We start from the raw sequence: 57671 nt of genomic DNA on the forward strand, positions 1-57671 counted from the left end.
TGCGTTGCCAGCTTTAGAGCGCGTTAAGCAAGGAATGCCCAACAGTTTAGTAATTATCGCACCAACGACCGAATTGGCCGTGCAGATTCGCCATGCGATTAATCCTTTTGTCCATGCTTTAGGCTTAAAGGGAGTTAGCTTAGTTGGTGCTGGCAACCGGCAGCGTCAGGAAGATAATCTAAAGAAGAAACACCCAGAAGTTGTTGTCGCAACTCCGGGTCGCTTTTTTGATTTCTTTTCCAGTAATCGCATTAAGGTAGAACAGATTAAGGCGCTGGTAATTGATGAGGCAGATGATATTTTAGAGTTTAGTAAGATGGAACTGCTTAGCTCGTTAGGGCAAAACATGACCGCTGATGCACAAATTTTGCTATTTGGCGCAACGGAATCGGAAATCACGCAAAAAGCCGAAGAAATTTTTGGACGGACATTTTTGTTGATTGATGTGCGCAGTCAGCAGGAGACGGCCGTTAAAAACTATTTCTTGCAAATTGATAATGCGCATAAGATTGACTTTGTGCAGCGGCTGACACGGCTAGATCACTTCAAGGGAATTTTGTTCTTTGATTCTAACCAGACGATGATGCGTTTTGCCGGAATTTTTGCTCATACCAAAACTAAATTTACGTTATTGGCAAATGAGTTTGGCAAGGAAAAGCGTGAACAAGCGCTCCATGATTTAAGAGTTGGTAAAACCAAATTGCTGCTGGCAACTGATTTGGCCGCTCGCGGATTGGATATTCCTGGCGTAACTTATGTTATTAACTTTGACATTCCTAGTGAAATCAATACATATTTACACCGCGCTGGTCGAACGGGCCGCATGGGAGCTAACGGCTATGTGGTAACTCTTGGTGACGATCATGATTTTCGCGATTTGAAGAAACTCTTGGGTGCTGACACCACTTTAGAACGCGTTTACTTTGCCGGCTTCAAGTTGGTAACGCAATTGCCACGCAAGAAAAAGGCTAAAAAGGCAGTTACTGCAGAAGCTACTGCGTCAGCACCAATTAAAAAGAAAAAGCATAAAAAACATCAAAATAAAAATAAGGGTTATCACCCACATTATTTAAAGCAGAAGGGGAAACAATGAGTCGATTAGTAGCTTGGCTGGAAGACTATGTGCTGCCAGTAGCTAATAAAATTGGGCAAGTGGGTTGGCTTGTGGCGTTGCGGGATGCGTTTATCTCCGTCATGCCAATTACCATTGCGGGTTCGGCCGCCGTTTTAATAAAAAGCTTGATTGCAGTAGCTAAAACCAATCTAGGTTGGAAGACTTTTGCATGGACAATGCAGCCACTGGCGTTAATGTGTAATGTGGTTTGGCGCGGGACATTTGCTTTATTTGCGCTCTTTTTAGCATTGTCACTAGGTTATCATTTTGCCAAAATCTTAGAGGTTGATCCACTTGCTGGTGCCGTAGTTTCATTGTCGTCTTTAGCAATGAGCATTGCCAATTTGACGAAAGTCCAAGTTGCAGGTCATGAAGTCGTGATGCAACATGCATTTGACATTGAGCAGTTTTCAACTACTGGTATTTTTACGGCAATTTTGTTTGGTACGATTGGCGTTTTAATTTATGCGTTTTGTGTTAAAGCGCGTATTATGATTCATTTGTCGGCTAATCTACCTTATGCGGAACGACGTGCTTTTGACTCATTGGTACCGGCAACGATTGCAATTTTTGTGGTTGGTGCAATTAATTTTATTTTTCAAGCAGTAACCGGTACTTTCTTTGGTAATTGGTTATTACATACAATCCAGTGGCCGTTAGTTAAGATGGGACAAGGCTTCGGCATGGTGATGCTCGTAACCTTGCTTGTTCAAATCTTTTGGTTCTTTGGGATTAATGGCTTAAGCGTGATGGCGCCAATGCTAGATTCGATTTGGCTGACGGCGCAGAATGTTAATATTACGGCTGTGCGTAATGGTAAGCCTGCACCACTATTGTGGGTTCGCGGTTCGTTTGACGTGTTTGCCTGGTTTGGCGGTGCCGGTGGCACATTAATGCTGATAGTCGCAATTTTGCTTTTTTCCAAACGCAGCGACTACCGGACAATTGCCAAAGTGGCATTAGCACCGGCAATTTTTAATATTAATGAGCCAGTCGTACTGGGACTGCCGGTGGTTCTTAATCCTGTGTACTTTATCCCGTTTATCGTGGCGCCACTAGTTAATGTTGCCTTTTCTTATGGGGTAAGCATGATCGGCTTGGTTAATCCTGTCCAAGCGGCTGTGCCGGGGATTTTACCGCCGATTATTGGGCCGTTTTTAGCCTGCAACTATGATTGGCGCGCCGTGGTCTTGTGCATTGTTAACATGCTGATTGCCTTGGCAATTTGGACCCCATTCGTGTTTGCAGCAGATAAATTGGCCGATGCCAACAGTCCGCGACCATATTATACAAGGCAATATTAATTACTAAAAAAATTGGCTTTTATCACGTAAATTTGGTAAAGTTAATTTTGTACGGCCCCGTAGTTCATCTGGATAGAACAATGGTCTCCTAAACCGTAGAGGTGAGTTCGAATCTCACCGGGGTCATTGAAGTATGGCGGTAAAGTGAAAAGGCTGTGGTTATTGACCGCAGCCTTTTTAAGATTATTTTAGGTAGCTATTAAGTCCTTCGTGTTTATGCGCGAAGAATTTTGGGTGTTTTACTGGAACATTAGTGGGTAATTGTTAATAAGGAAATCAGAATGCATCTTAAACCAACGGATTTTTAATAATTAATCCTGCTAAGACAGCAGCAATTACCAAGCAACTGATCCCAAATATTAGTAAAATTTGTCTAGTTTTGTGACTTTGCCGCTTATCTAAGCTATAAACAAGACTGAAGCTGGCAAAAACAATGAAAAGCCCAGCAATTAATAATAAAGCAAAACTGTGATTCATATAAACGACCTTTTCTAAATTCTGTCTTAATTAAACCATACAAGCTTGTTTTTGACCTGTTAAATCGGGTATGATTATATCAAGATGGAGGCTTTTATGACTAAAATTAAGGTAATGACGGTTTTTGGTACTAGACCTGAGGCAATTAAAATGGCGCCGCTTGTACTCGGATTAAAGGCTGATGAGCGGTTTGACGAGGTGACGGTGGTTAGCGCGCAGCACCGTGAAATGCTTGATCAGGTTTTGGAAATTTTCAAAATTCAACCGGATTACGACTTTAATATAATGAAGCAGAATCAGTCGCTTGAAGAGATTACGGCTAAGGTAATGATTGACCTAGCTAAAGTAATTAAAAAGGAAAAGCCGGATATTGTTTTGGTGCACGGTGATACGACGACCAGCTTTGCGGCTAGCTTAGCCAGCTTTTATGAGCAGAGCACAATTGGGCACGTCGAGGCTGGCTTGCGCACGTGGAACAAATATTCACCATATCCTGAAGAAATGAACCGGCAAATGACCGATGACTTGGCAGACCTATACTTTGCCCCAACTAAATTGAGTAAAGCTAATTTGTTAAAAGAAAATCACCAAGCTGACAATATTTTTGTCACGGGAAATACCGCAATTGATGCACTTAAGCAAACGGTTCAAAAAGACTATCATCATGATGTTCTTGACCTGATTGAACCGGGTCACAAAATCATTTTGGTAACGATGCATCGTCGTGAAAATCAGGGTGAACCAATGCGGCGTGTGTTTAAGGTGATGAAGCAGGTAGTTGATAGTCATGAGGACGTTGAGATCATCTATCCGGTTCATTTATCGCCACGTGTTCAGCAAGTTGCCCGTGAAATTTTGGGTAATGACCCACGAATTCATCTGATTGCCCCATTAGATGTAGTTGACTTTCATAATTTAGCCAAACGCAGTTACTACATTATGACAGATTCTGGCGGGGTGCAGGAAGAAGCACCGTCACTTAATAAACCAGTGTTAGTTCTGCGAGATACGACTGAGCGGCCTGAAGGTGTTAAGGCAGGAACATTAAAGTTAGTCGGAACCAAAGTTGATGCGGTACGCAAAGCAATGCTTAACCTGCTTGAAGATAAGGCTGCTTATCAAAAAATGGCGAATGCTAAAAATCCGTACGGTGATGGCCACGCCGCTGAACGAATAATGGACGATATTGCTTACTATTTTGATAAATCAAAGATGGCTAAACCAGCAGATTTTGAATAGGGCTTAAATTTGACTAAAAATAAAGCTGATAGAGTAAAGCACTCTGTCAGCTATTTTTTGTTTTGAGATTATTGATTAAATTAAGGCTTGAGTAACAGTTTTTTGAATAAAATCTTTGTTACTCTTTAAAAAATCAATAAAATTTAAGATCTCTGGTGACATCTCTCTGTCAGAATTATAAACAAGATAAACTTGTCTTGTATCTTTAGGTAAAGTAAGTTTGATTTTGTGAATACTAAAACCACTTAGATAAATGGTATTGGCAACAATCCCAACTGCGTTATCGGCGATTACCTGACCAGCAATTGCTAATTCATCGTGCAATCGATTGGTGATTGTGAGATCTGGTGTACTTGCTAAAAGCGCTGCCGTAACATCCTTACCAATTTGAATCTTTTTTGAATATGTGATTAGGTTGTCACCGCGTAATTCTTCTGGCGTTATTTCTGTAATTTCTGCAAGATCACTTTCTTTGGCAACAATTGCAATAATATCTTCAGTGTATAGAGGTAGATAGGTAAAGTCTTCAAATTCCGGTACAAATGAACAAATTCCAAGATCATAGCGTCCAGCACTGATTCCTTGGCAAATTTGTAAGGAAGGATTGTCATGGTAAATAAAATGTGCCTTTGTTAAGCTATCTGCTTTAAATTTTTTAACAAGTTTAGGCAATAGAGTACCAATAGCAGTTGGAATGCCAGCAATATGAATATTGCGTTGATCTTGACTAACCATCTGGGTGAGTCTTCTTTTGCCATTTTCTAATGAATTTAGGGTTTTGGTGACAGTCGCATAGAAGCTTCGACCGTATTTTGTTAGTTCAACATTATGTCCTGAATGGATGAAAAGTTGACAATTTAATTCTGATTCTAACTGTTTAATTGCAACTGAAAGAGTCGGTTGTCCAATAAACAGATTGGTTGCAGCTTTGGTGTATTGTTTTTGATCAGCTACTTCTCGAAAATAATATAGTTGATTTAGATTCATAAAAATACCTCTTATAAAGATTTTCCTCTGAAAAGTATACACTTTTGTCATTTTAGATTAACGAAATTTGCTATTTTTGTAGTATTCAAAAAAATGATACATGTTAAATAATTTTGAATTTTACTATCTAGTGCTTTATTAAGATAATAAATTACGAAATTTATGATTTTTTTAAAAGGTGGTTTTATGAAAAAAGGAGAAAGTTACGTTGGTGCAGCTGCTTCAGTTTATCTAAACTATGCAGTTGTCGGTGCCGCAACAATTTTCATTAGTCAATATCGTGAAGTTTTAGCTCAATCTTGGCATGCAACAGCTACAGCAATTTCGCTAGTGATGGCAATGGTTGGTCTAGGTAGAATTATTACAATTCTATTTGCTGGTGCAATTTCAGATAAAATTGGTAGAAAGAAAACATTACTAATTGCTTTAGGATGTGATGCAATTTTCTTAATTGGTGCATCGTTTGCAAATAATGTATGGGTAGCTGGAATTGCCGCCATGTTCTTTGGTGCAACTAATTCATTTGGGGACACAGCTGGTTATCCAGCATTGGCCGATGCCTTTCCAGACAAAACTGCAACAATGAATTCATTCGTAAAAGCATCAATGCAGATTATGCAAATGATTTTTCCATTTTGTGTTAAGTTGATTCACGATCCAAGAATTACAGCTTGTATATTAGTTTTACTTTTATTCATTGATGCAGTTATTACTATGAAAGCAGCTTTTGCACCACAGCTTGAGGAAGCAAAAGTTGATGAACAGGAAAAGAATACTGAAGATAAAGTTGAGGGTGTGAGTCAACCTAAATTAGCCGTTGATGGTTTAATGCTAATTACTTTGGGCTTTACGATGTGCTTTACTTTCTATATCTTTTCATTGTATGCACCATATTATGGCCAATATGTTTTAAATGAATCAGCCGCAAATGCTAATCAACTAGTTTCATGGTATTCAATTGCTTCATTAATTTCAGTTTTTGTGACTTCAGTATTGGTAACCAAAATTAAACGGTTAACTTTAATTATAGTTTATTCTCTTATATCAGCTTTAGGGCTACTCTTTATGGTACTTAGTCCATCGTTAATTGCTGGTGAAGTTGGTTCATTATTAATTGGGTTCTTTGCTGCAGGAGGAATTTGGCAGGTTGGCTTATCAGTTTTAACATCATATTTCCCACAAGGTCATGGTAAGATTACGTCTTATTATAGTTTTGCACCTGCAGTTGTGTATTTTGTAGCGCCATTAGTAGCCGCTTTTGTTTTGAAGGCTAATTCAATTAGTACCTTAGCCGTATTTTGGATTACTGCAATCATTACAATTATTTCAGTTGCTTTGACATTAATATTAATTATTCGCAGTCGCAAATTTAAAGTTGAAAATTAGGATAGGAACTTATTTATGGTAAATAAAACAATTAAAGCACAGGCTGAGGGTCGTAATGGACAGATTGATTTCGAAATTGAAATTAATGATAACGGGATTAACGATTTAAAAGTAACCAAAAGTTCTGAGACACCAGCAATTTTTAATCAAGCTTTTGCTAAGTTAAAGGATGAAGTTATTTCTGAACAAAGCTTTGACGTTGATGCAATTTCTGGTGCATCAATTATGACGCAAGCAATGCTAGATTCAGGTAAGAAAGCATTGACAGAAAATGATATTACGTTAGCTTCTAAAACTAAAAATACTAGTCATACAGAAGAAACGTTAACTGCTGATGTTGTTGTTATTGGTTCTGGTATGGCAGGCTTAATGGCAGCATCACGTGCGCTATCAATGGGTAAAAAAGTTATAGTTTTGGAAAAGAACGGCTATCTTGGTGGTGCAACTGCTTTAAATGGCTCTAATGTAGTTGCCACTGGTTCAAAATTGGCAAGCAAGTTATTTGGTCAAACTGCTGAAAAAGACTCAGCTAAACTATTATTTGAAGATATAACACGTGAAAGTCGTGGTACTAATTATCCACAACTGTCTAATTTATTAGTAAATAATATTGGAAAAGCAATTGACTTTATTACTGATTTTGCTGATTTAACATATCAAAAGGCTGAAACGCAAACAATTGAGCATTCAGTTGATCGCCAAGTTGAAATGCCATCACAGAGCTCTTATGAGATTGTAATGAAGGTTGCCAAGGCTTTTGAAGAAAAAGGTGGCAAGATTATACTTGACGCTCGAGTAGAACAACTAGAGCAAAATAATCAGGGTGAGCTTGTTTCTTTAACTGCTGAAGGAAAGCACCAAACGCTTAAAGTTAATTTCAAATCATTAATTTTAGCTGCTGGTGGTTGGGGTGCTAGAGATTATAAAGAGCATAAAACTAACATTCCTTATTATGGTCCAATGACCTCAACTGGTGATTACTTTGATTTTACTAAAAAGTTAAACCTTATTAGCCGTAATCTTGACTGGTATAAGGTATATCCACATGGCTTAGAAGTTGAACCTAGAATTGCTAAATTAACAACTTATTCGACTAAAGAAGCAACTGATATGGGTGCGATATTTGTCAATACAGCTGGTAAGCGGATTGTAAATGAATCCGCACCGTATACTCATTTTCGAGATGCAATTGCAGAACAAAAAGACCAGGTTGCATATATTATCATGGATGAGAGAATCTGGAATCGTTTCTATGAACTGCTACTTAAATATGGTTTTACAGCTGATGAGGTTCAAGGATTCTTTGATCTTGATGGTAAGAAGAGCCCGGTCTTGGTTAAGGGAAACTTAGCAACTGTTGCCCAAAAAGCTGGGATTAATGCTGAAGCTTTACAAAAAACTGTTGCTTCATATCAGGAAGCTGTTAAAGCAGGTCAGGATACTGAATTTGCTCGTCCAGCTAAATTTATGCATGAATTTGAAGGTTCTACGTATTATGTAATAGAGCAAAAATTGCGTTATTGTACAACTTTAGGTGGCTATGAAACTACTGATCAAATGCAATTACTTAATACAGATTTAACTGCTGTTAAGAATTTTTATGCGGCTGGTGAAATTATTGGTGGAGCTAACGGCCACGATTCAATGCCAAGTATGATGAATTCATGGAGTTATGCTTCCGGCCTTGTTGCCGGAACGGCTGCTGCTGATAATACAAATTTTTATCAAGTAGAAGAACCGGTTGAAAGTGATACAGTTTCTGGAGCTTCCAGCAAATAAATTAATGTTTAAGATAATTTATAAAGGAGAAAAATTATGAAAAACGAAGTTACAGGTGTAAATGGTCCAATTACAGGATGGCTTGATGGTCATACTTATTTGATAGGTTTGATGGCATATCCAATTCGTCACTCAATGTCACCAACGATGCACAACAATGCTTTTGCTAAACTGGGTTTGAACTTTACTTACCTTTGTTTTGAAATTGGTAATGACAAATTAAAGGGTGCTGTTGATGCAATTCGGACTTTGGATATGCGCGGCTCTAATGTTTCAATGCCAAATAAGAAAGAAGTTATTCAATACCTAGACAAGTTGTCCCCAGCTTCTGAAATGTGTGATGCTGTTAATACTATTGTTAATGATCATGGTGTTTTAACTGGTTATACAACTGATGGCATTGGTTTTGTTCAATCTCTAAAAGATGAAGGAATTGATATTAAGGACAAGGTTATGACTTTGGCTGGTGCTGGTGGTGCAGCAACTCCAATTGCTGTTCAATCTGCCTTAGATGGTGTTAAAGAAATTAAGATCTTTAACATTAAAGATGACAAGTGGGCACAAGCTGAAAAGACAGTTAGAATTATTACTAAAAAGACTGACTGCAAGGTTTCCTTAACAGATTTAGCCGATCAAGATGCTTTTAAAGCGGCAATTGCAGCTAGTGACATATACTGTGATGCCACTGGTGTGGGAATGAAGCCATTAGAAGATCAAACTTTAGTTGAAGATCCATCTTGGTTCCACAAAGACATGGTTGTTTTTGATACAGTTTATGCACCTAGAACAACTAAATTAATGAAGGTTGCTCAAAAAGCTGGTGTTAAGCATGTTTTTGATGGTATTGGCATGATGATTGATCAAGGTGCAGCTTCATTTAAATTATGGACTGGACAAGATATGCCAACTGATTATATTCGGGAAATTATGTTTTCTGAAGAAGATGAATAATTAAGGGGAAAATATGTCTACAGTAAAAATTAGAAATATTGTTTTGGGAGAAGGCTTACCTAAAATAGCTGTTCCCAATGTAGGAACTAATGAAGAAGAAATCTTTTCATCTGCTGAAAGAATAGCTATTGCCAAACCTGATCTAATGGAATGGCGTATTGATTATTATGTTGCTGGAATTCAAGATAATACTAAGCTAATTGCAACGGCCAAAAAATTACGTGAAATTGTTGATGATTTGCCAATTTTAATAACCTTTAGAACTAAAAATGAAGGCGGCGTTTTACGTTTAAGTGATGAAATTTACTTAAATTTGGTACAAACGATCATTGAGCAACGTTTAGGTGATGCAGTAGATATTGAACTATTCCATGATGAAACAAGAATTAAAGAACTTGTCCAAATGGCACATAACTATAACGTTATTGTGATCATGAGTAATCATGATTTTGAAAAAGTTCCTCCTAAAGATGTCATTGAATTTAGATTAAAGAAGATGGCTGAAATGGGAGCAGATGTCGCTAAGTTGGCATGTATGCCACATAGTGCTAAAGATGTTTTGACGCTGCTTGATGCAACCAATGAAGTTCACCAGGCAATTGATCAACCGCTGATTACAATGGCGATGGGTGATATTGGTAAGGTAACAAGGGTTGCTGGTCAATTATTCGGTTCAAGCCTATCCTTTGGTGCAGTTGGTAAAACTTCAGCACCAGGTCAATTATCAATTGAAGACTTACGTAATACTGAAAGTTACTTAGCCTTTTAGTAAAGCAATAGAAAGTGTCTGGAAAAAACTAGGCATTAAACAACAAAAATTCGTTAGAACTGATCTGAACTCTAAAATTAGGACAGGTTATCAAATTTTAACTTAAGACTAGTTTCCGATATTTTATCGGGGGCTAGTCTTTTAATTTTGTTTTGATTCTTTCGTTATTGTAGTAGTTAATATATTCTTTGATTGTCTGTTCTAATTCGGTTAGGTTCTTAAAATTCTTTTCGCAGCTATAAAACATTTCTTGCTCTAAGATGCCAATAAATAGACCTTTGTTTTAAAAAGAGCAGTTGAAAAGTATCATGCTAAATTAATGCAATCGAACCTTATGATGAACTTAAGCAAATATTAGTATAGAAAAGGAGGAAAGAGTCCGTTTATAGACTTAAAGGCATAAAAAAGGCCAAGTTTTCAAAAAAGAATACTTGGTCTATCTTTTTGTCTAAGAAGTTAGTTTTTCCTAGACACTTTTCTTTACTTTATTTTTGCTTTACATGGACGGCCTTTTGTCATCAACACGTGGTGGCAGAATAAGAAAAGTTAAACCCATATCTAATGGAAGTAGGTATACACTGATTTTTTGTTCTAAGATCATCGATAAAAGTGCTATACCAATAGCAGCCATACCTATTATCTGACCACACTTTTGTGCTCCAGTCGTATTTATTTTACTTACTGTCTTTATTGTAGTAATTTTCTGCGAAAAAGAAGCAATGATACTGATAACTCCAATCACCAAAAAGATCCCTAAAAATTGTGTACGTTTTTCTACATCTTCAGTAAAATATCCTAAAATTCCAATCAAGATCTGCACTAATCCCCAAAGTTCAAATGCTTGTCTACCAGTTAATTTATTCTCAAACAATTCTTTACCTTCTTAAAAATATTTTATCTAAATTATAGTATATTTTTAGTAGAAGTAAATACTTATATAAAAAATAGATCAAGATTCTCCGAAGAATAATTCTTGATCTTTTTTGTTAGCTATATTTATTTTTTTGGCTAATTTTTGTCAGTATTACTTTATATGAGCATTAGGAGTTATTTGCAATTAGCCTTTAATGCAATAGCAATGATGGATACTAAAAGTACTGCAAGAATAGCAATGATGATGTCCGATCCTAGTGCTAAGTAAATACTTGATTTGGAAAGCTGTCCAGAAATAATTGGGACTGAAATTGAAGCTAAACTACCAAAAAAGTAGTAAAGACTTGTCATTAATCCTCTGCGTTTAGGGTGAAGATTCATTAAAACAGTTAAGCCGAGTTGCATAGCACCACCTGCGGAACCAAATCCAAATACTAGACAAGCTAAATTAACAATCGTTGCTTGTTTACTGATTAAAATTACCGCCAAGGCTACAAATGCTAAGCTGTTACAGATAACTAACAACTTCGTATTGCTTGCCTTTTTACGAGATAATATATAAAGCAAAATAACGCCGAGCATCGAACCAATACTGTAAGAAGACATTAAACCGTGACTAATAATATTTGAGTAATGCAAAATTTGGGTACCGTAAATACTGATCCACTGGGTAAACCAGATCATTAACGCCATAGAAACATAACCGTAGATACATAGTAAAACGGTTAAAAAAGAGTTTGCATTCTTTGTTATATCTGAAATTTTTTCGGTTTCTTGAGCTTCTTCAACATGCATGTTTGGAAAATGAATTGGTAAAAGTAAAAGGAAATTTAGAAAAATCAACAATCCCATAATAACAAATGACCAACCATACCATAAATTTGTCTGTTGTAGTAAAGATACAATTAGGGGCAGTGTGAATTCGCCAATTGAAGCAAATCCTTTTATTAAAATGGTCGCATATCCCTCACCGTGATTAATTTCAACTAAAGTTGTATAAGTTCCGGCATCAAGTAAGGAGTTTCCTAATCCTGTTAAGGTAGTTATACAATATAGTACGATTAGGTTGGGTGCGAGAATGATTCCCCAAGCAAAGACAAAATAGCATAGCATCCCACTAATAATTGTGGTTTTGCGTGGAAAGCGATCGGAGAGATAGGCAGTGAGAAGATAACCAACTAAGCGACCAATCCCCGTTCCTGATGTGATAAAAGAAATCTGGGCAATTGTTGTATTAAAAGTTTGACTTAAACTTGCCATGTTTTGTGCGATAATAATCAAACTGAATCCATGAACTAAATAATTTAGGTATAAGCTTGTAGTTAATCGTATACGCTTCTTAGTTGGCAATGCAATAGTAGTTTCCATGTAGCCTCCTATTTAAATTAATAATTTGTGATATATGTTGCATAATCTTTATTATTAATTAGTTTCAAAAATAGGTAAAATTGTTTTTTTTAATACAATTTGAATAAAAAATGATTTGGCAAAATAGGAGTCGTAAGATTCTTGTAGCAACTGATTTTTAAAATTTTAAAAACAAAAAAGTCAAAAACTCACTCAAGAATTTTTGACTTTTATTTATTATTTTTATGCTTTTGCATTCGCTGTTTAGCTCTCTGCATCATCGTTGTTTCCTGTGCTTGGAAAACCGACCGGGTAGTTAGGTAATTGAAAATCCCGACTAATACTTGATCAATAATTTTAACTGGTAAAGCATTAAGGTGTAACCACGAAATCCCAACGGACATAATCATTTGGTCAGGAATCAAACTAATAATTCGATAGGTAAAAAAGACGATTAGCTTGTGCCAAGTTGAATGATACTGGTCGACATTATTAATAAAGACGGCCTTCTGGTTGAAGAAGTAAGAAGCCAGATTAGAAATTACAAACGCAATAATGTTAGAAAAGAAAACTGCTCCGCGCCACCATTTGTGCAGGACCATAAAGACAACTGTATTAATTAATGCGGCAATAAACCCAAAAACCATGTAAACAAATAGATTGCGGTGGCGTTTAACAAACTTAATGGGATGACGCCATGGATTAATCCTATTAGCCATTTAACCGATCAGCCATTTCCTCTGCAGCTTTATCGATTGCAGCGATTGCATCATCGTCTGGTGCATTTTCAATCGTTACTGGTGCGACAACTTCTTCAGCGCCAACTTGTTTGAACATTTTTTCAAAGTCAAAAACATTCTCACAAAAATGGTCGTTATAGGTCTTGTCACCGCTGCCCATTACTGCAAAATATTTGCCGCTTAAATCTAGCTCTTTTAGTTGTTCATAAAAGTCGGCAACATCGTCAGTCATCTTGCCCTCACCATAAGTGTAGGTCACAAAAATGCACAAGTCGCTTGCCAAGTAGTCGCTAGCGTCCGTGAACTCGGCCTCGCTAGTCTCTACATCAAAATCATAATCTTGCAGATCTTCTTCTAAAATCTCTGCCATATCTGCATCATTGCCAGTCATACTAGCGTAGACAATCCTTGCCTTCATGCTGTTCATACCTTTCCTATTTAGTTCATCATATTATTATACATAATTTAGGCAGATTGATGAAATTCTTTAGTAAACTTTTAAAAAACGCTATAATGTAAGCAAAGATAATTTTTAAGAGGAGAGTTTAGTTTTGATTACAATTAAATCCGTTCGGGAACTTAAAGGGATGCAGGCTTCAGGTCGATTACTGGCATCAATGTTTGAAGGCTTGCGTGATGTGATTAAGCCGGGAATTACGACTTGGGATATTGAAGAATTTTGTCAAGAATTTGTTAAGAGTCGTGGTGGGCGCTTATCTGAACAAGGATTTGAAGGCTATAAGTATGGTACCTGTATTTCGGTAAATGACCAGATTGCTCACGCAACACCGCGTAAAGATACGGTTTTAAATGAGGGAGACCTTGTTAAAGTTGATGTTACCTGCAATCTCAATGGCTTTGAGACTGATTCGTGTACCACATATCCAGTTGGCCAAATTTCGGATGCTGACCGCGACTTGATGGAAACAACCAAGAAGGCGATGTATCTAGGGATTGACCAAGCAATTTTGGGCAATCGGATTGGTGACATCGGCGCAGTAATTCAACATTTTGTTGAAGATGAACACGGCTACGGCGATGTTAAAGAATTAGTTGGTCACGGCATCCAGCCAAGTATCCATGAAGATCCAGAAGTACCACATTGGGGCAAGGCTGGTCATGGTTTGCGTTTGCGTGAGGGTATGACAATTACGGTTGAGCCAATGGTTGAAGCTGGCGGCGACTGGCGCATTGAGCAAAAGTCAGTTAGTGATCCTAATGATGATTGGGTTTATTACGCTACACCAGATGGTTCAAAGTCAGCACAGTTTGAGCATACTTTTGCCATTACCAAAGATGGTCCTAAGATTTTAACTTTGCAAAAGCCTTATGACGGTTACGAAAAATATCTGCCGCATTTTGACGAAATGGATGATTAAGGTTGCATGAATAAAAGAAAAGAGGCAGCACCAAATCGTGTTGCCCTATTTTATAAGACACTATCACTTAAATTCTCGCAAGGTGAAGTGTTAACCAGCGCGATTGTCATTGCTTATTATGTTTTGTTTTCAATATTTCCATTAATTATTATTATCGGAAACATTTTGCCACTGTTTCATATTAATACGACACCAATTGCCAGTTATCTTGACCTGATTTTTCCAGATCGGATAGCTAAATTTATTATGCCGATTATTAACTCACTGTTAAAGCGTAAGTCGACCGGCTATATTTCGTTTGGTATTATTTTGGCCTTATGGTCGGTTTCGTCATTAGTCAACGCGATTCGAATTGGGATGAATCGTGTTTATGGCGTGCGTATGACGGAATTAAAGCAGAAGTGGCAGATAACGGTGTGGACACGGTCAATCACTATTTTATTAACTAATTTAATGATTGTTATTTTTACTTTGCTAAGTTTAACCTTGATTTTTGGGCAGCAGGTGTTGGAATTTTTACGGCCAATTTTTTCGATTTCAGTTGGTGAAATCGAAAAAATCTTCAGTTACCGTTATCCAGTTGTTGGTATTATTTTGCTTGGTGCGTTATTTTATTTAAATTACGTTCTACCTAATGTTAAGCTGAAAAAGCGAGTAATTTGGCCAGGTGTCTTTACGACCTTAGTGGGCTGGCTGCTACTATCTTATTTGTTTAGTTTTTACCTTCATCATTTTCACATTAGTTGGGAAAATTATGGCATCATTGGTACTTTTATTATTTTCATGTTATGGCTTAACATTTCTTCTATTTTGTTATTGTTTGGTACTTGTGTTAATGCAGCGATTGTTTCACTTCGTGTTGGTAAAGTGCAATATTCTGTTGGTCATTTAGCAGAGTATATTCAAAGAAAGCGCCGCCAATAAAGTTGGCGCAATTGTGCAAAATCTGGTATATTGGATTTTAAAGTATGGATAAGAGAAAGCGTAAAAATATGAAAGTAAGGAAAGCTATTATTCCGGCAGCGGGATTAGGGACGCGGTTTATGCCCGTGACTAAAGCAATGCCCAAGGAAATGCTGCCAATTGTTGATAAGCCGACGATTCAATTTATTGTTGAGGAAGCTAAAAGTTCAGGAATTGAAGATATTTTAATTGTTACCGGTAAAAATAAACGGTCAATTGAAGATCACTTTGATTCTAATCCCGAGCTTGAGCAAAATCTGCAAGAAACAGGGAAAACCAATTTGCTGAAGATGTCGCGGGAAATTACGCAACTAGGGATTAATATCTACTATACCAGGCAGCCACATCCCTTAGGCTTAGGGGATGCCATTGCCCGCGGACGCAGCTTTGTTGGGGATGAGCCGTTTGTTGTTATGCTGGGTGACGACTTGATGTTGGACAAAGTGCCGCTAACTCAGCAACTAATCAACCGTTATAACAAGACCCATGCGTCAACAATTGCCGTCATGCCGGTGCCGCACAAGGAAGTTTCTAAGTATGGTGTCATTGAACCAGATAATGAAATTGTGCCGGGGTTAATTAATGTTAAGTCTTTCGTAGAAAAGCCAGATGTTGATAAAGCACCCAGTGACTACGCCATTATTGGTCGCTACTTACTAACGCCAGAAATTTTTGATATTTTGGCTAACCAAAAACCGGGACGTGGTGGCGAAATTCAACTGACTGATGCCATTGATACAATGAATAAGACCCAGCGTGTTTTTGCTCATGTGTTTACGGGTGAACGTCACGATGTGGGCAATAAGGAAAGTTACCTTGAAACTTCCATTGAATATGGCCTTAATCATCCTGAAATTAAAGATGATCTGCGCAAGTATATTATTAATTTGGGCCACAAGTTAGAGACTCAAGATAAGAAAAAGAAATAAGTAATATGATTTTAAAGCATTTTAGACGTTTTGTTTAAAATGCTTTTATTTTTCAACTTTATAAACAGGACTTTAAACTTTTTCTTAACCTCATCCAAACTCCTAGGTAAACATGCCAAAATCCGCTAAGATTTGGAAGTGAATCTGGTAGTAGGAGAATTTATTAATGAAAGACATTTTTGTTGTTGCTGCTAAAAGGACACCCTTTGGTCGTTATCGCGGGCAATGGGCTGACCAAAACGCGGTTGACCTAGGCCAACTGGTTCTTACTGAAACTTTGCGCAGTATTGGCGTTGAGTCTAGTGAACTTGACGCTTTATTTATGGGCAACGTCTTGGGGAGCGGCTTGGGCCAAAACATGGCCCGACAAGTGGCGATCAATGCTGGCATGAAAACAACCAGCAGTAGCGTAACTATTAATGAAGTCTGCGGGTCAAGTTTAAAGGCGTTGCGCTTAGCTCAAGGCCAAATGGAGCTCGGCGACTTTGATTTTGTTGCTGTTGGTGGTAGTGAAAGCATGACTAACGCAGTTTATTACAATGAGGTTCGTAATCAGCCGGCAGAAAATAGTATCATGATGTCCGACGGCTTGACCGATGCTTTTTCCGGACAACTGATGGGAGTGACAGCGGAAAATGTTGCTGAAAAGTACCACATTTCACGCCAAGAAATGGACAGTTACAGCTTGCAGTCACATCAAAAAGCCGCACAAGCTGTTAAAGAGGGCTATTTTGCTTCCGAAATGATTTCGCTTAGCATTGATGGTCGCCGAATTAGCCAAGATGAAAATATTCGGTCTGATACCAATATGGCAGCATTAGCTAAACTATCTCCTGCGTTTGTTGCAGATGGTCAAGTGACTGCGGGTAATTCTTCGCCGCTCAGTGATGGTGCAAGCATGGTGCTTTTAGCAACTGCTACAAAAGTAAAGGAGTTGGGACTCAAGCCACTAGCACGTCTTGGGACATTTGTGGAATCTGGCATTGACCCAGCTTATATGGGTTTTGCACCGTATTATGCTGTGCAAAAGTTGTTAAGAAGAACAGATCACAAGATTACCGATTATGACGTGGTGGAAGTTAACGAGGCATTTGCGGCGCCAAGTGTTGCTCTTGCGCATGCTTTAGCAATTCCACAGTCGCACCTAAATATTTTTGGTGGGGCAATTGCATTGGGGCATCCCTTAGCAGCCACGGGCACAAGGCTAGTAGCGACAGCAATTAATGCACTAAATCACGTTAATGGCAATCGCGCCTTGGTCACGTTGTGTATTGGTGGCGGGCAAGCAATTGCCTGCGAATTAATTAGGATGGAATAGATGAAGTTTTATCAATTAACGCCAGAAGAGCGGCGAGCTCTGCTCACAAAGCAGGGGATAAAATTAGATGCAATTGACCCAGCAACATTGCATCAGCTTGACCAATTGAGTGAAAATGTCGTGGGACAATTACGCTTACCAGTAGGATTGGTCCCAAATTTGCTGGTTAATGGCCAGCGCTATTGGGTGCCGATGGCAACAGAAGAACCCTCAGTTGTGGCAGCTGCTAATCATGGCGCTAATATTTTTAGTAAAAATGGTGGTGTCACTGCTCAAAGTGATCGGCAAGGGCTAGATGGTCAAATTATTTTGCAAAGTACGAGTGATTTTGAACCAACTGCCTTGCGGACATTATTTCCCCAACTAATTGAACAAGCTAATCATGAATTTGCCAGCTTGGTTAAGTACGGCGGTGGCGTAAAACGGATTGAGATGCGGCAAAAAGCTGAATTGATCTACTTGAAAGTACTAGTTGACCCAGCCGAAGCAATGGGCGCCAATAAGGTTAATTCAATTTTGGAATTTTTGGCTATAAAAATGGAAAAATTGCCGGGAATTAAGGCAAAATTGTTTGCGATTTTATCAAATTATCCGAGTCAATTAACAACTGTGCGAGTTAAGTTAATGGTAAATACAATTGGCGGGCTGGCGGTTGCTAACAGGATTGCATTATTAAGTAAGATTGGGCAAACCGATGTGTACCGTGCTGTGACTAACAATAAGGGTATCATGAATGGCGTTCATGCTGCGCTTATTGCAACGGGCAATGATTCGCGTGCTGTTGATGCTGCATGTGGTGTGCTAGCTAGTCAATCGGGGCAATATGCTAGCTTAAGTAAGTGGTATGTGCAGGGTGATAATTTATGCGGTGAATTAACTTTACCATTAGCAATTGGTACAGTTGGCGGCTCAATTACGGCCCGCTCTGATGTGCGTCAGAATTATCGTATTTTAGGAAAAAAGATTACAACGGCAGAACTAGCTAATGTGATTGCAACAATTGGTCTAGCTAATAATTTGGCTGCCTTGCTGGCGATTTCAACCGATGGTATCCAAAAGGGACACATGAAACTGCAGTCACGTAATTTAGTTGCGAATTTATCCGCAACAACTCAAGAAAAAGAGCAAGTCTTGCAGTTATTAACGCAAAATCGTGAGTATTCACAGGCCGCAGCCGTTAAATTTTTACAACAAGTTAGAGAAAAGGAATAGTAATGCAAGTTGGAATTGACCAGATAGGATTTTATACACCCAATAAGTATGTGGATATGGTAGATTTGGCTCATGCGCGTAATGAAGATGTTGATAAGTATTTAATCGGTATTGGTCAAAGTCAGATGAGTGTGGCCGACCAAACGCAAGATGCCGTTTCAATGGGGATTAATGCGACGCAATATCTACCGCAAATTGATCGCGAGCAGGTTGGACTTCTGATTTTTGGAACCGAAAGTGGTGTGGATCAATCTAAGTCAGCTTCCTTATTTGTCAAAAGTGCCCTGAACTTAGCACCTGAAGTGCGAACTTTCGAAGTGAAAGAAGCGTGCTTTGGCATGACGGCTGGTGTGATGATTGCCCGTGATTATGTTCGCCTGCATCCTTACCACAGCGCGATTGTTATCGGTAGTGACTTAGCTCGTTACGGTATCGGCACTTCTGGGGAAGTGACGCAGGGTGCGGGCAGCGTGAGTTTGCTAATTAAGGCTAATCCGCGCATTTTGACTTTAAATGACGGTCACAGCGCCTTTAGTCAGGACGTTAACGACTTTTGGCGGCCCAATAATTCGGCGACGGCACTAGTTGATGGTAAGTATTCCACGCAGGTTTACTTAGACTTCTTTCAAAGAACCTTTACTGATTATCAAAAACTAAAAAAGCTGCAAACAAGTGACTTTACGGCCCTGATCTATCATTTGCCTTTTACCAAAATGGGCTTGAAGGCTAACCGGTTAGCAATTGCTGACCAAGATGAAGCAACAAGTGAGCTGCTGGCGACTAATTTTACAACGGCTGCATGTTATGGCCGGGTGGTGGGAAATATCTACACAGCATCACTTTATTTAAGCTTGCTTAGTTTGCTGGAAAATAGCATTTTACCAGCTGATGCCTTAATTGGTCTGTTCTCATATGGTTCTGGTGCCATGGGGGAATTCTTTTCAGGAAAAACAGTAGCAAATTATGAAAAAATGCTCAATCCTTCTGGAACTAAAAAGCTGCTGCAGCGACGGCAAAAGTTAGCGATTCCAGAATATGAACGAATTTTTACCACGGCTCTTAGTGATCCAATTGATGGGACAACATTAATTAGTGACGAGGAGGCAGGTTACTGGTATTTTGCAGGGACGAAAAACCGCATTCGCCAATACCGCCAAAAATAATAAAAGCAGGCTGAATTGACAGCCTGCTTTTTAAGTTAATCTAACTGAATTGGTCTCCAGTAAAATCTGGACGCCATAAAGCGGCAAACGTTTATTGCCATTTTGTACCCACAAAGGGATGCTGCGACCATGCATGTGTTTAACCAAGTGGAAGATTTTGGCCTTAGTCATTGGTGTTTGCCCTGGATAGAGCAAACATTCGCTTGCCGTGATTTTTAGCCGAGCTAATGGCAGCACTTTTTGCTCAATTGTTAAATAAAAGGTTGTTTGCGCGTTTAAATCGTTGGTTAATTGCAGTAAATCTGTAAGTCTCATTTTATTATACCTATGCAAAATTAAAATGTTATACTAATGATATTGTATTTTTGATAGAAAGTTGGCTTAACTCTTTGAAACAATTAAAACACAAAAAATTATGGCTTTCATTAGTTACTGTGGTTTTATTGATCTGCCTAGTATTCACTGGTGCAGGCTTTTACTTCTTTAAAGTTGCCTGTGTTCCGGGACACAAGAGCTTTTTATCTTCTTCAAGTAAGGTAATTAAGAAGTCTGACCCGCTATATAAGCAAAAGACGTGGTTCAAGCAGGTTAAAAAAGAAAAATGGTATATGCAATCTGCCGATGACAAGTATCGTCTAGATGCAAATTATATTCCTAGCAAAAATTCGCGTAAGACGGCGATTGTTTTGCCCGGCTACATGGATGTCAAGGAAAATATGGGCAAGTACGATGCGCTTTTTCATGAGTTAGGCTACAATACGTTAACACCAGATCCGCGTGCTCAAGGCAAGAGCCGGGGAAAATATATTGGCTATGGCTGGGTTGAAAAGGCTGATGTCAAAAAGTGGATTAATCGGGTGCTTGCCAAGAACGGTCAAAATCAGCAAATCGTTGTTTTTGGTGTCAGCATGGGTGGTGCCACAACAATGATGGTCAGTGGTTTGCAGCTGCCGAAGCAGGTTAAGGCGTTTGTTGAAGACTGTGGCTATACCAGTGTTAAGGACGAAATCGAGCATGAGGCTAAGGCGCTGTACAACATGCCAGCTTTTCCAAGGTTCCCATTAGTTGAAATTTTAAGTGGGATTAATCGCGTTAAAGTTGGTTATTTCCTTAAAGATGGGTCAAGCATTAACCAGTTGCAGCAAAATTACCGACCAATGTTGTTTATTCATGGCGGTAATGATACTTTTGTGCCAACTAAAATGGTTTACAGTAATTATCGCGCTACTAAAGGCCTTAAAGAGCTTTGGGTTGCACCAAAGTCCAAACACGCTCATTCTTATGATGATCATCCTCAGGCCTATAAAGCTCATGTTAGCAAGTTTTTAGCGCAATACGTCAAATGATATCTAGTATTTGCAAGCGTTTACAATAAATGGTATGATAACTAAGTGGATAGTGTATCAGCAAAATTTAATCTCTTAAATTGTATATTGTCAAAATGCTCTGCTAATAATAAAATAACAGTAGGAATAATATCTTATCCGCAAACAAAAACAGTTGCCGCTTAGCGACAACTGTTTTTTATTTACGTAAGGTTAATTTGGCAATGCATTCGCATCGCGGTGTTTGTGGTAACATATCCACATTCTTGATTAAACGCACATCATAGGCTTCAGTTAGTAAAACAAGGTCTTGAGCCAAAGTTGATGGATTACAGGAAATGTAAACAAAGGTTTGTGGTTTAATCTTGAGCAGAGTTTTAATTAAACTTTTAGCCAGACCAGTTCTTGGTGGATCAACGATTAGGGCATCAATTGCTACGCCAGTTTCTTGCAAGTGTGGCAAAACTTTTTCGACACTGCCTTGAAGATAGTCGGCGTTTTTAATGTGGTTGAGCTCAACATTATGCTTGGCATCGTCAACGGCTTCAGGAATAGTTTCAATTCCGATGACTTGCTTTACTCGGTCAGCGGCTAGGATACCTAGGGTACCAACACCGCTATATGCGTCGATTAAAGTTTCATCTTCTCTGAGGTCTAAGAACTTCAATGCCTCGGAATACAAATTGGCTGTTTGCTGCGGATTTAATTGGAAAAAGGCGCGTGGTGAAAGGGCGAATTTCTTACCTAAAATTTCTTCAATAATCTTATTTTTACCAGCAATTTTTTCGGTTTTATTACCCCAGACTTGTGGGTTGTGCCAGTCGGTCTCGTTTTGATAAACGCTAGCAACGTCAGGCAGGTTCATGATTTCTTTACTTAGTGGCAGTAAATTCTTGATTTCGTGACCAACCGTAATTAGGGTTACCTGAATTTCTTTAGTTGCCTCGGCTTCGCGAACAACGATGGTCTTTAAGCCCGGCGTATGTCTGTATGGATTAGCCACAGCCACGTGCATCTTTTCAACCAAAGCCTTGATCTGCCGTTCAACCTTTTGCGTAGACTTACTTTGCGTTGGCATGACTGGTAAGTCATAAAGGTGGTGCGAGTTAGGAGCAAACAAACCTAAGTTGGTCTTGCCGTGGTCTTGTTCAATTTGGTATTGTGCTTTGTTACGGTAATGCCATTCGTCTGGTGCTGCAATGGTCGGCTTAACCTTATATTTTTGGTAGCCACGGGGATGAAATTTTTCTAAAGCCTCGAGCACATTGTCCCGCTTAAATTCCAGTTGCTTAGGATAAGCCAAATGAGCTAATTCTAGGCCACCAATTGCTGGGTTAACGCCCTTAGGAAAGGCAACGCGGTCAGGACTTTGTTCTTTAATGCGGACGAGTTCTGCTTGAAGATAATGGGGAAAGTCCTTAATGATTTTGGCAACTACGACTTCACCCGGTAAAGCACCCGGAATAAAGATAATCTTCTTGCGGTAGTAGCCAATCCCCTCGCCGTTAATTCCAAGGCGTTTAATGGTGATAATGACGTCTTTTTCTTTTGCTTGTTTTTGTTTAAAATTTTTGCGCATAATGTTCTTTCTACAATAAATAATTAACTGTTAATTATTTATTGTACTCCTCAGAAAAAGTTTTTAGCAAGAAACACGAAAATTTGCTAGCATATAAAGGTAAGGTAAAGAGTTAGAAAGGTGAAGCCAAAATGCCAATTATTACGAAAGTCAGCAGTCAAAAACGACCGGGACGCTATAATATTTTTCTCGATGGGCAGTATGCTTTTTCAGCTAGTGAACAAACAGTTGCCGAATTTATGTTATTAAAGGGTCAGGAGTTAACGCCGGACGAATTAGCAGCAGTTAAAAAGTTTGATGTGAGCAGTAAGGCAACGGCGCTAGCTTCAAATTATCTCAGTTACCAAGCACGGACTGTTTATGAGGTCTTACAGTATTTACAAAAGCATGGCATTGAGGACGAGGCCGCACAAAATGCGGTGAGCCAGTTAAGTGCGATGGGTTTTTTGGATGATCGTAAATACGTTACTTTATCAATTAAACAGAGCCTGCGTAGCGGCACTGACGGACCATTGACGTTAACGCGCAAGTTGACCCAGAAGGGAATTGATCCGGCAATTGTTCAAGAAAAATTAGCAGAAGTGGCAGATAAGGACTGGCTGGACACGGGATTGCGCGTACTAAAATCCTTAAAAAGTCAGGTTGGCAAGGTCTCCGAGCGTGAATTAAACCGTAAAATGAACTCAAAGTTGTTGAGTCACGGCTTTTCTAGCAGCATTGCCAGTTTGGTCGTTGCAGAAGCTGACATGAGGCCAGACGCTGATGCCCAAGTTGAGGCGCTTAAAAAACAGGGCGTTAAAGCCTATAAGCGTTTTCGTCGGCTGCCAGAAAGCGAGCGCGAACATAAAATCCGCAATTATCTGTTTACTCATGGCTTTGCCAGCAACGAAATTGACGCGTTTTTAGCCGGTGAGATTATTCCGCTGGACGAATTAGCCGAATACTAGGAGGATTATAATGAAACAAGCACAAGAAGAATTAACTTTTGTCGGTAGACCTTTCCCAGATGCGATGATGGATCAGGAGAAGTCCTTTTCGGGTTGCAATTTAGAGATGGAAAACAATGCGGTTTTCCAGAAATTTTTGAAAGGCAATCATTTAACAAGTAAGCGGAGCAGCTTAGTGGTGTTTGGCCCGGAAAATTTCATGTATTGGTATGGTGTCATTGCACCTAAAGAAATTGAAATACCAGCTGGCTTAATGAAGTTTGTCTTGCCGCAAACTCAGGTAGCTCGAGTTGAATTACCACAGCAAAGTCTTGCCTTTTTCAATCAGCCACTTAACTTCGTCTTACCCGAATTAATTGGCAAGGTAACTGATGCGGGAATTCAGGTATATGAAAATATGGGTGATAGTGCCACACCATATATCTTGCAAAGTTTAGATTTAGATACAAAAAAACTGTCCCAAGATCTGTATCTTGAAGACAGTAAATAATTAATGTTGTTTGGGGTCGATTGATAGGTTGTCGTATTCGACATATGCCCCAAGACAAGTTGACAGTAACATAACCAAAAAGACAATGCCAACGGATTTACCAACAATCTGGTCGAGTGTGAGGCAATTACGGACTAAAAAGGTTGCCGTAAAGCAAAGGATAAAGTCCAGCACCATGTTGGCAAATAAAAGAAGATAGCGCCGTCTGATACTGAAGAAGCGCAATAATTGTTTAAAGAAGCCGTCATCAACGGAGATTGCCAATAGATCAACTGGGCGCTGGATTGTTGCCTTGATGGCAAACATGATTGTGGCGCCAACTAGTGCGCCAATGGTAGTTCTGAATAAGTCGGCCGAATGCAGCACTAGAGCATCATAGCCAATACCGATAATCAGTAGACTACATAAGTAGGGAATTAGCAATAAAAACGTAAAAACAAGTAGAACGTGACTTTTTTTCATTAAATTAACCTCGTTTCTTACGTGCTATTCTAACATATCGCGAGCTTACATGATATAATGTTATTATTTATGTTGGTGTTTTAAGAAAGAGAGCAAAAATTATGACTAGCGACCCTGCCAAGGGGAATTTATTTAAGCGAATTAAAAATAAATTTTCCCCTGCAAGCGATGAAGAAACCAAAGAACATTTAGCCACGGAAATTATGACACTGCGTGAGCACAATAAAATTAGTGAAACGGAATGTTCCATGCTAAATAATGCTTTGGATTTTCAAGGGCGGATGGTCCGCGAAGTAATGGTTCCGCGGATTGACGCGTATATGGTGGATTGCTGTGATAGCTTTCAGGATAATCTTGACGACATTTTGCGTGAGCCTTATTCACGCATTCCTGTGTACAAGCAGGATAAGGATAAAATTATCGGTGTCATCCATATTCGGACGGTGCTGCGGAAGGCGCGAGAAAAGGGTTTTGACAATATCGATTATGAAGATGTGATGAACCCGCCGCTATTTGCACCAGAAACAACCGATTTAAGTGAATTACTAGTTGAAATGCAGCAGACGCAGCAGCAACTAGCTATTTTGACGGACGAATACGGCGGCGTGGTTGGCATTGCTACAATTGAAGACTTAATTGAAGAAATTGTGGGTAATATTGATGATGAAGTCGATCATGCTGAGGTCTTATTCAATCAAATTGGCCCTAATAAATACGTCATTTATGGTAAGATGCCGCTAGTAGACTTTAATGAACAGTTTGGCACTAACCTTGAAATGGAAGATGTCGATACAATTGCCGGTTTTATGATTACTAAGCTAGGAATTATTCCGGCCAAGGGTGAAAAGTTATCGGTTAAGCTTGATAACGGCATGGTATTGACAACTAGAAGAATGATGCGGTCACGGCTTATGACGGTGTTATTAACAATTCCAGAAGAAAAACAACAGGAAGAAGAACAAGATAATTAATGAGTAAAGAACTTTTAGATAAAGTAAAAAGAAGAAGAACATTTGCAATTATCTCGCACCCCGATGCTGGGAAGACGACGATTACGGAGCAAATGCTTCTTTTTGGTGGGGTAATTCGTAGTGCCGGAACGGTTAAGGCACGTAAAACCGGACATTATGCCACCAGTGATTGGATGGAAATTGAAAAGCAGCGTGGGATTTCAGTTACCAGTTCCGTGATGCAGTTTGAATATCAGGGCAAGCGTATTAACATCCTTGATACTCCAGGACACCAAGACTTCTCAGAAGATACTTATCGAACCTTAATGGCCGTAGACTCGGCTGTGATGGTAATTGACTCCGCTAAGGGGATTGAGCCGCAGACCAAGAAGCTGTTTAAGGTTGTTAAGCAGCGCGGTATTCCTATCTTTACCTTTATGAACAAGTTGGATCGTGATGGCCGCCCGCCACTAGACTTAATTGCGGAGTTAGAAGATTTACTTGGGATTGAAGGTGTTGCGATGAACTGGCCGATTGGGTCAGGACAAACGCTGCAGGGACTGTATGATATTGCTAATAATCAAGTGGAATTGTACCGCAAGGATGGCGAAGACCGTTTTTTGCCTTTAGATAAAGATGGTAAATTGCCGGTAAGTGAACCATTTAGTCAAAATCCACAATTTCAAGATACCTTGGATGAAATTGACTTAATTAAGGAAGCGGGCAATACCTTTGACCTTGATAAGATCATCAAGGGTGACCAGACACCAGTTTTCTTTGGCTCGGCTTTAACTAATTTTGGTGTGGAAACTTTCTTAAAGAGCTTTGTCCAATTAGCACCAGCTCCTGAGAGCCACGTAGTTAACGGGGATGAAGAATTAAGTCCTGATGATTCTGAATTTTCTGGCTTTGTCTTTAAAATTCAGGCTAATATGAACCCGCATCACCGTGACCGAATTGCCTTCGTTAGAGTTGGCAGTGGTGAGTTCAAAAAAGGACTTGATGTTACTTTAGCTCGAACTGATAAGCCAATCCGTTTAAATAACGCGACTGAATTTATGTCTAGCGAACGTGTACAAGTTACAGATGCCGTTGCTGGTGACATTGTTGGGTTATATGATACTGGTAATTTCCAAATTGGCGATAGTATCTACGCTGGTAAACGTAAAGTTGTGTATCCAGCGCTACCTGAATTTACGCCAGAATTGTTTGTGCGCGTTACTGCTAAAAACGTGATGAAGCAAAAGTCATTCCACAAGGGAATGACACAGCTGGTTCAAGAAGGAGCCATTCAGCTTTACCGTAATTACCAGACCGATGAGTATATTTTAGGTGCCGTTGGTCAACTGCAATTTGAGGTCTTCAAGTTTAGAATGAAGAATGAATATAATTCAGATGTAGAAATGACGAGCATTGGTCGCCGAGTTGCTCGCTGGATTGATCCTGATCAGCTTGATCCGGCAATGTCGAACAGCCGTAACTTGCTTGTTAAGGACCGTTACGATCAACCGCTCTTCTTATTTGAAAATCAATTTGCGGAACGCTTCTTTAAAGACAAGTATCCTGATGTTAAATTAACTGAAAAACTGTAAAAGCAAAAAATGGTTGGCAATTAATGCCAACCATTTTTCTTACGCTCTAATTTTTCCTGTTTGTGCCGTTTGATTTTATCCTTGATGTCTAATATTATGCAGATTGAAAAGTAAATAGCGAGAACAACAAAAGTAACGAAAATTGCTTTGGCAAAAATGCCAAAATTTGTCATGACGGTCCAGATTAAAAAGCAAATATAAATTGACGAAATAACACCAACAATTCTGCCAATCTTGCGGTCGAGGCTAATCAGATGAAATAATTTACCATCATTTAAATCTTCTAATTTTTTCTTTTTCATTTGTCATTACCCATATTTAAATTTATTTTAAAATTAAAATAATATTAGCATTATTTATGATGATTGTTAATTAAATCTTTTGATAATTTTAAGCAAATAAAAAAGCACTTTAAGAATTACCTTAAAGTGCCTAAAACTAGCAATGGTTATCTTACTTATCAACGTGAATTTCGACCACGCGTTGACTTTTATCAAAGGTTACTAAGTATGAGGGGTCACGTTCTTTAATCAAGCGTTTGATAATGAACTCAACTTCATCCTTGCGCACGCGGCGATCGTGATTTTCGATAGCAATTCCGATTGCCTTGTCGCTTTCGGTATAAACAACAGAAGTATTACCCAAAGAGTAAACTTTGACATAGTTAACATCAGTTGAGTTAAGCTGACTGTGTACTAAATCCCGATAACTATTGGTTACATCTATTAAATGCATGGATTTCACCCGTTTCTTGTAGTAGTTTTGTCAACTCTAGTATAACGCTAATTTGTTGTTTTTTCTCTAAATAAAAGCATGATTATTGTAATTTTAAATAATCATGCTTTTGATGTATTTTAGTTAAAGTTCAGTATCTGGAGTAGTTGCTGGGGCAGGCTCTACTTGTCCATTAATCACAATGTGACCATCGGCAACACTTGCAGTTAGGTTTTTGGCATCTGGATGATCAAGCTTGAAGTCAGCCACGCGATCTTCAATTTCTTCTTGAATAGTTCTGCGCAAAGGCCGTGCACCCATTGCTGGATTGTAGCCATCTTCGACTAATTTCTTCTTGGCATCATCAGTTACTGTAATTTGCAAGCCTTGATTTTTGACCATATTGTTGGTTTCATCAAGCATCAAGTTAACAATCTTAACGAGGTCGTCCTTTGATAATTCGTTGAATTCAATAACGTCATCAAGCCGATTCAGAAATTCAGGCTTGAAGAATTGACTCATGGAGCCTCTAGCCGAATCTTTTTCTTCGTCGGTATTTTCAGCCGCAAACCCAACACTGGTATTTTTAATTCCCTGACCAGCATTGGAAGTCATAATGATGATTGTGTCTTTAAAGGAAACAGTCCGTCCTTGTGAGTCGGTTAGCCGGCCGTCGTCCAAGATTTGCAAGAACAAGTTCATTACCGACGGGTCAGCCTTTTCGATTTCATCGAGTAAAATCAGGCTGTAAGGGTGACGGCGTACTTGTTCGGTTAATTGTCCAGCTTCTTCATAGCCGACATAACCAGGAGCAGAACCGATTAATTTGGAAACAGAATAGGATTCCATAAATTCCGACATATCAAAGCGAATCATGGCGTTTTCTGACCCAAACATTTGCTTAGCTAATTGCTTAGCTAATTCTGTCTTACCGACCCCAGTTGGACCAACAAAGAGGAAGGAACCAATTGGACGACCAGACTTATTAAAGCCGATTCGGTTGCGGCGGATTGCGCGAGCAACTTTATCAACAGCTTGGTCTTGACCGATAACGTGGGCCTTTAAAGTTGGCGCCAAGTTTTGCAACTGGTTTTCCTCTTGCTTTTGCAAATCGCCAACAGGAATACCAGTTTTTTCTTCAACGATTTTATTCATAATTTTGCTGGTAATAATCGGGGATTTATCGGGATCAATCTTTTGATCCTTCACTTTGTTGTACTTTTCGATTTGGTCGCGGTAATATGCGGCCTTTTCGTAGTCTTCGTTTTTTAGTGATTCCTGCTTCAATTGTTGAGCAGCAGCGATTCGTTCTTTAATCTTATCTTTATCAACGTAAGGAATGGTCAGATTCATTCTTGAACCAGCCTCATCAAGTAGGTCGATGGCCTTATCAGGCAAGAAACGATCTTGAATATAACGCTCAGACAGTTCGGCCGCTGCTTTAATTGCATCGTCTGTGTAGTGAACGTGGTGGTAATCTTCGTAGCGCTTTTGGATACCTTGCAAAATGCGAATGGTTTCGGCAACTGATGGTTCCTTGACGTCAACAGGTTGGAAGCGGCGGGCTAAAGCCGAATCCTTTTCGATTTCACGGTATTCTTTTAACGTAGTTGCGCCGACTAATTGCAGATCGCCGCGGGCAAGGGCAGGCTTAATAATATTACCAGCGTCCATTCCGCCTTCTGCGTTCCCAGCACCGACAATTTCGTGAATCTCATCAATGAACAAAATAATGTCGTCATGTTGTTGCAATTCTTTAATCAGCTGTTGCATTCGCTGCTCAAACTGACCACGAATACCGGTTCCTTGGACAAGTGAAACGACGTTTAGTGAAATAATTCGCTTGTCTTGTAATTTAGCAGGTACCGAACCATCGACGATTTGTTGGGCGAGGCCTTCGACAACTGCTGTCTTACCAACGCCGGCTTCACCAATTAGGACCGGATTATTTTTAGTTCTCCTATTTAAAATCTCGATTACCCGAGCAATTTCCTTATCGCGACCAATCACTGGGTCAATTTTGCCCTTTTTAGCTAATGCCGTTAGGTCAGTGCCGTATTGGTCAAGTAATGAACGACCACCATTATTGCCGCCGTTAGCTCTTTGCGGCTGTCCTTGATTAGCGTTGTTAAATGCAGCGTTATTACCGTTCATGCTATTAAATAAGTCATCAAAGTCTCCGAAGAAACCGTTGTTGTCATTATTCATATTAATATTTCCTTGTTGTTTAAGTTCTTGATAACATTGTCCACATAAATTAATTTCGCGACTTTGGCCATTAACCTTAGCATAAAGGTGAATGGAAGCAGGCCGCTTTTGACAGTTTTGACAAAGCAATTATACTTACCGCCTTTCATTTCAAGTTTACTAAATTATATAATTAGCACTCTCAATAATCAAGTGCTAAAACTCAAAAACTTATTTTTTGTAAGTTCAATAAATATGTTAGAATAACAGTGGTCATTAAGTAAAAAAGACAAAAAAGACGGTGATATTTTAGTGGATTATCAAAAAATTCTTGAACAATTGGCTGATGGTGAGCTTGATCAATATGAGGTTGAGCCTCAAAATGCCTTTGGTTTTCAAACTGCGTTGTGTGCGTTTGGCAAAAGACAAAATATAACAGGCCGCGCCTTACGTGGTGGGAAAATCATTTATTCACAGTCAAAAGCAGAAAATTTATGATGTAAACTGTTACATTTATGTTGTCTAATTCACAAAAAAATGATAGTCTAATATTCGAATAGGTATTTACTACCGTTTTGATTTTTCAATTTAAAAGGAGATAATTATAATGGAAAAACGCGATTTTCATGTTGTTGCAGAAACAGGTATTCATGCTCGTCCAGCTACGCTTTTAGTACAAGCTGCTTCTAAATTTGGTTCAGATATTAATTTGGAATACAATGGCAAGTCAGTTAACTTGAAGTCAATCATGGGTGTAATGTCACTCGGTGTTGGCAAGGGTGCAGATGTTACAATTAGCGCTGAAGGTGACGACGAAAAAGACGCTATTGCTGCTATTACAGATACAATGAAAAAAGAGGGTTTAGCTGAATAATGACCAAGACTTTAAAAGGAATTGCTGCAAGTGATGGTATCGCTGTAGCACCTGCTTATCTCTTGGTAGAACCAGATCTTTCATTTACGAAGACCACTGTTGCCGACGCTGCTAGTGAATTAGATCGCTTTAAAAAGGCGACCGATGCTTCAGTTAAAGAAGTTGAACAAATTCGCGATAGCGCAAAAAAGAGTTTAGGCGAGGACGAAGCTCAAGTATTTGAAGCCCATTTGATGATTTTAAATGACCCTGAATTTACGGGAGCCATTGAAACTGAAATCAAAGATCAAAAAGTTAATAGTGAAGCCGCACTTGATGAAACTGCACAAAAGTTTATTGCAATTTTTGAAGGAATGACCGACAACGCTTATATGCAACAACGTGCTGCTGATGTGCGTGATGTTTCTAAGCGGGTAATGGCTCATCTTTTAAATAAAGAATTGCCTAACCCAGCTGCAATTGATCATGAGGTTATTGTGGTTGCGCATGATTTGACACCTAGTGACACTGCCCAATTAAATAAGCAATTTGTTAAGGGCTTTGTAACTGATATTGGTGGTCGGACTGCGCACTCAGCAATTATGGCTCGTTCACTTGAATTGCCGGCTGTTGTTGGTACCGATTCGATTACTAAGGACGTTGAAAACGGTCAGACTTTGGTAGTTGACGGTTTGAACGGTGATGCAGTTGTTGAGCCAAGTGATGCTCAAGTAGCTGACTACAAGCAAAAGAGTGAAGCATTCTTAGCACAAAAGGCTGAATGGGAAAAATTAAAGAACGAACCGTCAGTTACTGCTGATGGTAAGAAATTCACCATTGCAGCTAACATTGGTACGCCAAACGATATGCAAGGTGTTAATGATAACGGTGCTGAAGCCGTTGGCTTGTATAGAACCGAATTCTTGTACATGGATTCTAAGGACTTCCCAACAGAAGACCAACAATTCGAAGCCTATAAAGAAGTTATCGAAGGGATGCACGGTAAGCAGGTTATTATTCGGACAATGGATATTGGTGGTGATAAGCACCTTGATTATTGGGACTTACCAGACGAAATGAACCCATTTCTAGGTGTCCGGGCAATTAGATTGTCACTGAAGAACGAAGACATTTTCCGAACCCAATTAAGAGCATTGCTTAGAGCTTCTGCTTACGGTAAGTTAGGAATTATGTTCCCAATGATTGGTACGTTGAACGAATTACGCAAGGCCAAGGCAATTTTAGCTGAAGAAAAAGCTAAGTTGACGAGCGACGGCGTTAAAATTGGTGATAACTTAGAAGTTGGGATGATGATTGAAGTTCCAGCTGCTGCAGTTTTAGCTGATCAATTTGCCAAAGAAGTCGATTTCTTCTCAATTGGAACTAATGACTTAATCCAATACACAATGGCTGCTGACCGTGGTAATGATAATGTTTCTTATCTTTACCAACCAGCTAACCCATCAGTATTACGCCTAATTAAGCATACAATTGACGCAGCCCACGAAAATGGTATTTGGTGTGGCATGTGTGGTGAAGCCGCTGGTGACAGCACCATGTTCCCAATTTTATTGTCAATGGGTCTTGATGAATATTCAATGAGTGCAACCTCCATTTTGCGGATTAGAAGCTTAATGAAGAAGTTCAATACTGAAGACATTAAGGAATTGGCAAATAAAGCATGTTATATTTCTGAAACTGCTGAAGAAAATGAACAGTTAGTTGCTGACTTAATGAATAAGGTTGACAAGTAATAAAACAAAAAATGGTACATTATCAAAGGTAATGTACCATTTTTTATTTCACCTTTAATCTTTCTTGGTAAAAAGGTCATAGTTTATTCACTTTTAGACTGTAATATAAAAATATAATTAATTACGAAAATACTACTTACAAAAAAGAAGTAATATGCTATAATAGATATTAGTTAAGAAGTAGTATGTTCAAAGGAGCGTGAAATATATGGTTAATTTGTATATATCTCCGAGTTGTACCTCGTGTCGTAAGGCAAAGGCTTGGTTGAAGAAACATGACATTGCTTTTAAAGAAAGAAATATTTTCTCTGAGCCTCTTACTAAAGACGAGCTTATTCAAATTTTGCGGATGACAGAAAATGGTACCGAAGAAATTATTTCAACGCGTTCAAGAGCTTTCCAACAATTAAAAGTTAATCTTGATGATTTATCAATCGACCAATTGCTTGATTTGGTTGAGAAGAATCCGAGCTTATTGAGACGACCAATCATTATGGATGATCGGCGTTTGCAAGTTGGTTACAATGAAGACGAAATTCGTCGGTTCTTGCCACGGAAAGTTCGTCGGCTTGAACTCGAAGAAATGCAAAAGATTGCTGACTTATAATCTAGCAGTGTTTTTATTAAAAAGCGTTGGTTTTTTAGACTAACGCTTTTATTTTACCTGCAAAGTACGCTACAATGAATAAAAGAATCCAATGGAGGTGAAAACTCGTGCAAGTTGATCATATTAATGAAAATACTATTCGTGTCCGGATAGATAAAAATGAATTAGCTAATCGTGGATTAAAAGTTTTAGATTTATTAGGTGATCGGGATAAGATTCAGCATTTCTTTTATTCTATTTTAGATGAAGTTGATACCGATCATTCCTTTAGTCAGGATGCTCCGGTGACCTTTCAAGTGATGCCAAATAACGGTGGCTTAGACTTGTTAATTAGCAAGGTAACTGATAAAGACCGCGACCATTTGACGCAAATGTTTGGTGGTAATACAGACTCTCAGCAAGAGCCTGATGACCCGCGTAAAACGTTTATTGATTTGGATTCTGATGAGGAGCCAAATGATGATGAAACTGAAGAACCTCCTGTTAGCAGTTCTCAAGGCGATGCACAATCGCAATCTAAGAAGCCATTTTGGAAATTTCAAAAGAAACAGGCATATAGTTTCAATGACCTCGATCCGTTAACTGAACTAGCGGATAATTTACGGGCTAGTGATTTGTCTTCAAGTCTATATTTTGAACGAGGAGAATTTTACTTAGAATTAACATTTAATAATGAAAATTATGCGGAAATTAAACCGGCAGATGCTTGGGCAATTGCGAATGAGTACGGCATTAAAGTTAAGGCTAGCGAGATGGCGCGAGTGCGGACAACGGGTAAATGTCTGATTGCTTGTGATGCATTGGGCCATTTGCGGCAGTACTTTGGTAAAAATAATCGCTAAATAATTTTAATTAAAAAGGCAGGTGAGTAACTTGCCTTTTTTGCGTACTTAAATTTAGGTGATAAATTTGTACGCAGCATTATTAAATAAGCAATTGGTTCTGGCTGCTACTGAAGCAGCACAGATTAACAATAAAGCTCAAAAAAATTATTCTTGTCCACGATGTCATCATCGCGTGCAGCTGATTAAAACAGCTCAAGGGGCGTATTTTAAGCATTTAACGCGGTCAACTAGCATGATGGGTGAAAAAGAAGAACATGCGCTGAGTAAAGTGCTACTTAAAGAAGCATTGCGAGAAGCTGGTTTTCACGCACAACTAGAAATTCCACTTGCTGAGGGGCAGCTTCGAGCAGATGTTTTAGCAAGCCCGCAATTAGCGTTTGAAGTGCAATGTGCGCCGCTAAGCTTGACAGAATTTAACCATCGGCATCAGTTGTATTCTGAAATTGGGGTGGTTGATGTTTGGGTTGTGGGGCAGCGTCATTATTTACAAAGGCAAATAAAAAAGTCACAACAGATTTTTTTCCGTAAAAACCAGTTGTGGCGAGATTATTATTTGGAAATTAATCCTAAAAGAAGGCAATTAATTCTTAAGTACAATGTTTTACTTGAGCCGGTAACTAGTCGAGTTCATTATCAAATGACAACATTTACTTTAAACGCGCAAGGATTGCAACTTTTGTGGCATTTTCGGCCGCGGCTGAAGACATATCAAGTTAATCCTGCTGAGCAGCGACGATATTTAGCACAGCAATTAATGCAAAAAACAAAAATAGGGCAGTCAATTGCGACTGCCTTGTATGCTGAAAAGATGACACTCGATGATCTACCAGAAAAAATTTTTACTGAGATGCGTCACGTGAGCCAACTTAATAATGTTCTTGCGTACTTAGATTAGGCGCAAATGATTAGTTTTACGCAAAGCACAATCTTTAGTTTCTTCTTCAAAGTTTTCAATTAAGCAGGAATCATGTTTTAAAACCTTAATTAATCTATCATGAGCAACAATTCCCTCCAATAAAATGCCGTTGTAATTGCCACTCTCATTATAAATGATAGTTGTTGGTGTGTTGCGCACGCCAAGTTTATCGGCAAGTTCCAAGTCCTGTTTGATAGACTTATCAACGTACTTATTAGTTTTGGGACTAGTAATCTTGTTAAAATCGATATTCAATTTTTTAGTTATTTTTCGGGCTAAATTTTCAGAATAACGATTGAAATTAATGTTTAGGGCCTGTTGTAATTCAAACAAATAGGCCCGAGCTTTCTTATTACCATATTCAAACTTAATCGCATGATAAAGGCGCAGCGTTTGAAAAGAGGCCATTGTATACTTGGATATGTCAGTTAACTTTTGACCTTCTTTACGTCGTCGTAAAATATCCTCTTTAATTACTTTGGTGTTAGTAATCGGAATGTAATTAAAGCAAGTATCAATGTTAAGTTCATCAATGGCCTGCTTAATTAAAAGTTCTGTTTCATAACAGTAGATGCCAATTGGATTGACAAAGAGAAAAATCTCAAACATCTTTAATCTCTCCTTCAAATTTCCAGTTAGTTATAACTTTAGCAAATAACTAATATAGAAACAAAGAATACGCTCACATGATTACATTCTAACACAATGACTGAAGGCCCGAGCAATCTTTGGTTGATTAGTATTAGTTTTAGTTTGCTTAAAATTATAGCTGTTTTCGAGCGAAATAAGAACTTTTTTGATTAAAGTGGGATTAGAGTTTTCAATTTCTAATTCGTAATCCTCGTAAGAATCTGGGTAGGTGGTGGCATCTAATGTCAACTCACAATTTTCGGGACCGACAGCCAAAATACGGTGAGTTTTGCTAAAAGTTTGCAAGTGCAAATCAAGTTGGGGACCAAAATTATCTCGCAAGTATTGTTCAACATTACCATTAAATGTTACGACCGTCTCTTCTTCTGCTTGTTGGACGAATTTTTGGGCAGCTGCTAGTTTTAAATCGTCGTTAATTTCGACTGCTTCATGAAAGTCGTGTTGTACCAGCTTTGAGTGGGGGACTTTAAGCGTTTGTTCGGCATGATCTGTGAATAAGCGCACGCGACAGCTAATTTGGTGCCTTTTTAATAAACTATTAGGGGTATCAAAATAATAATTCGCCTGCACAAAGTCACTTTTAACGGGGAAAGCAGCACATAATTTTTGATAAACTTCTTTGGTTAATAATGTTTTAGCTTCAATTTCAGTATTTTTACTCATCAGTAATTACTCCAATCTGTTTACTCTTATTATATGTTAAAATGAAGATGCTGTTTGAGAAAGGAATTATTTCAATGGAAATGGATTGGGACAACTTTTTATGGCCATATACAGAGGCCGTTAATGAGCTAAAAGTAAAATTTCGGGCCCTTAGACAGAGTTTCTTAACTAAGGGAGAACACTCGCCAATTGAGTTTGTCGTTGGTCGGGTAAAAACAGTTGATTCGATTAAAGAAAAAATGACACGGCGGGTAATTAGTCCCGACGTGATTGAAACCGATATGCAAGACATTGCCGGCATTCGGATTGTTTGTCAGTTTGTTGACGATATTTATAAGGTAGTGGACTTGATTCATGACCGGCAAGACATGGAAGTCTTAGAAGAACGCGACTATGTGCAGAACGCCAAGCCTTCTGGCTACCGGTCTTACCACATGGTAATTTCCTATACGGTTTATTTGCCGGACGGTGCTAAAAAGTTGCTGGCTGAAATTCAGGTACGAACATTAGCGATGAATTTTTGGGCAACGGTCGAGCATACTTTGAATTACAAATATCAGGGCTCTTATCCAGATGATATTTCCAAGCGTCTTAAGTCAACGGCGGAGACGGCGTACAAGCTAGACGAGGAAATGTCTTTAATTAAGGATGAGGTTCAGGAAGCGCAGAAGATTTTTACCAAGAATAAAGGCAAGGAAAAATTATGAGAATAACGATTGCTCATAATACCAATGAGGAAACGTTGCGAGTAGTAGCGCATTTAAAAAAGCGACTGCAGGAAAAAGACGAGGTTGTTTTTGATGCTAAATATCCGGATGTGGTAATCACGGTAGGCGGTGATGGTACGTTAATCAATGCTTTTCATCGTTATGAGGCTCAGATCTGCTCCATCCGGTTTATTGGGATTCATACTGGTCATTTGGGTTTTTATACTGATTGGCGCAGCGATGATGTTGACAAGATGGTTGATGCGCTATTTTTGCGTAAACCAGAGTCGGCCAATTATCCGTTATTGGAAGTTGAACTTGAAACCGAGGCGGGTGAAAAAAAGCATTTCTTGGCCTTGAACGAATCAGCGGTAAAACGAGTTTCACGCACTTTGGAAGCCAATGTCTATATTGAAGGGCAGTTATTTGAAAATTTTCGCGGCGATGGCTTGTGCGTGTCAACGCCAACGGGTTCAACTGCATACAACAAGTCGCTTGGCGGCGCCGTGATTCATCCGCGGTTAAAGGCATTACAAATGGCTGAAATTGCCTCGATTAATAATCGGGTGTTTCGGACTTTGTCTTCGCCGATTGTGATTGCGCCTGACCAGTGGATTACGATTGTTCCGGATGCCGATCATTTAGTGATGACAATTGATGGTCAGCGCATTGATGTTCGCAATGCGAAAAAGATTACTTATCGCATTTCACAAAAGGTAATTCGTTTTGATCGCTTTGGTCACACGCGATTTTGGTCACGGGTGCAGAGTGCCTTTATTGGTGATAAAGATGACACTATTTAAGTTGAAATTTACAAGTAATAGCCCCCAAAAGTTAGGGGCTTTTTTAATGAATAATGGTTTTTCAAAGCAAGCCGTTAATAATGCTAAAAATCATGATGGTCTGATATTGGTTAATCATAAGCGGCGCTATACAAGTTTCCAGTTGCATCGCGGTGATGAAATTATTTTTGTACCGGGGCAGGAAAAGGCCAACCCGTGGTTGCGCCCCTCGAATAATTCTTTAAACATTATTAAAGAAACTGCCAATTATTTGGTTGTGAACAAGCCAGCTGGAGTCTTATCGATACCCTCACGGTATGAGGATGATGACGCGTTGGTTAATCGTGCTTTAGGATATTTTGCGCAAGATAAAGAAATAGCTAAACCGCATGTAATTACTCGTCTTGACCGTGATACTTCGGGGTTAGTTTTAATTGGCAAGAATCCAATTGCCCACGCGCGTTTTGCCAATCTAAGTAAAAATGATTTTGTAAAAAAATACCATGCTGTGGTGCATGGCAATTTTACGGAAAATAAGTTAACGGGGATAATTAAGGCGCCAATCAGTCAAAAAGCGGGCACGGTTGTGCGGCAAGTTGATCCTGCAGGGCAACCAGCTGCCACTGAATACCGCGTTCTTGAGCAAGTACCGGGTGCCAGCTTAGTTGAGCTGCGGCTGTTTACAGGTCGTACGCATCAAATTCGTGTCCATCTAAAGTCGATTGGGCACCCATTATTTGGCGATCCGTTGTATGGGATAGCGGATGATTTTACAAGACAAGCTTTGAATTGCTACTATTTAGCTTTTCCGGATCCCTTTTTGGATCAGCAAGTGGAAATTGAAATTTCGGAGCCGCTTGATGTGCAGCGGTTGTGGCAGAATTTACAAGGATAAAAGTATGGAGAAGCCATACTTTTATTTTTTTTACTTTATAATTTCCTGATAACTGGTTGCTAAACTTATTAAAAAAGGAGGTTAAACAGTGGATGATAATGAGTTATTGATAACAACGAAAAATTTGACTAAAAAGTATGGTCAAACTGAAGTAATTAAGAATTTATCGTTAGCAATTCCTAAAAATACAGTTTATGGCCTATTAGGAGTAAATGGTGCAGGGAAATCGACAACGCTTAAAATGATTACCGGAATTGTTCGGCCAACTAATGGGTGTATTTATTATAAAGGCAAACCTTGGCAAAGACAGGTTCTGAATGAAATTGGTGCACTAATTGAAACGCCACCTTTGTATAGCAATTTAACTGCGTTTGAAAATTTGCTGGTTAGGACAACTTCTTTAAGCTTACCAAAAGAAAGAATTAATGAAGTATTGACAATAGTTGATTTAATGAATGTAGGTAAGAAAAGGGTTAAACAATTTTCTTTAGGGATGAAGCAACGGTTAGGGATTGCTTTAGCATTGATTAATAAACCAAACTTACTTATTTTGGATGAGCCAACTAATGGTCTTGATCCCTTAGGAATTGAAGCTTTACGTAAATTAATTCGTTCTCTGCCCAAAAAAGGAGTCACGGTTATTTTTTCGAGTCATATTTTGGCTGAAGTTGAGAATGTAGCTGATGAAATTGGAATTATTGCTGCTGGCAAGTTAGGCTACCAGGGAAAAATACCGAATAATACTAAGAAATTAGAAAAATTGTTTATGACAGTAGTAAGAAAAGGGTTAGTAGATGAGTAGGATGCAAAATTTAGTCAAAGTTGAAATGATAAAAAATTGTCACTCTTTTATTGTTCTTAGTTTATGGCTATTACCCATAGTAACGACAATTTTAGCAAGCTTTTTACTAGTCGGAAAGCAATTGCAGCAAGCAATTTTTAATTGATGGTATATGGTTATGTTGCCGATAGAAGTTGCCCTAATTAGTAGTTATATACTCGAAAATGATAAGAAACAACATTATTTTAATCTTAAATTGACACCAATTTCCTATATTAAAATTTGTCTTGCCAAAATTATAACGGGCTGTTGCTATCTTTTGGTTACTAATATAATTATGATGTTTTTGGTTTTAGGAGTAGGAAGTTTATTTGGCAAGCAGTTAATGCTAGGACGCGTATTGCAGGCCACTATCTTGCTAACGGTATGCTTTGCTTGGCAAATTCCACTAGGGATGTTATTAGAACTCAAATTACCAGCAATCCTTACGCTAATTATTATGTTTATTGTAAATATATTTTTTGCTAGTCAAACTTTCGCTGGCAGTAGGACATTGTGGATAATTCCTTTTGCAATTCCTGCTAGATTAATGGCAACTATTTTAGGCGTGAATCCTAATGGGGTTCTGTTAGCTAAAAATAGTTATTTACATGCAAAAACCGTTATTTTACCTGGTGTTTTACTTACTGTGACATTATTTGGAGTTTTGGTGGTTGTACTTGGCCATTACTTTAAAGAAGATAACTTATGAGTTTAATAAATTTGTTTCAAGCTGAATTTTTGAAACTAAGACACACAAATTATTTTTGGATTCATGTTGCTTTGCCTTTATTAGGAGCAATATTATGTGCTAGCTATTTTTTGATGACTAAGTATCGTTTCACTACTTTTCTAATCAATTATTTCTTGATAATTGCGCTTAGTTATCCATTTGCCTGCAGTTATGCTTGCAATAATATTTTTGAACAAGAAATAAGTAATGGTTGTTTTAATCTCTTGAGTGTAACTAAGCGTTGGCAAATTCTGCTAGTTAAATTGTGTTATCTGTTAATTAGTAGCTTAATTTCTTGCCTTTTAGCGATTTTTACATTTATTGGTCTACTCAAAATAATGCACGCTAAAATAATAATTAATGTAAGCTATTTGTTAGGAATGTGTTTGCTCATTTGGGGCAGTAACTGCTCGACATATCTTGTTCATAGCTTTTTAGAATTAAAGTTTGGTCATAATGTTAGTTTAGTCTGTGCTGCTTTTGAATTTTTGTTAGCAGCATTATTATTAACTGATTTAGGTAATTTGATTTGGCCATTTTTTCCTAGTAGTTGGGGTGGGCATCTCGTGCGAATTTATACAATGGCATCCCTTAATTTAAAGGATGTCGTATTTGTTCCAATATCTTGTGCCTTATCAATAATTGTTGGTTTGACATTAGCAATGTTAATTCTTGTTTTTTGTTGGTTCAATCAGTGGGAAGGATGCAAGAATAATAGTTAATAATTTGTCAAAAGGAGAGTGTCATGCCTAAAATTCTTGCAATTGATGACGATCAAGATTTGTTAGTATTAGTTAAAAGAGCGTTAACTCGTGAAGGTTATACTGTTGATACTAGGCGTTCAACTAAAGAATTAACTGCTGAAACTTGTCGTTTTTATCAGTTGATATTAGTTGATGTCATGATGCCGGATGAAGATGGTTTTGATTTTTGTCAACGAATCAGGCCGGTATATGATGGACCGATTATTTTTTTAACGGCTAAGACTGATGATGCGGCATTAGTGCGGGGGTTAGGACTTGGCGGTGATGATTATATTAAAAAGCCGTTTAGTTTAGCTGAATTACGTGCGCGAGTTAATGCTCATTTACGTCGCGAAAAGCGGCAACCACTTCATGCATACGAACGCTCAGGTGTGCTCTTCAATTTATCAGAAAGAAAAGCCTGTGTTCATGACCAGACTGTTCCTTTTACAAAAGGTGAATTTCAATTAGCAGCTCATTTAGCAGAGCATCCAGGTCAGGTTTATACCAAAGAGCAACTATATGAAGCAGTTTTTGGCTTTAATAATGTTGGTGATAATGCAGCAATTACCGAGCATATAAAAAATATTCGTGCTAAATTAAAAATTTTTTCGTTAGCACCGATTGTTACTGTCTGGGGAGTGGGCTATAAATGGCAAGAAGAAGGGGTATCTCATACCTGTTAACTGAATTTTTATTGATTAATGGTGTAGTGATCATTTTTTTGACTTGTATGTGGTTTCTTAGTGTTGGCTACTTGGTAAGTGAGCACATTATCTATCCAGCTAATTACGATGAGCAAAAAGTTCAACAGTTTGTTAAAGTGCAGCGGAGTAAGCGAGTGTTTAATGCTAATGAAGTGCCAGATAATGTAAGTTATGCTTTATTTAATCCTCAGCATCATATGTTGAAGACTAATACTTCTCAAATTAACTGGAAAAAAATGCGCAAGTGTTTGTATCATCCAAAACATGTTGATTATGGCTATCAACTCGTACGTTATCCGGATAAGTCAGTTGTGGTTTTACATTATTATTATTTAACGCGTTATGTTAATCCAATTTTTCAGAGAATTTTACCACCAAGCGAATATCTTTCTTTAGGAATGCTATTATTTTTAATTTTGTTTTGCTTGCTTGTGACTACGATTTTGTTAAAAAACAAATTGGTTAAGTCTGTTAATTTGTTTCGGCAGGTTGGTGAGAGTATTACTAAACAGGATTTGGATTTTAAAATACCGCATTCTAATATTAAAGAATTTGAACATGCTTTAAATACAATGGCTGAAATGCAATTAGCTTTAAAGGAATCTTTGATAAGCAAATGGGCGCAGGAACAAAGCCAACAGCAAGAAATTTCTGCTCTTAGTCATGATTTAAAAACACCATTAACAGTCATTCAGGGTAATAGTGAGTTGTTACTCGAAGATGACAATTTGACTGAACAACAACGAGAAGATTTGCAAAGTATTATGCGTAATACTAAACAGGCTAACGAATATTTAAATTCATTAAGGGCAGCAACTAAGGGCAGCATTGAGCAAGCAATAAATGTTAATCTTACTAATTTGCAAATTGAGATTACTAAACGGGCTCAAGAATTAGTTCATACTAAAAAAATAGAATTAATAGTAGACGGTACATTAACAGGTTATGCATATTTGCAAAAAAATCATTTTATTAGAGCGATAATTAATGTTATTGAAAATGCGGTTACTTACACGCGTATGAAAGGGAGAATTAAATTAGCGTTTAAAAATGAAGTACAATATGTACAGATAGGTGTTTACGATCAAGGCCCAGGCTTTTCTAAAGCCGCCTTATTAAATGCAACTAAGCGCTTTTGGAAAGAAGATCAAGCACGTAAAATTAATGGTCACAATGGATTAGGTCTGTGGTTTGCTAATGATGTTATTGAAAAAAATAGTGGCCATTTAGTAATTAAAAATAGTTCTAACGGAGGGATAGTTTTAATAAATTTAGCAAAAACTAAAGCTAAACATGAAAAATAAATGGTAACTGGAGTTGCTGTCATAGAGCAAAACAAAAAGGGGTTCAGATCAGAGTGAACTCCTTTTGTTTGTTTAAAATTAATTATTCGAATAATACGCAAGTACCTTCTGGTACGGCAATATCCTTTTGGATAGGTGTTAAGCAACCATTGTCAGCATCACGGGTATAAAGCGTGGCGTTGTCGGTATTTTGGTTAGCGACAACCACGTATTCTTCGTTCTTGTCCCAATTAAAGTCACGTGGAAACTCGCCAAATGTGGAAATTCGTTGGGCAAGTTGCAAGGTGTGGTCAGATTTAACACCGAACACGGTGATTGAATTATGGCCTCTATTAGAGACATAAATATACTTGCCATCGCTGCTCATGCGAATTGCTGCAGCACCATTATGTTCAGTGTAGTCTTCTGGAATGGTTGAATAAGTTGCAATATTTTCAAAAGTCCAGTTATTTTCGTCAAACTTAGCGACATTAACCTTGCTAGATAATTCGCCAGCAACGTAAAAATAATTGCTGTCAGGGCTAAAAGCAATGTGGCGGCTGCCAAAGCCCGGTTCGTTCTGGTAACTGGCCAGGTGCTTTAATTTATTATTGCTTAGTGCATAAAAGTCAACACAATCATTACCCAAGTCGCAGCTAACGAGATTACCGTTAGGTGTTTCGTTGAAAAAGTGTGGGTGCGGGCCGTCGACTTGCTCAGGCCGCGGGCCCAGAGTGTCAGCAGTATGCGTTACTGAATCAAGCAAGGTTAATTTACCGTCTGTAGTGTAAGAAAATACTGCTAACACGGCTGTATGATAATTGGCAGTGTAAAGCCGCTTTTGCTGTTTGTTGATGCCAATGTATGCAGGAGATGAGCCAGCTGTTAAATAAGAATCAGTTTCTTGATATGCACCATTAACTAATTTGTAGGCACTAATTCCACCTTGATCGCCAGCATTATTAATCGTAAAAATCAGGTTGTTGTCTTGGACAAAGTAGGTTGGACCACCAATTTTAATAATTTCTTTTGCCTGACCAACTTTAGCAGAATCCTTGGTTTCAAGTGGTAATTCGTAAATTCCGGTGGCTGTTTTTTGTGTGTAGCCGCCAATTAATAGCCTCATATTTTAACCTCCAATTAAATTTTGTAATATAATTGCCTCTAATAAGTATAGCACGAGGTGCTATTATTTAATTTTAGGTAGTTAACTTTTGTAAAAAAAGTGTTAAAGTAAATTGTCGACTTTATTTTAAAGTAGGAAATTTTAGTTAAGAAGGTACCGTTAATGGACGAAAGTAAAATTCGTGAACTTTATGCAAAAAACGATATTGCAGAAGTTTTTACAAATTTAAATTCCTCATCCGATGGCCTAAGCTCACAAGAAGCTGCCAAAAGACTGCAAAAATATGGTTCTAACGAGATTAAAAAGTCTCAAGAAGAATCACAGTGGAAAGTATTTTTTAAAAATTTTGTCAGTATGATGGCAATTTTGTTGTGGATCTCAGGTGCGATTGCGATGTTCAGTGGCACAATTGAATTGGGAATCGCAATCTGGATGGTTAACATCATCAACGGCCTGTTTAGTTTTTGGCAAGAACGTGCGGCTAAAAGGGCAACTGACGCCTTGAACAATATGTTGCCGACTTATGTGCAGGTCATTCGTGATGGCAAAAAAGTGCAGATTGATTCTAAGGAATTGGTTCCTGGTGACGTATTTGTATTGCAGGCTGGGAATGCAATTCCTGCTGATGCTCGGCTAATTTCAGCCAGCTCAATGCAAGTTGACCAGAGTGCCTTAAACGGCGAGTCGGTGCCAGAATCTAAGACGACAAAGTATGATCCCGGTGAGGGTAGTTATGCTGAGACTAACTTAGTTTATTCAGGGACGACAGTTGGTGCCGGAACGGCGCGGGCAATTGCCTTTGCGACGGGAATGGACACCGAATTTGGTCGCATTGCGCAATTGACCCAAAAGCAAGACAAGGTTGATAGCCCGTTAACGCAAGAGCTTAACCGGTTGACCAAGCAATTATCAATTATTGCGGTTTCGATTGGGGTATTGTTCTTAATTGCAGCGATTTTCTTTGTTAAGTATCCATTTGCTAAGGCATTTATCTTTGCGTTAGGAATGATTGTTGCCTTTATTCCGGAAGGCTTATTGCCAACAGTTACTCTGAGCTTGGCACAAGGTGTTCGCCGGATGGCAAAAAAGCACGCCTTGGTTAAGGAACTGAACTCAGTTGAAACTTTGGGTGAAACGACAGTTATTTGTTCAGACAAGACTGGAACATTAACCCAAAACCAAATGACAATTCATTATATCTGGACCTTAAAAAATGAATATAAGGTTACGGGTAATGGTTATGTTAACAATGGTCAAGTTGAGTTAAACGGTAAGCAATTGTGGTATGAAGAAAATCCGGATTTGCATAAGTTAATTCAAATTGCTTCGCTTGATAATGATACCGCGGTGCAGCCAAGTAAGGTTAAGGGCGGCAAGCCTAAAATTTTGGGGACACCAACCGAAGCTTCATTAATTATCATGGCGCAAAAGGCTGGCTTTGACCGGCAAAAAGTGCTGGTTAAGTATCCAAGAATGCGCGAATTGCCATTTGATTCTGATCGAAAACGAATGACAACGATTCACCGTTGGAATGATAAACAATACATTATCTTTACTAAGGGTTCCTTTAGTGATGTACTTAAGCAATGTGATCAAGTACAAGTTGATGGTCAAGTACGACCAATGACCCAAGATGATATTGACCAAGCTAACAAGGTTAATGCGCAATACGCTGCTCAAGGATTACGGAGTATGGCAATGGCTTACCGAATTGTTGACAAAGTTGACACCGATGTCTCTAAGTTAACGATTGATACTGCCGAGACACACTTGGTCTTTGTTGGGTTAACGACAATGAGTGATCCGCCGCGGCCAGAAATTTACAATGCTGTTAGACGCTGCCACGAAGCCAAGATTAAGATTATCATGGTTACTGGTGATTCAAAGCTCACAGCCAAGTCAGTTGCGGTTCAAATCGGATTAACTTCTGATAAAGCACGCGTTATTTCTGGAACAGAACTTGAGGCGATGAGCGATGATGAGTTACGTGAAGCCTTGAAGGGTGAAGTTATTTTTGCTAGGGTTGCCCCTGAACAAAAGTACAAGGTTGTTAAGACTTTGCAAGAAAATGGCGAAATTGTTGCCTCAACTGGTGATGGTGTTAATGACGCGCCAGCCTTAAAGCAAGCTGATATCGGGATTGCAATGGGGATGACTGGTACTGACGTTGCTAAGGATGCTGCCAATATTATCTTGACTGATGATAACTTCGCTTCAATTGTTGCTGCGATTGAAGAAGGCCGGGCCGTTTACAGTAACATTCGGAAGTTCTTGACGTATATTTTGACTTCCAATGTTCCTGAAGCCTTTCCGTCAATTTTGTTCCTCTTCTCCGGTGGTTTGATTCCACTGCCAATGACAGTTATGCAAATTTTAACGGTTGACCTCGGAACAGACATGCTGCCAGCATTAGGGCTTGGTGGCGAGGCCGTCGACCCAGACGTGATGAAGCAAGCTCCGAGAAAGCGTAATGAGCACTTGCTCAATCGCAGTGTTATCCTCCATGCATTCTTATGGTATGGCTTGATTTCAAGTATTATCTCGATTGGCGCATACTTCTTTGTCAATTCGCAAAATGGTTGGCCGCAAGCTGCCTTAGCCTCCAGTGGTCCTGTTTATATGCGGGCAACAACGATGGTCTTGGGTGCAATTGTCTTTACTCAGGTTGCCAATGTTTTGAACTGCCGGACCAACAAGGTTTCGATTTTCAAGAAGGGCTTGTTCAGCAATCACAATATTTGGTACGGGATTATCTTTGAAATCCTGCTCTTCCTTATTTTGACAGTAACACCTGGTTTACAACAATTATTCAACACGACAAGATTGTTACCAACAGATTGGTTATTCCTCTTCTGCCTGCCAATTCCACTTGTGCTAATTGATGAATTACGTAAATGGCTCTTTTTCCATAAAAAAGTTAAAGAATAAAAATAATAAAAACCGCTTATATATTAGGTAAGCGGTTTTTATTATGCTAAAATTAACTATTAAGGAGCATTAAAAAATGAAATGGATATCTACAATAACGCAAATTGGTAAACAAGCAATTAACCCGAAAGATAAAATGGTTATTTTGTTTGGTGAAAATGTTACTAAAGACTTAGTTGATGTATCGGTGATCCAAAAGTTTAGTGTGCAGACACCTGATAGTACATTCGTTTTTAAAAATGGTGATACCATTACAATTGATGGTCAAACCTATGTTGCTGCGTTTGTTGGCAGTATGGTTGAAAGTAACATGCGCGCCTTGGGTCATGCAACTTTATTTTTAGACCAGAAGAAGCCCAAGAACCCATTAGCCAATGGTATTTATCTTGAATTGGATGCTAAACAGACGCTGCCAGAATTCAAGGTAGATGATGACATTGTCTACGAACACATATAATTAGGATGGTTTAATGGAAAATCAACGAAAACACTTAAAGCGCAGTATTTTTGAAAAATGGTTTTTAAATAATCGCTTTAGTATTGTGTTGCTTAATGTCTTATTGTTCTTCCTTGTGATTTGGTTGTTCAATAAGATTTCTTTTGTTTTAAATCCAGCACGGCTGTTTTTTAGTGCGATCTTGCCGCCGCTTTTACTAGCAGTAATTCAATATTACATTATGAATCCACTGGTAGATATGCTTGAGCGTAAGTTTAAAGTGCCACGAGTTATTACCATTGCTGGACTTTTTATCTTAGTAGCAGTGCTGCTTGTTTGGACTGTCAACACGCTTTTGCCGATTATTCAAAGTCAGATTAATTCGTTAGTTAAGCATTGGCCCTACATTTGGCATAATGCAACTATCGTTATCCAGGATAAGTTAAGTGATCCGCAATTTCATAGTGTTAAAAACAATATTAACGATGCTATCACGCATGCACAAAACATGTTATTTAAATCTAGCCAGACAGCAGTTAATGCAGCGCTGGATAATATTTCATCGGCAATTAGCATTATTACTATTATTTTCATGACAGTTGTCACAGCACCGTTTATCCTGTTCTTTATGCTAAAAGACGGCCACCAATTACGGCCATATATTACGGAATTTGCTCCCAAACGCTGGCAAGAAAGTTTTAGTAAATTATTATATGAAATCAATGCTGCCTTAGCTTCATATATTCGTGGTCAGATTACCGTTGCTTTTTGGGTTGGCATTATGTTTTCAATTGGCTACACTATTATTGGGCAGCCATACGCAATTGCACTGGCGGTTTTAAGTGGCGTTTTAAACTTGATTCCGTATTTTGGGACGTTTATCGCTTTTATCCCTGCTTTAGTAATTGCAATTATGATCTCGCTACCAATGCTAGTTAAAGTGCTTATTGTGTTTGCAGTTGAGCAGACGATTGAGTCACGGGTAATTAGTCCACTGGTCTTGGGTAATAAAATGGCAATGCATCCAGTGACCACGATTTTGCTCTTAATCGGTGCCAGCTCTGTTTGGGGTCTTTGGGGCGTGATTTTTGGGATTCCAATTTATGCAATCTTGAAAATTATTATCATGCGCGTGTACAATTATTACCGTAAGGTCTCGCAGGTTTTTGCGGAGGATAAGAATGCTGCTTTAACCACAGAAGCTGCAGATAAGAAAGAAAAAATAACAAAAAAATAGAGGAAGTGTGGTTGTGAGCCACGCTTTTTTATTAAGGAGAAAACTATGACGAATCACGTTGTGTTGTATGAACCGTTGATGCCAGCTAATACTGGTAATATTGCTCGGACTTGTGCGGGGACAAATACGGTGTTAGATTTAATTGAGCCGTTGGGCTTTCAGATTGACGATAAAAAGATGAAGCGTGCAGGACTTGATTATTGGGATAAGGTAGATGTTCGGCGCCATGATGACCTTGAAGCATTTTTAAAAACACTAGGTCCGCAAGACGAGATGTACTTAATTTCGAAGTTTTCAGCGAAGAATTATGCCGAGGTTGATTATACTGATCCGGATAAAAATTATTACTTTGTTTTTGGAAAAGAAACAACTGGGTTGCCTGAGACCTTCATGCGCGAGTACTATGACCGCAATTTGCGCATTCCAATGTCGGACAATATTCGCTGCTATAACCTATCTAACTCTGTAGCGATGGTCTTACTTGAAGCACTGCGCCAGCAAGGCTTTCCGAATATGGAGACAGCTCATCATTACGAAAATGATAAGTTGAAGGATGATTATAACCGTCCTGAGCGTTACGAAAGAAATTTAGGAGAAGAATAAATAATGGATTTTGTTAAGGAAACACCAGTAATGGTTAAGAACTTTCACTATGACATTAATGAAGAACCAGAAACAAAGGATCAAGTTAATTTTGGCCTGAAAAAGGTTGAAAGACAAAATGATGACGGGACAACTGATGCTGGTAAAGATGGCAGTTATTTTGATGTGACAGTTATTTTTGATGTTGCGCCAGCACCCGGCGAATTTTCTGTAAGTGGGATGATTAGTCAAATTGTTCAAATTAAGGATTATTTTGGTGATGGCAGCGATCTTGATAAGACCGACTATAAGCTGCTCAGTCGCCCGTTAGTTGAGTATATTGAAACTTTAACTTATGAAGTTACGCAAATTACCCTGGATCAACCGGTTAATTTGAACTTCCAAGCTAACTTTTAGGCCCTAATTAGGTGCAATTATGCCTAAGAAAAGGAGAAAACCAACTAAAAAACGTAAGAAGGCGCAAAATACAGGGATAACTTGGTCGGTTATTGGTCTTATTCAGCTTATTATTGCAGTTTGGACATTTGTAAAATTTGGTATTTTGGGTAAACAAATTGCCAATTGTTTTCGTTTGTTTTTTGGCGATTCATATTTACTAGCAGCAGGTTTATTTGGCCTGTTTGGTTTGGTAATGCTGATTTATAACAAGCCGATGCACTTTAAATTCAAGCGCAGTTACGGTTTGTTTTTGGCAATTTTAGGAATACTAGTAATTCAGAGTAGCATTTATTTTGAGCATGAGTTGGTTAATAATGCTTTTATGAATGTTTTTTGGCATGAGATTTCTGCCGAATTTGGTCGAGCAGCGATAACCGTGCCAGTTGGCGGTGGGATTATCGGTGCTCTCTGCTATCAATTATTTTATCAGTTGCTTGGTCATCTTGGCTTACGCGTAATCGCAGTTTTGTTGGTTCCGGTTGGGCTGTTAATGTTTTTTGATGTTAAATTTAGAACGATTATTAAGAGATTTCAATCCGTCAGTCAGCTTTTTATAGTTAAAAACCAACAAGCAGGGACCAAAATTAAAGACAAGTATGCGGTGTTGCGTGAGAAGCAATTACAAAAACGCGAAGAGCAGCAAGCGCGGGATTTGAATGATCCGCTAAACTCGGAATCAGCGATTTTTCCTAATGTTAATGACTTTACGGTTGAAAAAGATGAAACTGAAGAGCCACCTGCACAAGAGGACCCATCTGAAACAGAGCAATTCCAATCTTCAACTACTGAGGATGAACCGCAAATTCAAATTGCCGGTCAGGAAGTCTCTAAGTCAAGTGAGCCAGAAGCTATTGAACCACAGGCAAAACCAACAACTGATAAACAAGAAGAATCAAGTTTACCAAAGTCACATTCGTTTGCTGATGAAGACAAAAAAATGCTGCAGGAGTTAGCAGATGTCGACCACGGTGAATTGAAAACGCAGCAGAAGACTAACCCTCAATATCGTAAACCGCCACTATCACTGCTTAATCCAGTCAAAAATACTGACCAAAGTTCGGATAAGGCGTTAATTCGGCAAAATACACAAACGTTGCAAACAACTTTTAAGAGTTTTGGTGTCAATGTCATCATCAAGAAGGCAATTTTGGGGCCAACAATTACGCGTTACGAAGTTCAACCTGCCGTTGGTGTTAAGGTTAGCAGAATTGTCAACTTGGCCGATGACTTGGCGCTAGCGTTAGCTGCCAAGGACATTAGAATCGAAGCGCCAATTCCGGGTAAACCGTTCATCGGCATTGAGGTGCCTAACCGAACGACCTCAGTTGTTGCCTTTAAGGATGTCATGCAGCATCAAGATGCCAAGGCGCAACAAGAACCAATGGTTGTGCCTCTAGGCAAGGATGTAACGGGTCAAACAATTTCAGCTAATTTAGCTAAAATGCCGCACTTGTTAATTGCTGGTTCGACTGGTTCTGGTAAGTCCGTGGCGATTAACACGATTTTAACCAGTATTTTAATGAAGGCAATGCCTGATCAAGTTAAATTGATTTTAATTGATCCTAAGATGGTTGAGTTGTCAGTCTATAATGGCGTACCGCACTTGTTAATTCCGGTTGTAACTGATGCCAAGTTAGCTGCCAATGCATTAAGCAAGGCCGTTAAGGAAATGGAGCGGCGTTATAAATTATTTGCGGCTAGTGGTGCCCGCAACATGGGTGAATTTAACGAAAAAGTTCGTCTAAACAATCAAGATAAGTCAAAACCGGCAATGAAGCCATTACCTTATATTTTGGTTGTGGTTGACGAATTAAGTGACTTGATGATGGTTGGTGGTCATGATGTGGAAGGTGCAATTGTCCGTTTGGGGCAAATGGCGCGTGCAGCCGGAATTCACATGATTTTGGCAACGCAAAGACCGAGTGTTGACGTGATTACAGGTTTAATTAAGGCCAATGTACCATCGCGAATTTCATTTGCTGTCTCCAGTGGGGTTGATTCACGAACAATTTTAGATCAAACTGGAGCTGAAAAATTGCTGGGACGTGGAGATATGCTATATATGCCTGTAGGTGCGTCAAAGCCCGAACGAATTCAGGGTGCCTATGTGTCTTCCAGTGAAGTTGAAAAAGTAATCTTATGGGTTAAAGAGCAGCAGAAGCCTGTATATGATGAAGAAATGATTCCGCAACAGGGCAGCGATAATGCGACAGATGACGATGAGCCGGAAGATGAATTCTATAATCAGGCAGTCGACTTAGTTAGACGCCAGCAGACTGCTAGTGTTTCAATGTTGCAACGCCGCTTTAGAATTGGTTATAATCGAGCTGCAAGAATTGTGGACGAGATGGAAGCAAAAGGTGTCGTTGGTCCTTCAGAAGGATCAAAGCCGCGCCAAGTCTTGCTGCCACCTGAAGAAACTGCTGAAAAATAATTTTTAAGAAAGTTTAGCATGTGGCAATTTTAGCTAATTTTACGGCTGAATAATGTTAGAATTAACTCGAACATTGTGATCGTAAAAGTGTAGAATTGAACAAGTAATTGTTATATAATTTGTAATGCTGTACAGATTAATAGCTCTTAATTGAGCAGAAAAGGAATGTTAGAATGCAGCGAGCAATTGTTTTTGGTGCTACTGGTGGAATAGGACAGGCTATTTGTGCGGATTTGGCACAAGATGGTTGGTCGCTTTATGTTCATTGCAGTCAAAATTGGCAAGCTGCTTGTGAGTTAAGCGAAAACTTAGCCAAGCAGTTTCCCCAACAAGATTTTATTCCAATTAAACTTAGTTTTTTAGTTGATAATAATGATTTACAAACCTTTGTTCAGGGATTATTGCCGATTAATGCGGTTGTTTTTGCGCAGGGCATTACCGATTATAATTTTGTCAGCGGGCAAAATCTATCTAAGATTGATCAAGTTATGATGGTTAATCTGACAGTACCAATTAAATTAACTGGCTTGCTTGAGCCGCTGTTAATTAAGAATGATTTTAGTCGAATTGTATATCTGGGTTCGGTTTATGGTGGTCAAGGTAGTGCAATGGAAGCTGTTTATAGTAGTTCAAAGGCGGGGCTAACCCGCTTTGCTCAAAGCTATGCGCGTGAAGTCGCGTCGGCTAATTTGACAGTTAATGTCATTGCTCCTGGTGCGGTTAACACGCCGATGAACGCGATGTTTGCACCGGAAACGATGGAAGAGGTCAAGGGTGAAATTCCTGCTGGTCGGCTTGCCGAGGGCAGCGATATTTCATTCTGGGTCAAGAATTTGCTCAATCTTCGCTCTGGCTATTTAACAGGTCAGACGATTTATGTCAGCGGCGGCTGGCTTTTGTAAATGTAAAATAAAGTAGTAGTATATGTTATACTCAAGTTGTTATGTTAGTAAAGAATTTTTAAAGAGGTAACCATGGCAGATATCGGAGATAAATTACGCAGTGCCAGAGAGGCAAAGGGACTTTCAATTGCAGATATTGAAAAAGCAACCAAAATTCAAGGTAGATATCTGACGGCAATTGAACAAAATGATTTTGATAAACTTCCCGGGGACTTTTATGTGCGAGCTTTTATTAGACAATATGCCCAGATTGTCGGCTTAGATGGCAAGCAGCTGCTCAGTGAATACCATCAAGAAGTTCCTGTTGCCCAACCAGATGAGTATGTTGAGGATTCGATTGATAACAAGAGTGAGGAAGTTCGCAAGACAACCAGCAACAAAAAGAAATTATGGAAGAACTACCTCCCACGGATTATTGTGGGTCTGGGAGTGATTGTTGTGATTTTGGTTTGCTACGTGGTCTATGCTCACTTTTCAGCAAGTCATAATCAGGGTACTAATCCAGATAGTGGTGTTTCAATTTCTTCAGAAAATACTAATAAGCCTAAGAAAAAGAAGCCAATTGCAGTTAATCCAGTTAAGATTAAGGAGTTAGCTGCTAATCAATTCCAAATTACTGGCTTGAAGAAAAATCGTAATTTAGTTGTGCGTGCTGGCGATCAAAGCATTACTGTCACTATTTCATTTAATGGTGTTAGACAAGCATCACAAACCTTGGCAGCTGGTCAAAAGCAAACGATTGCCATTCCGACTAATGCTCAAAACGTTGGTGTTAACTTGAGTAATGCTTCAGGCACTAAGGTAACAGTTGGCGGTAAAAAAGTACCATATAACGACCAAAATGGCTATTTGAGTTTAACTTTATTGATTGGTAAACAGCGCAGTCAGACTACAAGTCAGTCAAATTCAACCAATGATTATCGGTCAAATACCAATAACGGCACTAATAGTACCAATTCTGGTCAGTCTACTCATAATTCAAATAAGCAGGCAGCTCATAACAATAGTACTGACAATAGTTCACAACATAATCAAACTACCCAAAATAATGGTCAGAGCAATAACCAGACTAATACTAATAATGGTAACCAGTCTGGAAGTTCAACTCACTCTTCAACCACTAATAATGGCAGATAATTATCAAATATAGGAGAAGTAGTAGAGAATGAATTTACCCAATAAATTAACTGTTTTTAGAATATTTTTAATTCCGGTATTTGTGTTAATCGTCATGTTTGGCGGCAATGCAAGTACACAAGTTGGTGGCAGTACCGTATATTGGCGGTTAGTAATTGCTGCAGTTGTCTTTGCAGTTGCTTCTGCAACGGACTGGTTTGATGGACACATTGCGCGGTCACGCAATATGGTAACTAACTTTGGTAAATTTGCCGACCCATTAGCTGATAAAATGTTAACAATGACTGCCTTCATTATGCTGGTTGAATTAAAATTGGCACCAGCTTGGGTGGTTGTAATTATTGTTTGTCGTGAGCTTGCAGTCACTGGTTTGCGGTTGATTCTAGCAGAAAACAAGGGTCAAGTAATGGCTGCAGCAATGCCTGGTAAGATTAAAACAACTTGTCAAATGCTGTCTGTTATTTTCTTACTGATTGGTAATTTTTACTACATTGGGACAGTTTTATTGTACCTCGCATTAATCTTTACGATCTACTCTGGCTGGGATTACTTCCACAGTTCATGGGATGTTTTCAAGGGTTCAATGTAACAAAATAAATGAATTTAAGTAAAAAAGCACTAACTTTGTTAGTGCTTTTTTTGTGCATATTTTTAAAATGCTAAACTAGCAAAAATTCAATATTTTTGCTTAATTAATTTTTGATTGTTAGCATTAAATTAATAGAACTGTTAAAAAGGAGAATATGCATGAGTAAAAAAATTCCAATGGTTGAATTTAGAAATGTCTCGAAAGTCTACTCTAAGAGCGAAAAGCCGGCTGTTGAGAATATTAGTTTCACAATTGAAAAAGGTGAATTTTGCTGTTTAATTGGCACTTCCGGTTCAGGCAAGACAACATTAATGCGAATGATTAACCGGATGAATAGTGTGACTAAAGGCGAAGTTTTTGTAGAAGGTAAAAATGTTAAGTCATTTAATCCCGTGAATCTCCGGCGTCATATTGGCTATGTTATTCAAAATAATGGCTTAATGCCACACATGACAATTCGTCAAAATATTGTTTTGGTCCCCAAATTGTTGAAGTGGCCAAAAGAAAAATTGGATAAGGAAGCAGAAGAATTAATTGCGATGGCAGAATTACCCAAAGATTATTTGGATCGCTATCCTAAAGAATTATCTGGCGGACAACAACAACGAATTGGTGTCGTGCGGGCTCTTGCAGCGGACCAAAGTTTGATTTTAATGGATGAACCGTTTGGTGCTCTAGATCCAATTACACGTGAAAGTTTACAAAATTTGGTGCAACATTTACAAACTAAGTTAGGCAAAACAATCGTGTTTGTTACTCACGACATGGATGAGGCACTAAAATTAGCAACAAAGATTGTTGTTTTGCATAATGGTCAGTTAATTCAGGTGGGGACGCCGGATGAAATATTGCATCACCCCGCTAATGATTTTGTAAAGACTCTAATTGGCGAGGAGCGTTTAGCAGCCGCCAAGTATGAAACGGTACAGGTTAAAAACGTAATGTTGACTGATCCGGTTCAGATTAATCTTGGTGCGACACTATCACAAGCCTTAACCATGATGAAAGAGCATCATGTTGATACCTTGCTAGTAGTTGATGATGAAAATCACTTAAAGGGCTACATTTCAATTGATGCGTTGCAGCGTAAATATCAATCGTTGACTAGCGTCAGTGATATTTTGCAACAGGTAGCTTATACTGTCGGACCCGAAGAATATTTGCGTGACAATTTTAGTCGTATTCTAAGTCGTAATGGTCGATACATTCCAGTGGTTGATTCTGAACAAAAATTAGTCGGCATTGTTACGCGGTCGAGTTTAGTCAATGTTGTTTATGAATCAATCTGGGGCGGTAAATCAACTAATAGTCAATTAGCAAAAGAGGCGAAGTAATATGTCAGCCTTTTTTGCACAACATGGTTCAGAGTTAATTGTTAAAACTTGGCAGCAGATTTATATCTCAGCAATTGCCTTGGCACTGGGAATTTTAGTTGCAGTGCCGCTGAGTGTTATTTTGTTAAAATTTCCCCGAACAGCTAAAGTCGTCGTTGCCTTTGCCAGCATGTTACAGACAATTCCCGCACTAGCACTACTCGCGATTATGATTCCCTTTTTCGGAATTGGTCAAGTGCCAGCAATAATTGCGTTATTTTTATATAGCTTAATGCCGATTTTACGTAACACTTATGTTGGCTTAACAGGAGTAAATCAGGATACAATTGATTCAGCGCGTGGTCTGGGCATGACGCAGCTGCAATTAATCACGAAAGTTGACTTGCCACTAGCAATGCCAGTAATTATGGCCGGAATCAGATTATCGGCAATTTATGTGATTGCCTGGGCGACGCTGGCTTCCTACATTGGAGCCGGCGGTTTAGGTGACTTCATTTTCAACGGGTTAAGCCTCTACCAACCGAGTTTGATTTTGGGTGGCACGATTCCTGTAATTATTTTAGCGTTATTAACTGATTACCTTTTAGGTAAACTGGAAAAAAGATTAACGCCAAAGGGAATATAGGGGGTGCTGAAAATGAAAAAACAAGTCAAAAAATTCTTTCTAATTGTTAATATTTTAATTGTAACTGTTGCTATAAGCGCGTGTGGCTTGCCCGGATTGTCAGACAGTCAGGGCAGCAGCCAAAATATTCGCATCACAGCTTTGACGACAACAGAATCACAAATAGTAGCGAATATTATTGCGCAACTGATTGAGCATGAAACGCCATACAAAGCAACTATCGTGAATAATTTAGGCTCGGCACCAATGCAGCATCAGGCGTTATATCGCCATGACGCCGATATTCAGGCTGCAGCTTATGACGGTGGAGAGCTAACCGCCAATCTTTTAATGGCACCGATTAAAGACTCTAAAAGAGCAAATGACACGGTTCGTCGTGAAGTTAAAAAGTGGTGGGATCAGACATATTTACATACATATGGTTTTGCTAATAATTATGCTTTTATGGTTAATCGAAAAGAGCAAAAGCAAGATCATCTTTACAATATTTCTGACTTAAAAAAATATCAGAACAAGTTTTCTGTTGGAGTTGCGTCAGAGTGGGTTAATGCACCAGGAGTTGGCTATTCTAACTTCCAGACAGCTTACGGCATTACTTTTAGCAAGTTGCATCCGATGAACATTGGACTGGTATATTCGGCACTTAAAAGTGGCAAAATGAATGTTATCCTTGGTTATTCAACCGATGGGCGAATTGATAGCTATCACTTGAATTTGCTTAAGGATAACAAGCACTTTTTCCCACCG

Annotated in this window: 59 protein-coding genes, 1 tRNA gene and 1 pseudogene (2 of these 61 cut by a window edge); 45 read left to right on the forward strand and 16 right to left on the reverse strand. The window is 38.8% G+C overall.

Annotated elements, in window-relative coordinates; translation table 11 throughout:
* From OZX76_RS02695 to OZX76_RS02705, 3 genes are all read left to right on the forward strand, one after another.
* On the forward strand, nucleotides 1-1093 hold the 3' portion of the coding sequence (locus OZX76_RS02695; RefSeq protein WP_277181475.1) for a DEAD/DEAH box helicase. Its footprint begins 146 nt before the window's first position; the window shows 1093 of its 1239 coding nt (coding positions 147-1239); its start codon lies beyond the left edge, outside the window; its stop codon occupies nucleotides 1091-1093.
* Nucleotides 1090-2418, forward strand: coding sequence for a PTS transporter subunit EIIC (locus OZX76_RS02700; RefSeq protein WP_277180706.1), 1329 nt, complete (start codon nucleotides 1090-1092; stop codon nucleotides 2416-2418). The genes OZX76_RS02695 and OZX76_RS02700 overlap by 4 nt, the downstream gene beginning before the upstream one ends.
* Before the next feature lie 53 nt (nucleotides 2419-2471).
* Nucleotides 2472-2544, forward strand: a tRNA-Arg gene (locus OZX76_RS02705).
* A gap of 162 nt (nucleotides 2545-2706) precedes the next feature.
* Here the strand turns inward: OZX76_RS02705 and OZX76_RS02710 are convergent.
* The gene (locus tag OZX76_RS02710) at nucleotides 2707-2895 is read right to left on the reverse strand and encodes a hypothetical protein (RefSeq protein ID WP_277180708.1); all 189 of its coding nucleotides are present in this window, start codon (nucleotides 2893-2895) and stop codon (nucleotides 2707-2709) included.
* Between the two features lie 96 nt (nucleotides 2896-2991).
* On the opposite strand from OZX76_RS02710, the gene wecB reads away from it, so the two are divergent.
* Nucleotides 2992-4134, forward strand: a complete 1143-nt coding sequence (gene wecB, locus OZX76_RS02715) for a UDP-N-acetylglucosamine 2-epimerase (non-hydrolyzing) (protein ID WP_277180710.1) — start codon at nucleotides 2992-2994, stop codon at nucleotides 4132-4134.
* 75 nt (nucleotides 4135-4209) lie between these two features.
* Here the strand turns inward: wecB and OZX76_RS02720 are convergent, their stop codons facing one another.
* Nucleotides 4210-5121, reverse strand: a complete 912-nt coding sequence (locus OZX76_RS02720; RefSeq protein WP_277180712.1) for a LysR family transcriptional regulator — start codon at nucleotides 5119-5121, stop codon at nucleotides 4210-4212.
* A 186-nt stretch (nucleotides 5122-5307) separates the two neighbouring features.
* Between OZX76_RS02720 and OZX76_RS02725 the strand changes: the two genes are divergently transcribed.
* The 4 genes from OZX76_RS02725 to aroD are packed head-to-tail and all read left to right on the forward strand — an operon-like array spanning nucleotide 5308 to nucleotide 10006.
* Nucleotides 5308-6507 carry an MFS transporter gene (locus tag OZX76_RS02725; protein ID WP_277180714.1) on the forward strand — a complete coding sequence of 400 codons (1200 nt, stop codon included), beginning with the start codon at nucleotides 5308-5310 and terminating at the stop codon, nucleotides 6505-6507.
* Nucleotides 6508-6522: 15 nt separating this feature from the next.
* Nucleotides 6523-8286, forward strand: a complete 1764-nt coding sequence (locus tag OZX76_RS02730; RefSeq protein WP_277180716.1) for an FAD-dependent oxidoreductase — start codon at nucleotides 6523-6525, stop codon at nucleotides 8284-8286.
* Nucleotides 8287-8322: 36 nt separating this feature from the next.
* The gene (locus tag OZX76_RS02735) at nucleotides 8323-9237 is read left to right on the forward strand and encodes a shikimate dehydrogenase (RefSeq protein WP_277180718.1); all 915 of its coding nucleotides are present in this window, start codon (nucleotides 8323-8325) and stop codon (nucleotides 9235-9237) included.
* Nucleotides 9238-9250: 13 nt separating this feature from the next.
* The gene (gene aroD / locus OZX76_RS02740) at nucleotides 9251-10006 is read left to right on the forward strand and encodes a type I 3-dehydroquinate dehydratase (protein ID WP_277180720.1); all 756 of its coding nucleotides are present in this window, start codon (nucleotides 9251-9253) and stop codon (nucleotides 10004-10006) included.
* A 133-nt stretch (nucleotides 10007-10139) separates the two neighbouring features.
* On the opposite strand, the pseudogene OZX76_RS02745 reads toward aroD, so the two are convergent.
* From OZX76_RS02745 to OZX76_RS02765, 5 genes and pseudogenes are all read right to left on the reverse strand, one after another.
* A pseudogene (locus OZX76_RS02745) lies at nucleotides 10140-10277 on the reverse strand (IS3 family transposase); the annotation flags it as partial.
* A 225-nt stretch (nucleotides 10278-10502) separates the two neighbouring features.
* Entirely contained in the window at nucleotides 10503-10877 is a 375-nt protein-coding gene (locus tag OZX76_RS02750; protein WP_277180723.1) for a hypothetical protein, read from the reverse strand.
* 176 nt (nucleotides 10878-11053) lie between these two features.
* Nucleotides 11054-12247 (reverse strand): MFS transporter, encoded by a 1194-nt coding sequence (locus OZX76_RS02755; RefSeq protein WP_277180725.1) that lies wholly within the window; start codon nucleotides 12245-12247, stop codon nucleotides 11054-11056.
* A gap of 209 nt (nucleotides 12248-12456) precedes the next feature.
* Nucleotides 12457-12945 (reverse strand): GtrA family protein, encoded by a 489-nt coding sequence (locus tag OZX76_RS02760; RefSeq protein ID WP_277180727.1) that lies wholly within the window; start codon nucleotides 12943-12945, stop codon nucleotides 12457-12459.
* Nucleotides 12938-13384 carry a flavodoxin domain-containing protein gene (locus OZX76_RS02765; RefSeq protein WP_277134370.1) on the reverse strand — a complete coding sequence of 149 codons (447 nt, stop codon included), beginning with the start codon at nucleotides 13382-13384 and terminating at the stop codon, nucleotides 12938-12940. The genes OZX76_RS02760 and OZX76_RS02765 overlap by 8 nt, the downstream gene beginning before the upstream one ends.
* A 133-nt stretch (nucleotides 13385-13517) precedes the next feature.
* Between OZX76_RS02765 and map the strand changes: the two genes are divergently transcribed.
* The 6 genes from map (at nucleotide 13518) to OZX76_RS02795 (ending at nucleotide 19930) form a co-directional block, all read left to right on the forward strand.
* Complete coding sequence (gene map / locus OZX76_RS02770) at nucleotides 13518-14345, forward strand: type I methionyl aminopeptidase (protein WP_277180728.1); 828 nt, start codon at nucleotides 13518-13520, stop codon at nucleotides 14343-14345.
* 6 nt (nucleotides 14346-14351) lie between these two features.
* A complete protein-coding gene (locus OZX76_RS02775; protein WP_277180730.1) occupies nucleotides 14352-15269 on the forward strand; it encodes a YihY/virulence factor BrkB family protein in 918 nt (305 codons plus the stop codon).
* 68 nt (nucleotides 15270-15337) lie between these two features.
* A complete protein-coding gene (gene galU / locus OZX76_RS02780; protein ID WP_277134375.1) occupies nucleotides 15338-16237 on the forward strand; it encodes a UTP--glucose-1-phosphate uridylyltransferase GalU in 900 nt (299 codons plus the stop codon).
* Between the two features lie 166 nt (nucleotides 16238-16403).
* Nucleotides 16404-17555, forward strand: coding sequence for a thiolase family protein (locus tag OZX76_RS02785; RefSeq protein ID WP_277180732.1), 1152 nt, complete (start codon nucleotides 16404-16406; stop codon nucleotides 17553-17555).
* On the forward strand, nucleotides 17556-18767 hold the full coding sequence (locus OZX76_RS02790) for a hydroxymethylglutaryl-CoA reductase, degradative (RefSeq protein WP_277180734.1): 1212 nt from the start codon (nucleotides 17556-17558) through the stop codon (nucleotides 18765-18767). It abuts the gene before it with no gap.
* A gap of 2 nt (nucleotides 18768-18769) precedes the next feature.
* Nucleotides 18770-19930, forward strand: a complete 1161-nt coding sequence (locus OZX76_RS02795) for a hydroxymethylglutaryl-CoA synthase (protein ID WP_277180736.1) — start codon at nucleotides 18770-18772, stop codon at nucleotides 19928-19930.
* 30 nt (nucleotides 19931-19960) lie between these two features.
* Here the strand turns inward: OZX76_RS02795 and OZX76_RS02800 are convergent, their stop codons facing one another.
* A complete protein-coding gene (locus OZX76_RS02800) occupies nucleotides 19961-20245 on the reverse strand; it encodes a hypothetical protein (RefSeq protein WP_277180738.1) in 285 nt (94 codons plus the stop codon).
* Between the two features lie 119 nt (nucleotides 20246-20364).
* On the opposite strand from OZX76_RS02800, the gene OZX76_RS02805 reads away from it, so the two are divergent.
* A complete protein-coding gene (locus tag OZX76_RS02805) occupies nucleotides 20365-21276 on the forward strand; it encodes an alpha/beta hydrolase (protein WP_277181477.1) in 912 nt (303 codons plus the stop codon).
* 178 nt (nucleotides 21277-21454) lie between these two features.
* Here OZX76_RS02805 and rlmD read toward each other — a convergent pair whose 3' ends face one another.
* The gene (gene rlmD / locus OZX76_RS02810) at nucleotides 21455-22834 is read right to left on the reverse strand and encodes a 23S rRNA (uracil(1939)-C(5))-methyltransferase RlmD (protein WP_277180740.1); all 1380 of its coding nucleotides are present in this window, start codon (nucleotides 22832-22834) and stop codon (nucleotides 21455-21457) included.
* A 131-nt stretch (nucleotides 22835-22965) separates the two neighbouring features.
* On the opposite strand from rlmD, the gene recX reads away from it, so the two are divergent.
* A complete protein-coding gene (gene recX / locus OZX76_RS02815) occupies nucleotides 22966-23781 on the forward strand; it encodes a recombination regulator RecX (RefSeq protein ID WP_277180742.1) in 816 nt (271 codons plus the stop codon).
* Between the two features lie 10 nt (nucleotides 23782-23791).
* Nucleotides 23792-24271 (forward strand): hypothetical protein, encoded by a 480-nt coding sequence (locus OZX76_RS02820; RefSeq protein WP_277180744.1) that lies wholly within the window; start codon nucleotides 23792-23794, stop codon nucleotides 24269-24271.
* Here OZX76_RS02820 and OZX76_RS02825 read toward each other — a convergent pair whose 3' ends face one another.
* A complete protein-coding gene (locus tag OZX76_RS02825; protein WP_277180746.1) occupies nucleotides 24272-24733 on the reverse strand; it encodes a hypothetical protein in 462 nt (153 codons plus the stop codon).
* A 101-nt stretch (nucleotides 24734-24834) separates the two neighbouring features.
* Between OZX76_RS02825 and OZX76_RS02830 the strand changes: the two genes are divergently transcribed.
* Nucleotides 24835-25704 (forward strand): hemolysin family protein, encoded by an 870-nt coding sequence (locus tag OZX76_RS02830; RefSeq protein WP_277180748.1) that lies wholly within the window; start codon nucleotides 24835-24837, stop codon nucleotides 25702-25704.
* Nucleotides 25704-27275, forward strand: coding sequence for a peptide chain release factor 3 (locus OZX76_RS02835; RefSeq protein WP_277180750.1), 1572 nt, complete (start codon nucleotides 25704-25706; stop codon nucleotides 27273-27275). The genes OZX76_RS02830 and OZX76_RS02835 overlap by 1 nt, the downstream gene beginning before the upstream one ends.
* A gap of 20 nt (nucleotides 27276-27295) precedes the next feature.
* Here OZX76_RS02835 and OZX76_RS02840 read toward each other — a convergent pair whose 3' ends face one another.
* From OZX76_RS02840 to OZX76_RS02850, 3 genes are all read right to left on the reverse strand, one after another.
* Entirely contained in the window at nucleotides 27296-27577 is a 282-nt protein-coding gene (locus OZX76_RS02840) for a hypothetical protein (RefSeq protein ID WP_277180752.1), read from the reverse strand.
* A gap of 151 nt (nucleotides 27578-27728) precedes the next feature.
* Entirely contained in the window at nucleotides 27729-28010 is a 282-nt protein-coding gene (locus tag OZX76_RS02845) for a DUF1827 family protein (RefSeq protein WP_277180754.1), read from the reverse strand.
* Between the two features lie 123 nt (nucleotides 28011-28133).
* Complete coding sequence (locus OZX76_RS02850) at nucleotides 28134-30326, reverse strand: ATP-dependent Clp protease ATP-binding subunit (RefSeq protein ID WP_277180756.1); 2193 nt, start codon at nucleotides 30324-30326, stop codon at nucleotides 28134-28136.
* Between the two features lie 162 nt (nucleotides 30327-30488).
* Here OZX76_RS02850 and OZX76_RS02855 point away from each other — a divergent pair, with 162 nt between their 5' ends.
* The 6 genes from OZX76_RS02855 (at nucleotide 30489) to OZX76_RS02880 (ending at nucleotide 35130) form a co-directional block, all read left to right on the forward strand.
* On the forward strand, nucleotides 30489-30674 hold the full coding sequence (locus OZX76_RS02855) for a hypothetical protein (protein WP_277180758.1): 186 nt from the start codon (nucleotides 30489-30491) through the stop codon (nucleotides 30672-30674).
* A gap of 109 nt (nucleotides 30675-30783) precedes the next feature.
* On the forward strand, nucleotides 30784-31050 hold the full coding sequence (locus OZX76_RS02860; RefSeq protein ID WP_277134401.1) for a phosphocarrier protein HPr: 267 nt from the start codon (nucleotides 30784-30786) through the stop codon (nucleotides 31048-31050).
* Complete coding sequence (gene ptsP, locus OZX76_RS02865; RefSeq protein ID WP_277180760.1) at nucleotides 31050-32783, forward strand: phosphoenolpyruvate--protein phosphotransferase; 1734 nt, start codon at nucleotides 31050-31052, stop codon at nucleotides 32781-32783. Before OZX76_RS02860 ends, ptsP begins: the two co-directional genes overlap by 1 nt.
* A gap of 208 nt (nucleotides 32784-32991) precedes the next feature.
* Nucleotides 32992-33390: a transcriptional regulator SpxA gene (gene spxA / locus OZX76_RS02870; RefSeq protein WP_277134404.1), complete on the forward strand. Its 399-nt coding sequence runs from the start codon at nucleotides 32992-32994 to the stop codon at nucleotides 33388-33390.
* Between the two features lie 107 nt (nucleotides 33391-33497).
* Nucleotides 33498-34232 carry an adaptor protein MecA gene (locus OZX76_RS02875; RefSeq protein WP_277180762.1) on the forward strand — a complete coding sequence of 245 codons (735 nt, stop codon included), beginning with the start codon at nucleotides 33498-33500 and terminating at the stop codon, nucleotides 34230-34232.
* Nucleotides 34233-34299: 67 nt separating this feature from the next.
* Entirely contained in the window at nucleotides 34300-35130 is an 831-nt protein-coding gene (locus OZX76_RS02880) for a competence protein CoiA family protein (protein WP_277180763.1), read from the forward strand.
* On the opposite strand, the gene OZX76_RS02885 is transcribed toward OZX76_RS02880, so the two are convergent.
* Nucleotides 35122-35760, reverse strand: a complete 639-nt coding sequence (locus OZX76_RS02885) for a DsbA family protein (protein WP_277180765.1) — start codon at nucleotides 35758-35760, stop codon at nucleotides 35122-35124. The genes OZX76_RS02880 and OZX76_RS02885 overlap by 9 nt on opposite strands.
* Nucleotides 35761-35841: 81 nt before the next feature.
* Nucleotides 35842-36465: a CYTH domain-containing protein gene (locus tag OZX76_RS02890; protein WP_277180767.1), complete on the reverse strand. Its 624-nt coding sequence runs from the start codon at nucleotides 36463-36465 to the stop codon at nucleotides 35842-35844.
* 74 nt (nucleotides 36466-36539) lie between these two features.
* Here OZX76_RS02890 and OZX76_RS02895 point away from each other — a divergent pair, with 74 nt between their 5' ends.
* The 8 genes from OZX76_RS02895 to OZX76_RS02930 all read left to right on the forward strand — a co-directional run bounded on the left by OZX76_RS02895 (nucleotide 36540) and on the right by OZX76_RS02930 (nucleotide 43156).
* The gene (locus OZX76_RS02895; protein WP_277180769.1) at nucleotides 36540-37172 is read left to right on the forward strand and encodes a GTP pyrophosphokinase family protein; all 633 of its coding nucleotides are present in this window, start codon (nucleotides 36540-36542) and stop codon (nucleotides 37170-37172) included.
* Nucleotides 37169-37975: an NAD kinase gene (locus tag OZX76_RS02900; RefSeq protein WP_277180771.1), complete on the forward strand. Its 807-nt coding sequence runs from the start codon at nucleotides 37169-37171 to the stop codon at nucleotides 37973-37975. The genes OZX76_RS02895 and OZX76_RS02900 overlap by 4 nt, the downstream gene beginning before the upstream one ends.
* Nucleotides 37962-38849, forward strand: a complete 888-nt coding sequence (locus OZX76_RS02905; RefSeq protein ID WP_277180773.1) for an RluA family pseudouridine synthase — start codon at nucleotides 37962-37964, stop codon at nucleotides 38847-38849. The genes OZX76_RS02900 and OZX76_RS02905 overlap by 14 nt, the downstream gene beginning before the upstream one ends.
* Nucleotides 38850-38937: 88 nt before the next feature.
* Nucleotides 38938-39651: a lantibiotic protection ABC transporter ATP-binding protein gene (locus OZX76_RS02910; protein WP_277180775.1), complete on the forward strand. Its 714-nt coding sequence runs from the start codon at nucleotides 38938-38940 to the stop codon at nucleotides 39649-39651.
* A 157-nt stretch (nucleotides 39652-39808) separates the two neighbouring features.
* A complete protein-coding gene (locus OZX76_RS02915) occupies nucleotides 39809-40381 on the forward strand; it encodes a lantibiotic immunity ABC transporter MutE/EpiE family permease subunit (protein WP_277180777.1) in 573 nt (190 codons plus the stop codon).
* Nucleotides 40378-41124: a lantibiotic immunity ABC transporter MutG family permease subunit gene (locus OZX76_RS02920; protein WP_277180779.1), complete on the forward strand. Its 747-nt coding sequence runs from the start codon at nucleotides 40378-40380 to the stop codon at nucleotides 41122-41124. The genes OZX76_RS02915 and OZX76_RS02920 overlap by 4 nt, the downstream gene beginning before the upstream one ends.
* 23 nt (nucleotides 41125-41147) lie before the next feature.
* Nucleotides 41148-41831, forward strand: coding sequence for a response regulator transcription factor (locus tag OZX76_RS02925; protein ID WP_277180781.1), 684 nt, complete (start codon nucleotides 41148-41150; stop codon nucleotides 41829-41831).
* An 11-nt stretch (nucleotides 41832-41842) separates the two neighbouring features.
* Nucleotides 41843-43156 (forward strand): HAMP domain-containing sensor histidine kinase, encoded by a 1314-nt coding sequence (locus tag OZX76_RS02930; RefSeq protein WP_277180783.1) that lies wholly within the window; start codon nucleotides 41843-41845, stop codon nucleotides 43154-43156.
* An 82-nt stretch (nucleotides 43157-43238) separates the two neighbouring features.
* Here OZX76_RS02930 and OZX76_RS02935 read toward each other — a convergent pair whose 3' ends face one another.
* Nucleotides 43239-44261, reverse strand: coding sequence for a lactonase family protein (locus tag OZX76_RS02935; RefSeq protein WP_277180785.1), 1023 nt, complete (start codon nucleotides 44259-44261; stop codon nucleotides 43239-43241).
* Nucleotides 44262-44423: 162 nt separating this feature from the next.
* On the opposite strand from OZX76_RS02935, the gene OZX76_RS02940 reads away from it, so the two are divergent.
* From OZX76_RS02940 to OZX76_RS02995, 12 genes are all read left to right on the forward strand, one after another.
* Nucleotides 44424-47189, forward strand: coding sequence for a cation-transporting P-type ATPase (locus tag OZX76_RS02940; protein ID WP_277180787.1), 2766 nt, complete (start codon nucleotides 44424-44426; stop codon nucleotides 47187-47189).
* Between the two features lie 76 nt (nucleotides 47190-47265).
* Nucleotides 47266-47646 carry a PTS glucitol/sorbitol transporter subunit IIA gene (locus OZX76_RS02945; protein ID WP_277180789.1) on the forward strand — a complete coding sequence of 127 codons (381 nt, stop codon included), beginning with the start codon at nucleotides 47266-47268 and terminating at the stop codon, nucleotides 47644-47646.
* A gap of 13 nt (nucleotides 47647-47659) precedes the next feature.
* Entirely contained in the window at nucleotides 47660-48862 is a 1203-nt protein-coding gene (locus OZX76_RS02950) for an AI-2E family transporter (RefSeq protein WP_277180791.1), read from the forward strand.
* 45 nt (nucleotides 48863-48907) lie between these two features.
* Nucleotides 48908-49465 carry a tRNA (uridine(34)/cytosine(34)/5-carboxymethylaminomethyluridine(34)-2'-O)-methyltransferase TrmL gene (trmL, locus tag OZX76_RS02955; protein ID WP_277144563.1) on the forward strand — a complete coding sequence of 186 codons (558 nt, stop codon included), beginning with the start codon at nucleotides 48908-48910 and terminating at the stop codon, nucleotides 49463-49465.
* 3 nt (nucleotides 49466-49468) lie between these two features.
* Nucleotides 49469-49861 (forward strand): DUF1149 family protein, encoded by a 393-nt coding sequence (locus tag OZX76_RS02960; RefSeq protein ID WP_277180793.1) that lies wholly within the window; start codon nucleotides 49469-49471, stop codon nucleotides 49859-49861.
* Between the two features lie 19 nt (nucleotides 49862-49880).
* Entirely contained in the window at nucleotides 49881-52337 is a 2457-nt protein-coding gene (locus OZX76_RS02965; protein WP_277180795.1) for a DNA translocase FtsK, read from the forward strand.
* A gap of 173 nt (nucleotides 52338-52510) precedes the next feature.
* Nucleotides 52511-53239, forward strand: a complete 729-nt coding sequence (locus tag OZX76_RS02970; RefSeq protein WP_277180797.1) for an SDR family NAD(P)-dependent oxidoreductase — start codon at nucleotides 52511-52513, stop codon at nucleotides 53237-53239.
* Nucleotides 53240-53311: 72 nt separating this feature from the next.
* Nucleotides 53312-54376, forward strand: a complete 1065-nt coding sequence (locus OZX76_RS02975) for a RodZ family helix-turn-helix domain-containing protein (protein WP_277180799.1) — start codon at nucleotides 53312-53314, stop codon at nucleotides 54374-54376.
* A 28-nt stretch (nucleotides 54377-54404) separates the two neighbouring features.
* The gene (pgsA, locus tag OZX76_RS02980) at nucleotides 54405-54965 is read left to right on the forward strand and encodes a CDP-diacylglycerol--glycerol-3-phosphate 3-phosphatidyltransferase (protein ID WP_277180801.1); all 561 of its coding nucleotides are present in this window, start codon (nucleotides 54405-54407) and stop codon (nucleotides 54963-54965) included.
* A 158-nt stretch (nucleotides 54966-55123) separates the two neighbouring features.
* Nucleotides 55124-56299: an ABC transporter ATP-binding protein gene (locus OZX76_RS02985; protein WP_277180803.1), complete on the forward strand. Its 1176-nt coding sequence runs from the start codon at nucleotides 55124-55126 to the stop codon at nucleotides 56297-56299.
* A gap of 1 nt (nucleotide 56300) precedes the next feature.
* Complete coding sequence (locus tag OZX76_RS02990; protein ID WP_277134442.1) at nucleotides 56301-56924, forward strand: ABC transporter permease; 624 nt, start codon at nucleotides 56301-56303, stop codon at nucleotides 56922-56924.
* A 12-nt stretch (nucleotides 56925-56936) separates the two neighbouring features.
* A protein-coding gene (locus OZX76_RS02995; protein ID WP_277180805.1) for a glycine betaine ABC transporter substrate-binding protein crosses the window boundary here: on the forward strand, nucleotides 56937-57671 show its 5' portion. It continues 201 nt past the right edge of the window; 735 of the gene's 936 nt are visible here — the first part of the coding sequence; its start codon is at nucleotides 56937-56939; its stop codon lies beyond the right edge, outside the window.

This window comes from Lactobacillus sp. ESL0677 (assembly GCF_029392875.1).
Lineage (GTDB): Bacteria > Bacillota > Bacilli > Lactobacillales > Lactobacillaceae > Lactobacillus.

Excerpts from the sequence above, each read along its gene's own strand:
- OZX76_RS02700 (WP_277180706.1), top strand. The coding sequence starts at position 1,090 with ATGAGTCGATTAGTAGCTTGGCTGGAAGACTATGTGCTGCCAGTAGCT.
- OZX76_RS02710 (WP_277180708.1), bottom strand. The coding sequence starts at position 2,895 with ATGAATCACAGTTTTGCTTTATTATTAATTGCTGGGCTTTTCATTGTT.
- wecB (WP_277180710.1), top strand. The coding sequence starts at position 2,992 with ATGACTAAAATTAAGGTAATGACGGTTTTTGGTACTAGACCTGAGGCA.
- OZX76_RS02720 (WP_277180712.1), bottom strand. The coding sequence starts at position 5,121 with ATGAATCTAAATCAACTATATTATTTTCGAGAAGTAGCTGATCAAAAA.
- OZX76_RS02725 (WP_277180714.1), top strand. The coding sequence starts at position 5,308 with ATGAAAAAAGGAGAAAGTTACGTTGGTGCAGCTGCTTCAGTTTATCTA.
- OZX76_RS02730 (WP_277180716.1), top strand. The coding sequence starts at position 6,523 with ATGGTAAATAAAACAATTAAAGCACAGGCTGAGGGTCGTAATGGACAG.
- OZX76_RS02735 (WP_277180718.1), top strand. The coding sequence starts at position 8,323 with ATGAAAAACGAAGTTACAGGTGTAAATGGTCCAATTACAGGATGGCTT.
- aroD (WP_277180720.1), top strand. The coding sequence starts at position 9,251 with ATGTCTACAGTAAAAATTAGAAATATTGTTTTGGGAGAAGGCTTACCT.
- OZX76_RS02755 (WP_277180725.1), bottom strand. The coding sequence starts at position 12,247 with ATGGAAACTACTATTGCATTGCCAACTAAGAAGCGTATACGATTAACT.
- OZX76_RS02760 (WP_277180727.1), bottom strand. The coding sequence starts at position 12,945 with ATGGCTAATAGGATTAATCCATGGCGTCATCCCATTAAGTTTGTTAAA.
- OZX76_RS02765 (WP_277134370.1), bottom strand. The coding sequence starts at position 13,384 with ATGAAGGCAAGGATTGTCTACGCTAGTATGACTGGCAATGATGCAGAT.
- OZX76_RS02775 (WP_277180730.1), top strand. The coding sequence starts at position 14,352 with ATGAATAAAAGAAAAGAGGCAGCACCAAATCGTGTTGCCCTATTTTAT.
- galU (WP_277134375.1), top strand. The coding sequence starts at position 15,338 with ATGAAAGTAAGGAAAGCTATTATTCCGGCAGCGGGATTAGGGACGCGG.
- OZX76_RS02785 (WP_277180732.1), top strand. The coding sequence starts at position 16,404 with ATGAAAGACATTTTTGTTGTTGCTGCTAAAAGGACACCCTTTGGTCGT.
- OZX76_RS02790 (WP_277180734.1), top strand. The coding sequence starts at position 17,556 with ATGAAGTTTTATCAATTAACGCCAGAAGAGCGGCGAGCTCTGCTCACA.
- OZX76_RS02795 (WP_277180736.1), top strand. The coding sequence starts at position 18,770 with ATGCAAGTTGGAATTGACCAGATAGGATTTTATACACCCAATAAGTAT.
- OZX76_RS02800 (WP_277180738.1), bottom strand. The coding sequence starts at position 20,245 with ATGAGACTTACAGATTTACTGCAATTAACCAACGATTTAAACGCGCAA.
- rlmD (WP_277180740.1), bottom strand. The coding sequence starts at position 22,834 with ATGCGCAAAAATTTTAAACAAAAACAAGCAAAAGAAAAAGACGTCATT.
- recX (WP_277180742.1), top strand. The coding sequence starts at position 22,966 with ATGCCAATTATTACGAAAGTCAGCAGTCAAAAACGACCGGGACGCTAT.
- OZX76_RS02820 (WP_277180744.1), top strand. The coding sequence starts at position 23,792 with ATGAAACAAGCACAAGAAGAATTAACTTTTGTCGGTAGACCTTTCCCA.
- OZX76_RS02825 (WP_277180746.1), bottom strand. The coding sequence starts at position 24,733 with ATGAAAAAAAGTCACGTTCTACTTGTTTTTACGTTTTTATTGCTAATT.
- OZX76_RS02830 (WP_277180748.1), top strand. The coding sequence starts at position 24,835 with ATGACTAGCGACCCTGCCAAGGGGAATTTATTTAAGCGAATTAAAAAT.
- OZX76_RS02835 (WP_277180750.1), top strand. The coding sequence starts at position 25,704 with ATGAGTAAAGAACTTTTAGATAAAGTAAAAAGAAGAAGAACATTTGCA.
- OZX76_RS02840 (WP_277180752.1), bottom strand. The coding sequence starts at position 27,577 with ATGAAAAAGAAAAAATTAGAAGATTTAAATGATGGTAAATTATTTCAT.
- OZX76_RS02845 (WP_277180754.1), bottom strand. The coding sequence starts at position 28,010 with ATGCATTTAATAGATGTAACCAATAGTTATCGGGATTTAGTACACAGT.
- OZX76_RS02860 (WP_277134401.1), top strand. The coding sequence starts at position 30,784 with ATGGAAAAACGCGATTTTCATGTTGTTGCAGAAACAGGTATTCATGCT.
- ptsP (WP_277180760.1), top strand. The coding sequence starts at position 31,050 with ATGACCAAGACTTTAAAAGGAATTGCTGCAAGTGATGGTATCGCTGTA.
- spxA (WP_277134404.1), top strand. The coding sequence starts at position 32,992 with ATGGTTAATTTGTATATATCTCCGAGTTGTACCTCGTGTCGTAAGGCA.
- OZX76_RS02885 (WP_277180765.1), bottom strand. The coding sequence starts at position 35,760 with ATGTTTGAGATTTTTCTCTTTGTCAATCCAATTGGCATCTACTGTTAT.
- OZX76_RS02890 (WP_277180767.1), bottom strand. The coding sequence starts at position 36,465 with ATGAGTAAAAATACTGAAATTGAAGCTAAAACATTATTAACCAAAGAA.
- OZX76_RS02895 (WP_277180769.1), top strand. The coding sequence starts at position 36,540 with ATGGAAATGGATTGGGACAACTTTTTATGGCCATATACAGAGGCCGTT.
- OZX76_RS02900 (WP_277180771.1), top strand. The coding sequence starts at position 37,169 with ATGAGAATAACGATTGCTCATAATACCAATGAGGAAACGTTGCGAGTA.
- OZX76_RS02905 (WP_277180773.1), top strand. The coding sequence starts at position 37,962 with ATGACACTATTTAAGTTGAAATTTACAAGTAATAGCCCCCAAAAGTTA.
- OZX76_RS02915 (WP_277180777.1), top strand. The coding sequence starts at position 39,809 with ATGTTGCCGATAGAAGTTGCCCTAATTAGTAGTTATATACTCGAAAAT.
- OZX76_RS02920 (WP_277180779.1), top strand. The coding sequence starts at position 40,378 with ATGAGTTTAATAAATTTGTTTCAAGCTGAATTTTTGAAACTAAGACAC.
- OZX76_RS02925 (WP_277180781.1), top strand. The coding sequence starts at position 41,148 with ATGCCTAAAATTCTTGCAATTGATGACGATCAAGATTTGTTAGTATTA.
- OZX76_RS02935 (WP_277180785.1), bottom strand. The coding sequence starts at position 44,261 with ATGAGGCTATTAATTGGCGGCTACACACAAAAAACAGCCACCGGAATT.
- OZX76_RS02940 (WP_277180787.1), top strand. The coding sequence starts at position 44,424 with ATGGACGAAAGTAAAATTCGTGAACTTTATGCAAAAAACGATATTGCA.
- OZX76_RS02945 (WP_277180789.1), top strand. The coding sequence starts at position 47,266 with ATGAAATGGATATCTACAATAACGCAAATTGGTAAACAAGCAATTAAC.
- OZX76_RS02950 (WP_277180791.1), top strand. The coding sequence starts at position 47,660 with ATGGAAAATCAACGAAAACACTTAAAGCGCAGTATTTTTGAAAAATGG.
- trmL (WP_277144563.1), top strand. The coding sequence starts at position 48,908 with ATGACGAATCACGTTGTGTTGTATGAACCGTTGATGCCAGCTAATACT.
- OZX76_RS02960 (WP_277180793.1), top strand. The coding sequence starts at position 49,469 with ATGGATTTTGTTAAGGAAACACCAGTAATGGTTAAGAACTTTCACTAT.
- OZX76_RS02965 (WP_277180795.1), top strand. The coding sequence starts at position 49,881 with ATGCCTAAGAAAAGGAGAAAACCAACTAAAAAACGTAAGAAGGCGCAA.
- OZX76_RS02970 (WP_277180797.1), top strand. The coding sequence starts at position 52,511 with ATGCAGCGAGCAATTGTTTTTGGTGCTACTGGTGGAATAGGACAGGCT.
- OZX76_RS02975 (WP_277180799.1), top strand. The coding sequence starts at position 53,312 with ATGGCAGATATCGGAGATAAATTACGCAGTGCCAGAGAGGCAAAGGGA.
- pgsA (WP_277180801.1), top strand. The coding sequence starts at position 54,405 with ATGAATTTACCCAATAAATTAACTGTTTTTAGAATATTTTTAATTCCG.
- OZX76_RS02985 (WP_277180803.1), top strand. The coding sequence starts at position 55,124 with ATGAGTAAAAAAATTCCAATGGTTGAATTTAGAAATGTCTCGAAAGTC.
- OZX76_RS02990 (WP_277134442.1), top strand. The coding sequence starts at position 56,301 with ATGTCAGCCTTTTTTGCACAACATGGTTCAGAGTTAATTGTTAAAACT.